A 45,317-nucleotide genomic window follows, 5' to 3' on the forward strand; every position below is an offset into this window, starting at 1 on the left:
GGATCCCAACGCCCGAGCAGGAGGATGAGCGGCGCGTGCATCGGGAACTCGGGCGTCTGCGGCAGGAGCGCACCGCGCACAGCAACCGGATCCGCTCGCTACTGGTGCTGCACAACCTGCGGGTCGAGCACATCGGCGCGCGCGCGTGGGCGCACTGGTGGGCCCAGCAGGCAGGGCAACTGCTGCCGGGCTTGCGGGCCGAGATTGAGCGCGAGTTCGAGCGGCTGTCGCTTGTCGCCGGGCAGATCAGGACGCTTGAGGCGCTGCAGGCCCGTCAGGTCCGCAGCGGCGCACAACCCGCGATCGCGGTGCTGGCGCGGCTCACGGGTATCGGCACCGGCAGCGCATGGACCCTGGTCAAGGAACTGTTCGGCTGGCGGCAGTTTCACAACCGCCGTGAAGTCGCCGGCTGCCTGGGCCTGGCACCGACGCCTTACGCGAGCGGCACCAGTGAGGTCGAGCAGGGCATCAGCAAGGCCGGCAACAAACGAGCGCGCTGGCTGATGGTCGAACTCGCGTGGAGCTGGCTGCGCTTCCAGCCGGCCAGCCAACTGAGCCAGTGGTTCAAAGTGCGCTTCGCGGGAGGCGGCAAGCGCGTGCGACGCATCGGCATAGTGGCGCTTGCACGCCGTCTGTCGATCGCCTTGTGGCGTTATCTAGAACAGGGTGAGATTCCGCTCGGGGCAACACTCAAGCCACCCAGCAGCAACACGGTTGCAACCTGAGCGGCGAATGACGATCGATGACACGGCCTGAGGGTCGACGCGCCCGGACAGTAAGAGGCTTGCCCGACGGGCAAGCGTAGTTTTAGATAGGGCGCGTCGGTAACGGAGTGGTTCCAGCGCTCTGCGCATGTGGTATGAGGTGACCGGCCTGGCGCCGGCACGGATAGAAGTTAGTCCGGGGGCGGTTGCCCGGACATCAAACACTCCGACCTAACTCGTTTTGAAGTTTGGCTTAGAAGGACTCCGAATACGAATCAGGCACCCTAGCCTGTGCAAGTTGTCCACCGCCGGCCAGCGTCGTGGTCGTGACAGGCGACCCGCTGGTCGACCGTGGACAACTTGCAGCACCCTCAAAGGAGGTAACTGATCCACGGGAAACAGATCCCCAAGGGCTTGACTTTCAATGCCCCATAGAAGTCTTACTGTGTCATAAATTAAGAAATTGCGATATTGCTGCGTTTGCCTGACAATAATAAGGATACCTAAGCATAAGGCGATAAGCAATGAGCACACAAACGCGGTTTGAGCAGTACATTGAGCATCTGGCTGTCGGCCTGGGTCATGCGGATCGCCACTCTGGACTGAAGGCCTACTGCACAGGCCTGATGCTGCCGTTGACCCGCAAGAGCGTCGAGCCGATGGCCGCCAGTGTGGATCCGCTTCACGCCAGCGCGCGGCATCAGGCACTGCACCACTTTGTTGCCAAGGCCGACTGGTCGGACGACGAGTTACTTAGCCGGGTGAGCCAGTGGGTCGTGCCCCGGATGGATTTTTCCGGCGGCGGCTTCTGGATCGTGGACGACACGGGATTTCCAAAGAAGGGCCGCCATTCGGTAGGCGTTGCGCGTCAGTACTGCGGGGTGCTGGGCAAACAGGATAATTGCCAAATTGCGGTCAGTGTGTCACTGGCTTGTGAGCAGGCCAGCATTCCGGTTGCGTGGCAGCTCTACGTGCCGCGTGAATGGGCAGAGGACAATGAGCGGCGCGAGAAAGCCGGCATTCCCGCACAGATCGGGTTTGAGACGAAGGTGCAGATTGCATTGCGACAAATTGAGGCTCTGCTGGCTGCCGGTGCGCCCCGGCATTGCGTACTGGCCGATGCAGGCTATGGCATAGATAACGCCTTCCGGCAACATCTGGACGATCTGGGATTGTCTTATGTGGTCGGCATCACATCGGCTCTCGTGGTCTGGCCACCGGGCGTCAAACCATTGCCGCCCAAACCGTATGGCGGCATGGGCCGCCCGCCTGTGGTACCGCGCCGTACACGCGCCCGACAGCCGGTGAACGTGAAGGACCTGGCGCATTCACTGCCTGCTACTGCCTTCACCACGCTCAGCTGGCGGGAGGGTTCGAACGAAACACTCAGCGGGCGTTTCGCTGCGGTGCGTGTGCGTCACGCGGGCGGCAATACCGGCAAGGCGCGGCTGCGCCCCGAGCAGTGGCTGCTCATTGAGTGGCCCGCCAGCGATGCTGACCCACTGAAATACTATCTCTCCAACCTGCCAGCCGATACTGCGCTCGAGCAGCTCGTGGCGCACGCGCACATGCGCTGGCGCATCGAGCGGGACTACCAGGATCTGAAGCAGGAATTGGGGCTTGGACACTACGAAGGTCGAGGATGGCGTGGGTTTCATCACCACGCAGCGCTGGCCATCGCGGCCTACGGGTTTCTGTTCTCAGAGCGCCTCGCTACCGGAACCCCGGTCAGCGCCAAAAAAAACTTCGCAGCACGCCACACACCTGCAGTTCCCGACGATTACATTGCGCGGGGAAGTCCGGCGCGCACAGCGCCACACGGCTGACTCGATTGCTACCATTCGCTACGAACTTACGGTCCGGCTTGTCGCCGGACTCGATGTGTGTCCATGCTGTCGGAACCTGGGAAGACGCTTTGATTTAATGACACAGTAAGATTAGCTGATCTCTTTGTCACTATTAGCCACTGTGCGTGGCGGCACGTCATTTCCAAAGCGACAAAGAAACGAAGCAAAGAAAGCGCTTTCAAACCATCGGCTGGTTAGTGTCCCTAGCGTGCAGGCCTCAGCTTTTGGCACCTGATAGCACGGTGCTTGCCAGACTGACGGATGTTTGAACCCCTCCTTCTCGCGAATCCTGACACGAACACGCTTCGCCCCCAACGCTCTCGGGCAAGCACCATGATCCCCGGACCAGCACGGCCTCACGTGTGCTGATTGCCTCATTGCGTGGTGGGTTGGCTGCGTGGACTGCGTGCTTCTTTTTTGAGGTGGTTGTACGCGGATAGCGCGGGATGTCCCTGTGGCAGGTTCAGTCACTGGTGGCGAAGCGTGTGGGTATCGGTGTTCGGAGAGGTCGGGCTTCAAACATCCGTGATGTCTGGCGAGCACCGTGCTATCAGGTGCCAAAAACTGAGGCCTGCACGCTAGGGACACTAACTAGCCGATGGTTGGAAAGCGCTTTCTTTGCTTCTGTTTCTTTTGCGCCGTCGGAAAAAGAAATGAAGTGCCGCCACGCGCAGTGGCTAATAGTGATAAATAGAATAACTAACTTAAACCGACCGCCAACCTGAGCAGCAGCAACCCGGCACCACCCCCGACCGCCACGCCCCAAAACCCCACCAAACAGAACCCCGAGTGCGAACGAAAGCTAATCCTTCGCTAAACGAACCAATTTAGCCAGACGCTGAACCAAAGGCTCGAACAACTCAGCCGATGTATTCCCATACCCCAACACCAGCCCGTTGTCCTCGGGCGTGGGCTGCAGCGCGAAACTCGATAGCGGGGCGGGCGCTATGCCGTGCCCCCGGGCTGCATCGGCGATTTCACGGTCCGGGTAACACGCCGGCAGCCGTATGGTTAAGTGCAATCCGCAATAACCCCCTTCAATGATATGCATCGCCGGCATATGCCGCATCAGCGCTTCTCTCAACGCGTGTTGCCGGTCGCGATACAAACGCCGCATGCGGCCCAAGTGCCGGCTGAACTGGCCGCTTTCAATAAATTCGGCCAGTGCAAGTTGTTCATAGCGGTGACCACCTCGCAGCATATCGTCCAGAGGCGCCTTCATCTGCGCCACCAAGGTCGCCGGGAGCACTAGAAAGCCAATCCGCAACGACGGAAACATCGTCTTGCTGAACGTGCCCACGTAGAGCACCGGCGCCTGCGCCACCAGACCCTGCATCGCGCCGATAGGCTCCCCCGCGTGGCGGAATTCGCTGTCGTAGTCGTCTTCGATGATCCACGCGCCGTGGCGCTGCGCCATCGCGATCAGCGCCAGGCGGCGCGCAACGGTCAGCACGGCGCCCGCTGGATATTGATGCGACGGCGTGGTGTAGATCAAGCGGGGCGGCTGCGTCTGCCAGTCGCTGGCGGCAGCGATCAGACCATCGGCGTCAACGCGCATTGGCATCATTCGCAGGTCGCCTGCTCGCATCGCCGCCTTCGCGCCGCGATAACCCGGGTCCTCGATCCACGCCGTATCGCCGGCGTTGGTCAGCAAACGCACGCACAACGAAAGCGCTTCTTGCGCACCCTCGGTGATGACCACCTGAGCGGGCTCGCACCGCACGCCTCGAGCTATGCCGAGATGCCGGGCAATGGACGCACGCAGCGCCGGCTCGCCCGGAGGATCGCCATAACCGAGCGCCTGCGGCCCTGCATGGCGAATAGCACGGTCGATCGCACGGCGCCACGCAGCCAGGGGGAAATGGGACAAGGCCGGCACGCCGGGCCGCAACGCGGCACCCGAGTCGGCAGGTGGGGTAGTCGCTTGAATGGGCGTCAGCCGGCGCGCAGTGGCTGGCGCAGGTGACGTGTCGCGCTTGCCGTGCGGTGCCGCCGGACTCGATAACGCCGCCACCCGGGTGCCCTGCCGGTCGGGTTGCACATAACCCTCGGCAGCCAGCAGGTCGTACGCGGCAGTCACCGTGTTGCGCGAGATCGACAGTGCTTCGGCCAGCGCGCGCGATCCCGGCAGGCGGCTTCCCGGCGCCAGATGGCCACCGAGGATGGCTTCCTTGAAGCGATGGTGCAACTGGCGCTGCATGGGCATCGCGCTGGGACCTTTGGCGAGCGGAGCCTCAAGCAGCGTTAGCGGCGCAAGGGATGGAGTGGCGGTCATGAGAAGGATGGGAAGTGCCCGGGATCCAGTGGTTCCATGAGGTTCCACGAAACGTGGATCCATGAAATACATGGGAATGTGGCACTTTTTAAGGTTCCATGATGCGCGTACGTTAGCACATGCTTCGCCTACGTCCCGCTTCAACACTCGCCTCATGCCGCAAGGAACCGCTATGCCCAGCACTTTGAACCAGTACCAGCAACCCGTCGGCGAGCCCATGCCCCACTGGACCGCGCGTGTGCACCCGCCGCGCAGCCCGATCGAAGGACAGTACTGCCGGCTGGAGCCGCTCGAGCTGCGCCACGCCGCTGACCTCTTCAAGGCCTACAGCCAGGCGCCGGATGGCCGCGACTGGACCTACATGCCGGTTGGCCCCTTCGACAACGCCGCGAGCTACCGCGACTACGTCGAACGTGCCGCGGTCAGTCCCGATCCCCAGCACTACGCGGTCATCGACCTGAAGACGGGAACGGCGATCGGCACCCTGGCGCTGATGCGGATCGACCGGGCCAATGGGGTTATCGAAGTGGGGAGCGTGGCGTTCTCGCCGCTGCTCAAACGCACGCCAATATCCACCGAGGCCCAGTACCTGTTGATGAAACATGCCTTCGACGAACTCGGCTACCGGCGCTACGAATGGAAGTGCGACGCCTTGAACGCACCTTCGCGGCAAGCGGCCGCGCGGCTCGGTTTCCAGTTCGAAGGCATCTTCCGGCAGGCCGTGCTCTACAAGGGACGGACACGCGACACCGCGTGGTTTTCCATCATTGACAAGGAATGGCCCGCGGTGTGCGCTGCGTTCGAACAATGGCTTGCGCCAGAGAACTTCGATGGGCAAGGGCAGCAGCGCAAGTCGTTAACCGAAATACGCGGTCCGAACCCCACAGCAGGCTAGCCGCAGTTTTTCAACTGCGGCTTTTGCGGGTTCCCGCCATTAATCATTGTTGGTATCGTGCGCGTTGCTGGCGGCCCGGTTGTCCGGGTTGCCAGGTCACCGCTGCCACAAGCGCCTCTCTTTCCCTCCGCAACGGACATTCAAACAATGAAATTCGATCGTCTCGCCCAGTCGCTTCTTGCGGCGGCGCTCGCCCTTTGCTACGCGGGCGCGCAAGCCGCATCGCAAGCCCCGGTCGCCGCCGAGAACGGCATGGTCGTCACCGCCCAGCATCTCGCGACCCGCGTGGGTGTCGACGTGCTCAAGGACGGCGGCAACGCAGTCGACGCGGCCGTCGCTGTCGGCTATGCACTCGCCGTGGTCTATCCTGCGGCCGGCAACATTGGCGGGGGCGGATTCATGACGATCCAGCTCGCCGACGGCCGCAAGACCTTCCTCGATTTCCGCGAGAAGGCACCGCTTGCCGCGACCGCGAACATGTACCTCGACAAGAACGGCAACGTGATCCCGAACCTCAGCACCAAGGGTTATCTGGCCGTCGGCGTGCCGGGCACGGTATCCGGCATGGAAATGGCGCTGACGAAATACGGCACGATGAAACGTGCCCACCTCATCGAACCGGCGATCCGGTACGCTCAGGAAGGCTTCGTCCTCGATCAGGGCGACGTTGATATCCTCGGGACCGCAACGGACGACTTCAAGAAAGATCCGGCGGGCTCGGGTTCGATCTTCCTGAATCACGGCGAGCCGTACCAGGTTGGCCAGCGGCTCGTGCAGAGGGACCTCGCCAAGACCCTGCGCGAAATCAGCACCAAGGGCCCCGATGGCTTCTACAAGGGCTGGGTCGGTCACGCCCTCGTCTCATCGACGCAAGCCGGCAAGGGCATCATCACGCAAGCCGATCTCGACCAGTACCAGACGCGCGAACTCGCGCCGATCGAGTGTGATTATCGCGGCTATCACGTGGTCTCGGCGCCGCCGCCGAGCTCGGGCGGGGTCGCTATCTGCGAGATCATGAACATTCTCGAAGGGTATCCGATGCAAAGTCTCGGCTTCCGTTCAGCCCAGGCCATGCAGTATCAGATCGAGGCGATGCGCCATGCTTATGTCGACCGCAACAGCTATCTGGGCGACCCGGATTTCGTGAAAAACCCGCTGGACCGGCTGCTCGACAAGAACTACGCGGCCAAGATCCGCGCAGCGATCGATCCGCAGAAGGCGGGGGTGTCGCAGGAGATCAAGCCTGGTGTTGCACCGCATGAAGGCACCAACACGACTCATTATTCAATCGTCGATAAATGGGGCAACGCGGTCTCGGTGACCTACACGCTGAACGACTGGTTCGGCTCGGGCGTGATGGCGAACAAGACCGGCGTGATGCTCAACGACGAGATGGACGACTTCACGTCGAAGATCGGTGTCCCCAATATGTATGGCTTGGTGCAGGGCGAGGCTAACGCTATTGGTCCGGGACGGCGTCCGCTGTCTTCCATGAGCCCGACGATTGTCACGAAGGACGGCAAGACCGTGATGGTGGTCGGCACGCCGGGAGGCAGCCGCATCATTACGCCACGCTGCTGACCATGCTCAACGTGATCGACTACGGCATGAACATCCAGGAGGCCGTCGATGCGCCGCGATTCCATCAGCAATGGCTGCCGGAAACGACGAATATCGAACGCTTCGCGTTGAGCCCCGACACGCAGAAGATCCTGGAAGGGTGGGGCCAGAAGTTCTCCGGACCGCAGCCGGCCAATCACGTTGCAGCGATCCTGGTCGGAGCGCCGTCATTGGGTGGCAAGCCGGTCGGCAAGAATCGTTTCTATGGTGCGAACGATCCGCGCCGGAACTCGGGTCTTGCGCTTGGCTATTGATGGTTGTTGACGGCTATTGATTGATGCATCGCAGCCGTGCTGGCGGATGGTTTTGTTTATCGCCAGCACGGCTGGGACATAGGCGGCTTTTGCATAGCAGCATAAGCCGCTGACGTCATTCGCTGCTGGTCCACTCCACGTCCGCGCCAACAGAGCGCAGGTTTTCGACGAAACGCGGGTGTGCGCGGCGGATCGGCAGCGCATTGATAATCTCCGAACGCCCCTCGATACTTGCCGCGACCATCAACAGCGCGATCGCCACGCGAATAATGTACGGGCTCTCGACCTTGGCGGGACTCAACGGCAAACCGCCGAACGTGATCAGCCGATGCGGGTCGGACAAAAACACGTGCGCACCGAACTTCGACAGTTCCACGGACCATCCCATGGCGCCGTCATAGACCTTGTTCCAGAACATCGCGCTGCCTTCGGCCTTCACGCCGAGTGCGATGAAGATGGGCAGCAGATCGACCGGCAGATAAGGCCAGGGCGCCGCTTCCACCTTGGTGAGGATGTTCTGCGTAAATGGCCTGCGCACGCGCAGCGGACCGTCCTGGAATGCGCGCGACCAGCCGTCTTTATGTACCACGTTCACGCCGAACTTCGCGAAGGTCCGGTCGATCAGCGGGAACTGTTCGGGTGCGGTATTTTTGACCGCGATGTTGCCGCCGGTGATTGCGCCGAGCGCGAGGAAGGTCGCGATCTCGTGGAAGTCCTCGCTGAACCGAAACTCGCCGCCACCCAGCTTGCGGCCGCCCGCGACGCTCAGACGCGAGGTGCCGATCCCATCGATTGCGACACCCAGCATGGCGAGGAAACGGCAAAACTCCTGCACATGCGGTTCCGATGCCGCATTGACCAGCGTCGACGTACCGCCGGCCGCGACCGCGCACAGCACGAAGTTCTCGGTGGTGGTGACCGATGCATAGTCCAGCCAGTGATGATTCGCGGTCATCTGCGTATCAGCTCGCACGATGAGCGAGTCGGCCGTGCGCTCGACCTGCGCGCCGAAACGCTCGAACACCTCCACGTGCGGATCGATCTCGCGAACCCCCAGCGTGCAGCCCTTTACGTCGTTTTCTAGCCGTGCCACGCCGAAACGCGCTAACAGGGGAGGTACCAGCATGATGGAAGAACGCATCTCCTCGGGCAGCCGGTGCGCCACGGGATCGAAGGTGGTTGCGTGATGATGCAGGTTGAGAATGCCGGTGGAAAAGTCCATCGACACGTTGCTGCCGAGCGTGCGGAAAATCTCGAGGATCTTTTTGACGTCGGTGATTTCAGGTACGCCGATGAGGCGCAAGGGTTGGTCGGTCAGCAGCGTGGCGCAAAGGATGGGCAGGACGGCGTTTTTGTTGGCGGACGGCGTGATCTCCCCGCGTAACGGGACGCCGCCATGTACGATCAGATTCGACATGTTCGGAAGAGGCTCGTGGAAGAAGCGAGGGGATAATCATGCCACCGCGCGACGCGCACAGGTCGTAGGTGTGGCTAATTTTTCACGGCGCTAAGTGGCTCTTTCGGTTGGGCTTAGCCGTTGTCCGCTGGCACTATCCTCGACCTGCCAGCCTTCTGCTTTCAAAACTTCGCGCAGATGATCGGCTTGTGCCCAGTTCCTGTCGGCGCGAGCTTTTTCACGTTGCTCCGCGAGCGCTGCGATGTCTGCCGGAATATCGACCTTGTCCGTCTGCCATTCGCCTAGCCGGAGTCCAAGCACTGTGTCGAAGTGATCGACGGTGGCGCGTCGGGTAGCGGCCGGCAGATCGCTTTTGACCAGTTCCCACAACACGGCCAATGCTCGCGGCAGATTCAGGTCCTGATTGACCTCGGCGTTGAAGCGGGCCACGAAGGGGGCATCTGCATGTCCGCCCGCCGGCCAGCTCGAATAGGTTTTGCGCAACCGGTCCAGCGCGGACTGCGCGGCGTCGAGCGCTTCATGATTGAACCGCAAGCTGCTCCGATAATGCGCCGTCAGGCATAGATAGCGGTAAGCCAGCGGATCGCTCCCGCGGTCGATCAACGTCTGCAGGCGCACGAAGTCCCCAGCCGATTTCGACATTTTGGCCAGGTCCAGCGTCAGGAAATGGCCGTGCATCCAGAAATTGGCGAGCCGGGTGCCGTGGCAGGCCTGCGTCTGCGCAATCTCGTTGCTGTGATGCACGGAGATGTGATCTTCGCCGCCGCAGTGAATATCGAACCAGGGGCTCAGGTATTTCGCCGACATGGCCGAGCACTCGATATGCCAGCCCGGAAAACCGCGGCCCCAGGGGCTATCCCACTCCATCTGCCGGGTGGAATCCGATGGGCTGAACTTCCAGAGCGCGAAGTCGGTGGCGTGCCGTTTCTCACCGACCGCAACCCGCTTTCCGGCCTGCAGTCCCGCATGATCGAGTCGCGTCAGATAACCGTAGTCGTCCTGCTTGCTGGTGTCGAAGTACAGGCCGTCGGCGGTCAGGTAGACGTAGCCCTTGCGTTGCAGCGTGTCGATAAAGGCAATCTGCTCCGCGATATGGCCGGTCGCGCGGCACCAGACCGAAGGCTCCAGCAGGTTGAGCGCGTGCCAGTCTGCCATGAAGGCCGCGGTATACCGTTCGGCGATAGCCCATGCCGAATCTCCCGTTCGCCGGCTGCCTTTTTCCATCTTGTCTTCGCCTTCATCGGCATCGGAGACCAGATGGCCGACGTCGGTGATATTGACCACATGCCGCACGGTGTAGCCGTTAAGCGTGAGAGCGCGTCGAAGCACGTCCTCGAACACGTAAGTACGCAGATTGCCGATATGCGCATGGTCGTACACCGTGGGGCCGCAGCAGTACATGCCCACGTGTCCGGGCTGTATCGGAGCGAACGGGCGTACTGCGCGCGACCAGGTGTCGTACAAGGCGAGAGACATCGGATTTCCGTATTGTCGAGGTGACCGTGAAAACAAAAAGGCCACCGGTCTTGCAACGGGTGGCCATGGAGGACTTGGACGTGATGGTGTCGACGCGCTAGACGCAAGCTCCCCTCGGCAGGCTGTGACAGCATGCGCGCATGAAGCGGGAGGGGGATGCGGTGTAGGCGATCATGAAAAAGATGCTAACGCGTGTTTTTCTATTGGTCAATATGATTGCCTCGTTGTTATGACTGCAAGAGTCCCTTCGCCTGTCTCAGGTTGCTGCCCACGACATTCAAGACGTTGGCGCAAGGGACCGGTAGCCTAGAATTTATAATCAAGACCGACGGAAAACCCCATGATTCTTCCGCCCGCGTAGCAGAAGGGTGCGCCCTGCGAGATCGAGCTGCCGTCGTGGCAGTCTGCGGTGACTGATCGTCCCCCCGCGCCGAGATCGTAGTGGGCCAGGGCCTGGTTGATCGTGATGGCGTAATCGGCATAAACGGTGGTGTGTTTGTCCACTGCGTGCCGGTACATGGCCGTGAACATGTTGGCACCGTTCGAGGGGTTGGCGATACCCAAGGCACTGGGATCCGCAGGCGCCGTATTGTGTTGACCGGGATCGCCGGGCGTCGAGTTCGCATGAGCCCACCCGATGCTGGCACTGTCCTTCGGTGTGAACTCCTGCGTCAGCGCGAGCCAGAAACCATTGCGGCTACGCTCGTTCTGAATCTGCAGATAGGCGGGGACATTCCTGCGCATGACTTCGTAGATTGCGCTCAAAGTCGTTTTAGTGGGCAGCTTATATTGCGCGCCGACTTTGAACGCCCATTCGTTACCGATATCGTTCGGGTCGGTACCATCGGGGGATGCCAATGCTGCAGGGCTCGCGGTGACATCGCTGGAACGGTTGACACCTTGGTGTAGTTCGTAGGCGGTGGTGAAGTAAAGGGGCCCATTGGTATAAGCGAGGTTCGCGCTGTAAGCCGAGCCGTAACTGCCGTCATTACATGCGATCGGGTTACCGCCGCTTCCGGGGACGTTGCCTCCCGTACAACTCGATTCCCCCGAAGCTTGAACCGAATTTTCATAACCGCGGTTCTGGCCGGGCGACACCAATGCGTTAAAACTCCAGCCGTGGAACGTCGGCGATTCATACCAGATTGCATGGTCAAGCCGCGTGCCGAATTCGACGCGATTGTCGCCGCCCGTGTTGCCCATGATCGCCGAGTAGTCTCCGATCGTGCCGGAGAAAGGGTTCATGCGTGCCGTGGAGGTCTTGTATGGTGCATCGGTCTTGCCGATCTTTAACGCGCCCCACGACGTAGACGCGACACCAATGAAGCTGTTGCGTGACGTGAGCGCGCCCTTGACGCCTGAATCTTGCGCGGAATTCGAGTTTGAAGTGCCCGCCGTCGCCGAGATATCCAGTTGCGTCTCCAACTGATAGACAAACGCGAGACTCTTATCCGATCCAAACGGCTGTTTGCCGCGTACGCCGACGTAAGAAAGGTTTGAGGAGACGTCGGGTTGCCAGCTCATGTTACCTGCGGGGAAAACTCGTTGGCCGCCTGGCGTCGTGTATTCGCTTTTGAGTCCCTTCGTGAGGTAGTCCACGGAGAGGTCCAGGTTTCCATAGAACTCCATGTTGCCGAGCGCTGCCAGCAATGACCGCAGGCGCGGCGGCATGCTGGCGCCCCACGAGTTGGATCCGTCATCTGCCGATGCTGTCTGAGTGCTCGTTGGTGTGGTCGTCGCGCCAGCCGTTACAGAAGCCGTGTTTGGAATAGTTGAAACGGTCGCCGGGCGAGGTACCTCGGCACTCGATCGCGCCTGTCTGGCGGAAAGCTCGTCCAGTTTTTTTGTCAGCGCATCCATTTGTTGCCGCAACAATTGGATTTGTTTTGCCTGATCATCTGCGGGAAGTGCCTGCGCCAGCGCCTTTTCCGATAAACCTCCACTGCCGGCGGCAAGGAAAATGATCGGCGCGGCCGCCATGAGTGAATTGCGTCTCTTTTTCATCGTCGTCTCCACTTGATAGTTATGCTTATTAAAATATTTGCTTAACTTTTTAACGCTACGCCCTCCTCAAAGGAGCAGGTATCAGATTGGTTCCACGGGACGTGTCTCGGCCGGATACATCGATCGGGTCACGCAAAGGACGCGTGATCCAGGTAGTGAGTGGTTGTTCCAATTTCTCTCGATGGGAATGGCATCGATGTAATTGAAATCAATTTGTAAATATTACGCGTCCCGAAGTAAATGTGAGGGCATCGTAATTTTTAGGATAGTTAAATGAACTTATGGTAACCATACCCAATGGTGAATCTGTATTGCGTGGGCGAGGTCAAGTGTGTAGTCGGAATTAACCTGGGCTACTTTATTAAAATATCTGAAATACTATTGAAATATATATGAAAGTACAACCTAAGTATAAGCTAAGTATTGATAGGTTATTTTAAGCTCACGCAAGCTGTGTGCGGGTTGGTTAGCGGCTTTGGGGAAAACGATTTGGCGCCACGTCGTTTCTTTCCGTGCCCTCTGGAAACAGGCGCTAAAAGGGGATTGTGCGAAACCTGGCGCGGGCGAGACGAGAATCTCTTTGGTGAGTATCGCCATTTTCGGGGTCGTTCGCGAACTGCGCTTAGTCTTTGAAACTCAATTCCATGAATAATACTTAAGATAGCTAATCATCAAGATTGCACCTGTGTTTGACTCGCGACCGGGAGCTGCGGTGGATCGGCTGCGTCGGGCTAACACGACAAGCTTGCAAAAACGGGTGCCGGCTCGGCGTGCATTTCCAACTGCTAACAACCAGTCCCGAATTAAACATGACGGGTAACCGTAAAGTTCAACGACTATAAATTGCAGTGACTGGGAGCAGGTGTGTCAGAGGTCCGAAGAATACCAATCTGGCGAGGAAATACGCGATGAATAATCTAATGATTGTGATCGGAGTTGTATTTTCCTTTGCATCCCAGGCGTACGCCGGAACTGTCGACGATTACGACGAAGGGATAGCGGGAGCAAAATTAGGAACAACGCTGTATAACGCGGCGATTCCGGATAAGCCGCTACCCATGCCTCAGAGTGACAGTGACGACGCGACGGAGTCCATTCCTCTTGCAAACCCGGTGGCCGGAAACAACGTAAAGGAGCCGGTGACTAGCGTGAAGGACGTCAGCGTGACCAACAAGTAGATTCCCGAGGTGTTTTATCTGATGGCGGTACTCACATTCCATTAACACAGCCACATGCAAACACCGTGACGCGGCGGACCCCGTTCGCGGCGTTGCGCATGAGGGGATGCGCCTGCATGGGCTGTGTCAGGTATCGAGCGATGCCTTATGGAGACTTCGACGCTCGACTCGATTGCGCAACTGGCCCGCGACCAGGGCGCCAATGACCAGGGACAGATAGATCGTCAGGAGATCGCGACGCCATGTATCCAGCGCGACCCGATGTGCGAGCAGCTTCGGATCGGGTGCAGGGAGGACGGCACTGGCCGTCTCGACGGCCCGGGTCATGTGAAGAAAGCCGGCCGCCGACAGCAGCGGCAAGCCAATGAGCACCGCGATCAGTGCGGGTTTTGCGCGGCGCACGGGATCATAGTGGCGAAAACGTATCCAGAGCCCGAGGCAACCGTGCACCCAGCCCGGCGCGAGCAGCGCAAGTTGCAAGCCTTGAGTGCCGCTTGAGATCAGCGAGATCACGATCTTTTCATAGTTCGGTTCGAAGCCGTAGAGCGAGGCAGCGAGACGGGTTGCAACCGCATGGCGGATGAGCAGGAGAGGCAGGCTGAGTCCGGCCCAGATACGGATCCATTCTGTAGCGGGCAACACCCAGCGGCGACGCCCGTAGATCGTGCGCAGCGCCAGCGAAAAATGAAGCGCAGCCGAACCATAGAGCAAGATCGTGCCGGGCGTGCTGTGCCATAGCTTTATGGCAAGCGTGAGACCGTGTCCCGCGAGATCCAGAGACCAGAGCCCGAGCGCGTGATTGACCAGATGGAGGAAAAGATACGTCAGCAGCACCACGCCTGATCCAATCTGCAAATGACGCAAAATCGATTGCATCTCCATTCCTCTTGATATCGAACGTGGACGGGTTTCATTAAACAACGACTCCAGCCAAACGTGCACGGATCGGGAAAAATATTCACGCGCGCCGGTGCTCAACCTGACAGTAAGACTTGCGACCGTGCGGTTTTATTCCCGCTCTCCGGGTATTCATGAAAAAGAAAGCCGCGTTCGGATCAACGCGACGATCGGGAATAAAACGCACTTGGCCGTAGTTATATGAGTGCACGTCTGACTGATTTATCCAGGACCTTGAGATCCTTGCACTATCTCCGACGCGGCAATCCGATGCATCTCATTCAATGAATGTGATCGGTATTCCTAAACGAGTTAATTGGAGGTTTTCATGAAATACCTCACGTTAGTTGTCACTGGCGCGCTGATGACCGTCGCAGCGCAGGCATATGCCGGGGAGTACGACGCGGCCAAGGGGACGCCGGGCGATAACAGCGCCGTAGTGTCGCAAGCGAATTCGGCGCCCGCGCAGCCGGCGGCACCCATGAAGAGCAACGCTGCGCCCGTCGGCAAGACCCGTGCAGAGGTTTACGAGGAACTGATACGCGCCCAGCAGGATGGCACGCTGGAACGCCTGAACGAGCTTTACGGCGGCGGGTGAGCCGATGCTCCCGGCAGGTCGGACACGGGCTTGCACCCGGCTCTTTCCCCGGGTACATGGCCCGCGGAATATTCCGTTCTGTGGCTGAGCGCTGTCGTGTTGCACGGTCGCCGGCTAGCAGTATCGGTATGAAGGAGACGGAGATGAACATCGCTGAGAAGTCCTTGCATTACCTCGTCGAAAAATGGCTGGCACCCACCCCGGCGATGCGGATCCATGTGGTTCAATTCGGCCGCATGTGTCTGGACAACAGACGCTACGTGCGCGTCGAGGCCTCGGCACCCACCGGCTCACGCGCAATCTTTTTCTTTCGGCACGATGACGGTAGCTGGTGTGTGTTTCCGCCTGCTATCTCAGGGCCTGCAATGATGAGCTATCGGATTGCGGCGTAAGACCGCTCGCTACTCGCTTAAGACAGCCGCGCCGGTTAGCGAAACGCCGGCAAAAGCATGAGCATTGCGCTGCTTCAATCCCGAGGGGATCTAGCCAAACGAACCATGACTGCGTGATTTTCCCGGTGCTTACCGTGTCCCGTCCAGCAGCATCGTCACGCGCGTGCGGGCGAACGCGGGGTCTATCGGGGCATCGTCGAAAAGCAGGCGATAGATGAGCGGCGCGACCACGTGATCCAAGATCGTATTTGCATCGGGCGGCGTTTCGCCTTGCTCGATGGCCCGGTCCAGGATCATCTGGATCTGTGAGCGTGTGATGGCCGCGCACTGACAGGCCGGGCTGCGGGAATCGTTGCTTGCCAGCACGTCGCGTGTCATGGCCCGGCCGGGCGCGGACGACATCTCTTCCTGATACCCCTGCGCCCAAGTTTCGAGATCGCTTCTTAAAGCGCCGGTGGCGGCCGGTCCGTTGTCCGGATGAAAGCGCTGCAGGGCGACATCGGCGAGAAGGGTCGGCAGGTCGCCCCAACGCCGGTAGATTGTCGAGGGTGTCACCCCTGCACGCGCCGCGACTTGCGGCACGGTGAGTTCCTCGCGCGGTATTTCCGCCAGCAACGTACTGACTGCATGATGCACCGACTCCTGCACCCGCGCGCTACGTCCGCCGGGTCGCAACCCTTCTCGTGCTGCCATTTCCTGTCTCTCTCCGACCCTGTTCGCGCATCGATAAAACGCATTAAAGCTAAAAAGTTGCGTTAACGCAAGACAACGTGCACAATCCGTTAAAGCAATTATTTTGCGTTTATTCCCCGGAGTGTGCAATGGCCTTCGATGCCGATCCCGGTTTTCCCCCTCATCGCACCCGCTACGCGTTGCCGCTCTATGCGGCCATAGCGGCGATGTTCTTTGGGGCATCGAGTGCGCCGACACCGCTTTACCGGCTGTACCAAGAGGTGTGGGGGTTCTCGTCCGGGATGCTGACGGTGGTCTTTGGCGTCTATGCGTTCAGCTTGTTGCTCGCGTTGCTGACAACGGGGTCGCTCTCCGACCACATTGGCCGGTGTCCGGTGATTGTTGGCGGATTGGCGCTCGAGATCGTGGCAATGCTGATATTCGCCGATGCCGATAGTGTCCGGATGCTGATCCTGGCGCGTGTCCTCCAGGGTTTCGCGACCGGCGCGGCGACGAGTGCGCTGGGCGCCGCGATTCTCGATGCCAGCCGCACGCGCGGGCCGCTGGTCAATACGTTGTCGCCGCTGCTTGGCATGGGGGTGGGAGCGCTTGGCACGAGCTTGCTGGTTCAATATGCGCCTGCGCCCATGCGGCTCGTCTACTTTCTGATGCTCGCGGTGTTCCTGCTTCAGGCCGTGGGTGTGTCGCTGCTGCCGGAGACGGTGAGCCGCCGCCCGGGTGCGCTGGCTTCACTGGTGCCGCGCGTACGGGTTCCCCGGGCGGCGCGTGCGGCGATGCTGCGCATTGCACCGGTCAACGTCGCGGTATGGGCATTGGGCGGGTTCTATCTGTCATTGGGACCGACGCTTGCGCGCGCGGTGACCGGCACCGATGCCGTCACGACGGGCGGCTGGGTCGTGTTTGCTTTGACGTGCGGCGGCTTTGTTGCCGTGCTGCTGTTGCGCGCCTTGAGCACACCCCGGTTGCTCGTGACGGGCGCGCTGGTGCTCGCCGCCGGATTGCTGGTCACGCTGACGGGTGCTCACGCGGGTAACGCCGGACTCTTTTTCGTCGGAACGATATTGGCAGGCATGGGCTTCGGCTCTGCGTTTCAAGGGGCATTGCGCTCGGTCTTGCCGCTGGCTGAAGCGCACGAACGCGCGGGCCTGATGGCGGCGTTTTATGTGTTGAGTTATCTGGCGTTCAGCGTGCCGGCGATTATCGCGGGGACGATGGCCCATGTTGTTGGCTTGCGGCTTACTACAGATGTGTATGGCATTACGCTGGTGGTGCTGGCTGGGTTGACTGTTGTTGCCAGCGGATTGGAGAGAGGGCGGGGGATGGTCGGAGGGTAAGCGGGGTTTGCAGGTAGACCGGCGGCCGGTATGCCTGCATCATCTGCGCGCACTCTCCGGGCTAAACCAATAAGCGAGCGCACCGGCCGCAAGCGGTACCGCCGTCACAACAAACAGCCTTGAGTAAAGATCGGCGTTCGACACACCCGCATAGCGGGCTCCCTCGGCTATCCAGCCGAAAATGCTGCTAGCCAGCGCCACGCCCAAAAACACAAGGCTGTTAAGCAATCCCAATCCAAGCCCCAGCTTGGCCGGCGCAATAATCGCCCGCGCTTGCGACATGACCAGCGGATGAATACAGCCCACCGACAGCAGCAAGCAAATCGCTGCAATACTTATTGCCGGGCTTCGTTGCGGCATCATCGCCAGCAAGAGCGCCGCAAAAACGCCCAGGGCTTGCCAGCACAACGATAACGTCTTGGGCGCCCATCGCCGAACAAGAAACGGGATGCAAAAAGACGCGCCTATCCCGGCGATACTGGTGACGGTCATCGCGTTGCCACGCGCTATTACGTCGAAACCAAACACGTCCGCCAGATATGGTCCACCCCAGGAAGTGCGAAACGTTCCACCCACCGACATAGCCAGGCAAACCGGCATCAACGTCCATAATCCGTTCGCGCGGTTCGACACTACCGCCGTCCTGAGCGATGGCTGCGAATGCGGTGCCTCAAGCGAAGGTTTTTCGTCCCGGCGGCGCACGGAGCAAACAATGCCGATCGTCGCGAGCAGCATAAAAACTGCGGACAACGCCATGACCGGCCGCCAGCCGAAGCGAGCTGTCGCCCAGCTTAGCGGGAACGCTGCGAGCAGCCCGCCGGACATACCAATAGCGCTGGCGGTCGTGATAGCCCGCACATGGCGTGGACCTGCGCCGTGGCGCAGAACGTGGTTGAGCAGTCCCATGAAAACCGGTGCGCAGCCCAGTCCGATTCCGGCCTGGGCAATGATGGCGAGATGCGGATCGGTAGTGACCGACACAAGCCCGACGCTCAACGTGCCCACGCTCATCAGCACCGCCGTGGGATAACGCACACCATACCGGTCGAACATGAATCCGACCGGGATTTGCGCCGCGGCAAAGACGAGAAAAAACGCGCCGGAGAACCAGCCGAACATCTGCGGAGTGAAATGGAAGTCGCCGATAAGCTGCGTGGAAATTACCGCTACGTAGCTACGGAAAAACTGGCTTAGAACGTAGCTGAAGGTAAGCGCCCACAAACCATAATCGGTCGATCGTACGGACGCAGAGGCATGCGGAGTTCCTGAAATATCTGTCATCGACTCAACGTGAAAGCAGCTTCTTGTGGGTTGTTGTATTAGCTATATTCGCCGTATCCGCTGTATTGGCGAGTTGAATCGCGTGGCCGCTGGCCCTCACAATTTCGCGCGGCGTGACGCCGAGCAGCCGGTTCATCCAGTGCGCCATGTGGCTTTGATGCGCAAAGCCCGTTTCCAGCGCCACCTGGCTGGTACTCAACTTACCCTGCAACAACAGCGCCTTCGCGCGCTCGACACGTCGCTGTACGACGTATCGATGCACCGGCATGCCAAGCGTCTCGCGAAACAGCACCTTGAAATGCGGCACGCTAAGGTGGGCCAGTGCTGCTAGTTCGTCAAGCGTCAGGCGCTGTTCCAGATTGCTTTCAATGAAGTCGATTACGTTCGCCGCCGTTCGCGGCGCCAGCTTGCGCCGATGGCCTTCGAGCGCGTCGACGCGTTGGGCGCCGTCGATCAGCCGCACCACCATCGCGGTGCAAAGGCTTTCTGCGTAGAGCGGATCGGACGTGTCGCCAGCTTCGAGTTCTGCTTGCAGCGCCCACGCCAGATGCTGGAAACGCGGATCTCGCATCTGGAGTTGCGGACGGATCTGCGCGTCCCCGGCCCTCAGATCGAGTTGCTCCAGGGTCTTGCGCGTGAATGGCTCGCTGATCCAGACGCTCAGGACTGTGCAGTCCGAATCGTCGACCCATTGGCCTTCAAGTCCCGCGGGTATCACGTCGGCATCGCCGTGCGCCTGGATGCGTGTGTCGCGACGCTGGTCGCAGACGCAGCGCGCTTTCACCGGTGGCCCGACATGCACGCCGACGACATGATGCGACGAGGGTGTAAGCCGATGCGCGCCAGCCGAAATGCCGAGCAGCGCCGCGCCGAAACCGTTCCAGCCGCGGCCCTTGCTGGAGCGCAAGTTAACGCGGGAGCCGGCGGGCGACATGGGCAATGGGGTCACGGCGTTCATGGCAGTTCCTCATGGAGGTCGGCAACAGCGTGCATTGTGCTGTGTTTAGCGCCAATTTGCTTGACGCCGTGAGCGAGTGACGTCCTTGCACCGTCAGTCTCGCCGCAGTGCCACAAAACAATCATCCGTATCTGCGCATGATGATCCGTGTCTGCGCGCCCGGAACGGCACACATCCCTACGATGACGATATCCAGGCCAATAAGGAGTCGAATGTGTTCGTAATATTCGGAGCATCAGGCAAAGTAGGGCGCGTTACTGCTGCAACAGTGCGCAACGCGGGTCACGCGGTAAGAGCCGTGGTACGGAACGACGCTCAGGGCGAACGCCTTGCAAGGATCGGTTGCGAAGTCGTGCTTGCCGATCTGACGAATCCCGCGTCGGTGGCGAAGGTTATCGATGGCGCGCAGGCGGTGCAGATCCTGTGTCCAGTGCCAAATGGCGACGCACAACCCGAGAGCACGATGCGCCACATGATCGACGTTGCGGCCATCGCGCTGCGTGCCAATCCGCCGCCTCGTGTGCTCGCGTTGTCCGATTATGGCGCGGAACTGGACCGCGGCACGGGCATCACATTGCTCTTTCACGCCCTTGAATCACAGTTGCAGCCGGTAGTGCAAAACCTGACGTTGTTGCGCGCAGCGGAACATATGCAGAACTGGGCACGTGTGATCCCGGTCGCGTTCGCAACGGGTGTGTTGCCAAGCCTGCATCATCCGCTGAACAAGCGCTTTCCTACGGTAGCCGCGCAGGACGTGGGCCAACTTGCGGCCGAGCTGCTGCTGGACGACTCGCACGGCAGTGTGCCGCGTGTGGTGAGCATTGAAGGCCCGCGACGGGTTAGTGCGCTCGAAGTCGCGCGTGCGCTAAGCGATGCCAGCAGGCGCGAAATAAGCGCACGCGAAGTGCCGCGTAGCGAATGGACATCCACGCTGCTGCGCGCCGGCCTGAGCGCGAACCATGCCGATCTCATTACCGAACTCTGCGATGCGCATAACGCGGGCCGCATCGACGTGGAAGAGGGAATAGGCGAGCGGCGTTTCGGTACGACGGAACTCCCTGAGGTCCTGGCTTCGATGCTGCCGGACGGCGCAGCGGTGGCTGGCTAAATGCGCCGCTCGACACGGAAGCAAGCGATGCATTCTCGACCTTCGCTCGATGCGCCGAAGGTGTCGGTTGCGCGTGCACGCGGCCCTAAGCATGCATGGTTTGCGGTCATTATCGGCGTTGCGGGACTCGTTGGTGGTTATCAGCTCCAGCGCATATTGAGCTCACTACCCGACAGCAACGACGACTTCATCTTCTTCTGACGATCCGCTGAAGAGAGATGGCGCATCCGTTCGCGTTGTTCCTGTAGCCCGGAGCGCGGGCGAAACTCAAACGTCCAGTACAACGGCCGACTCTTCACCCAGTCCAAGCTTCGCCGGGATCGCGCTGCAAATCAACGCATGTCCCGGCGGGACCTCGGCCTCACACGGCACTGGATACGTCACCTCTCCAGAAAGGACACGCGTCGCGCACGTGCCGCACACCCCTGACCGGCAATTCGACGCAACCACCACGCCGTTTGCTTCGGCAAAATCCAGCAAGCTTCCATCTTCCGGAGACCACTGTGCGTCGCGATGCGTACGCATGAAGACTACCTTTGATGATCGCTCAGGGTCACGGGGAGATACAGGCGTCGCTACCGTATTTGAAGCGCTTTCTGTGCGCTTGACACTGGCCGGCCCGAACGCCTCAAAACGAATCCGGTCGTCGGCAATGTTGAGCGAACGCAAGCCGCTGTACATATCCTGCATGAACGAGCCTGGACCGCACAGATAAAAATCGTAGTCGCCAAATGGCAGCACGCTCTTGAGATACGCAATATCAACACGCCCGACGGACGAACGCGGATGAGTGTCGTGACCTGGATCGGCTTGGCTGTCTCGCAGATGTACCGAGAGACGAGAGTGGGTTTGCTCAGCATTCCTGAGTGGATCGACGAACGGATGGTCGTTGGACCGGCGCGCGCCGTGGATAAAATGAATGCGCTCGGGCTGCGTGAGTTCGCTCTTGTCGGCGAGCAAGCTGTTCAGCATCGCGACCATTGGCGTAATGCCTATGCCCGCAGACACCAAGACAATCGCACGGCCGCTCGTGCGGTCGAGCACGAACGCCCCGCCCGGCAGCTTGGCCTCGATCTCCGTTCCCGCCTCGACGTTCTCATGCAGCCACGTCGACGCCGCACCCTCACGTTTTACCGTGATCCGATAATGTCGACCATTGGGGGCATCGGAGAGGGTATAGGTTCTGATCAATGGTGCTGCGAGCCCTGGAACGTGCAGCCGGACTGGGAGAAACTGGCCGGGTTCGAATGCCGGAAGTGTCGAACCATCAGCGGCTTGCAGATAGAACGATCGCACGCCAGGAGCCTCGTCGCGAACGTCGGAGACCTTTAGCGTGCGCCACGTGTTCGCCGCTAAAGGTGTTGCCTCCGCCGTTTTCCAGCTACCGGTCTTCACTAATTGCGGGGCGTATTGAACGCCGGACCAACGCAAGGGCAACGCGCGCCGGGTGCGTCGAACCTCGCGCACGTGCCAGCGGATCAGCCGCTCGGCGCCATCGAACGATTCGAGCTCCTGGCCTTCCCAGATGATCTCGGCATCGACAGCGAGATACAGCAGGTCGCCGCTGTCGAAGTCGATGACCAACAAACCCGCACGCGGATCGTGCATCAGGTTGCCGATGGTATTGAAAAACAAATTGCCGCTGAAATCCGGCGTGGTCAGCGTGCGGTCATCGTCGATACGAATAAACCCCGGCTTGCCGCCGCGGTGCGATACGTCAGCGCCACGCCCCATGCCCGCATCGCTCGATGTGTTCGCGCTCGCGACGAAGAAGGTATCGGCCCGTGCAAGCAGCGCGTGGTCATCGTCATTCAGGCGGCTTGAAACGACCGGCGACTCCTGACTTTCTTCAACATTAAATTCGATAGGCGTACGGCTCTGGATGTACTTGGCGCAGTTGCCAAAACTCTGGCTCACGGCAACGGTAATCGCTTGATCGTCGATAGCCGTGATGATTCCGTTGACGCGGTTGCGCCGACGGGTAGCGGGCTGAATACCGAGCCCACCCGAGATCGATCCGACTTGCCACGTACTAGCAAGCGGATCGCCTGCCAGGCTCCGGCCGCCGATACGCAGCGTGCGTTCATCGGGCGTCGAGATAAAACCCGGCGCACCAACGCGCAGCGTCGCCCACGGTTGCCCCTTTTCATCCACTCCACCGAGCACCATGAACGGCTGTTCCGCAAAGAACAGGCGGTGCTGTTCAGGCATGTAGTCGCGAATCCCGCGGCGCGCGTCAACGTTCATCCGCTCGCGCACCCCAGCACGTTCCTGCGCGGCCAGTTCACTGGCATGAAATGGCGATTCCACAGCACGCCAGCCCGAAGGAGGCGCGGCAACGGCAGCGGACATGATGTTCTCGATCTCGAATATGAACGTGTGCTGTCTGTTTGACGCGCTACTTTGCGTCGGCGAGCAGACCCGCCTTGGTCACGGGCATCGGCAGGAAACGCGGCAGTGCCTCGACGCGTTTCAGCCACGCGCGCAAATGCGGGTACGGTTCGAGCGAGATGCCGCCTTCGGGCGCATGAGCAATGTACGTATACGCGGCGATGTCGGCGATGGTCGGTGCCTGCCCAACCGTGAACGGCTTGTCGCGAAACTCGGGATCGATAATCGGAAAGAGATCTTCCGCGATCCGCTTTGCAGTTGCGTAGTCCCGCGGTGCGCCGAACACCGTGACCAGACGCGCGGCGCAAGGACCATACGCAATCTTGCCAGCCGCCAGCGACAGCCAGCGTTGCACCGCTGCCGCGCCGAAGGGATCCTCGGGAAGCCACGAGGCATCGCCGTATTTGCGGGCGAGGTAGACCAGGATAGCGTTTGAATCGGTCACGACAATATCGCCGTCTTCGATGACCGGTACCTCGCCAAACGGATTGAGCGCTAAGTGCGCCGGCTTGCGGTTACCGCCGGTTTTCATGTCGAGTTCGATCGTCGTAAAAGGCAGGTCGAGCAGCGTCAAGAAAAGTTTCACACGATGCCCGTGTCCGGACAGCAGCGTGGTATGCAGCCGGATCGGCTGGAGGGGCTTGGTGGGCGTGGGAGCAGGCATGACGACTCTGGTAAGGATATGAACCGGTGGATCGATAGAGTGAGCATAGAACGTCTCACTTGCCCCGGGAAGACGGATAATGATGGTTAGACAATCCTCTTAAAGTGGACAATCCAATGACTAGCCTGAGCGCTGTCAATCTTAACCGGCTGGTGGTTTTCGCGGCCGTGGTCGAGGCCGGTTCGCTGACGGCCGCTGCCGATCGTCTCGGAATTGCGAAGACAATGGTCAGTACGCACATGCAGCGTCTCGAAGCCGAGGTCGGCGCGAGCCTGCTCGTACGCACCACGCGCCGGGTCAGCGTGACCGAGGCCGGCAGGGCGTTTTACGAATCAAGCCGGCAGATCCTGAACGCGACTGAAGAAGCGATCTCGGCGTTGACGCAGGAGTCGGGCGCGTTGCGGGGAACGCTGCGTGTTGCCACGCCGATCGACTATGGGGCAAGCGTGGTGGTGCCCATGCTGGTCGCGGTGCAGCAACGGCATCCGGAGCTCAAGATTGAACTCGTGTCAGCTGACCGTCAGGTGGATCTGGTCGCAGAAGCGGTCGATGTAGCGATCCGGCTTGGGCGGCTGGCAGATTCGAGTCATCGCGCGGTCAAGATTGGCGGTTTCGTCAAATGGCTCGTTGCGAGTCCCGGGTTTGTCGCCCAGTGGGGTAAGCCGACTACGCTCGATGCGGTTGTCAAGCTGCCGTTCGTCGGCATGTCTGCGTTGCAAAAGCCGCTGGTGGCGCCGCTCGAAAGCACGCGCGGCGGGAAGCGGACTGTCCGGTTCAGTTCGGGATTTCTCGCAGACACCGCGCCTACGTGTCGCGCTGCAACATTGGCAGGCGCCGGCGTGGCCTATCTGACTGATTTTTCGATCGGAGAGGATGTCGCGGCGGGACGGCTGGTGCGGTTGCTGCCGGCGTGGTCATCGCCGCCCGCGGGCATTCACGCAATCTTTCCATCGGCACGTTATCCGGTGCCGAAGGTGCGGGTGTTCATCGATGCGCTCAAGGCCCATCTTGAGACGAAAGGCGGCTAAGCCGATGTTTCGTTCGCCGCGGTGCTGTCCACCGATGAATGGCTCGATGTGCTTGCAACCGGCGTAGCGCCCGGGCGTCTGTGCGTTTATCGACTGTCAGCGGGTCCGGCGCCTATCTGCCAGACGTAGACGGGTTCCTTCTGGTTGATCGACCAGTCGCCAACGAGTTTGGCCTTGTACACAATCGGATTATGCGAGGAGACCGCGCGCGCATTGCGCCAATGGCGATCCAGCGCTTTTCCTCCTCCAACAGCCGATGCACCGAGCGCATCGAACAGATGGGTCGAGGCGCGCAAGGCAAGTTCTGTTGCAACGATCTGTCCTTTGGCGGATTCAATTTCAGCCTCGATATTGAAGCGGTTTTCAGCGTCGACGTCATCGGCAAAACGCGCTTCATACGCCCGCTGTGCCGGTTCCGTTGCGCGTAAGGCGACGGCTTCTGCGGCATAGGCCCAAGCCGCGATCTCACCTACCACTTGTTGAATCTGAACGTCCTGGCTGACGTGCGGCGCATTGCCGTGGCTATAGATCCGTTTGCGCGCTCGCACCTCGGCCGCAGCATCAAGCTCAGCCGCCCGGGCGATACCGGCTAGCGTCGCGAGATGGAACAGTTGATAGAACGCGGTCTGATATTTAAAGCGCCGGGAGAAATCCACGATATGACCCGGCTCGACCACTGCGTCTTTGAACACCGTCGTGCCGCTTCCCGTGGTGCGTTGACCAAAACCGTCCCAATCGTCGCTTAACGTCACGCCCGGTTGCTGCGTGGCGACCGCGACAATCACATCGCTGCCGTCTTCAGCGCGTTGCGCATAGACGTCGATCCAGTCCGCGAAAATGCTACCCGTGCTGTAGTACTTTTCGCCGTTCAAGACCCACCGGTCGCCTTGCTTAGCCACCTTGGTGATCACGCTGCCCAGCGCAACGTTGCCGACTTCTGTCCACGCATTGCCGAACAGATCGCCGCGCACAAAGCGTGCAAACCACTGGTCCCGCTCGGGGCTCGCGGGCGCATTGACCACGTCCTCGACGAACGCAAAGTGGCCGCGCAACGCCTGGGGAAGGTTGGAATCCGCGGCGCCGAGTTCAATCAGCAAGCGGAATAACTGCTTGATGGAAACGCCCGCGCCGCCATGCGATACCGGCACGCGCAGTGCGCCAAAACCAGCTTGCTTTAGTTCCGTGATCTGATCGTAGGGAAGGGTCCGTAGCTGGTCACGCTCGACGGCGCCGGTGGCGATGCGCTCGAAGATCGGCCTGAAGCGGCTGGCGACACTCTCGTAATCCGCTCCAACCGATAACGCGACAGGCGGTAGTTGTGTCATGTCGAAATCCTTGGGTGTTGTTTGTTGAAGTTTGTTGAAGGCGACGGTGGCGCGACGTTGGTCACCGCTGGCGCGAGTGCGCAGGCTCACAAATCTAGTTCATCGACTGTGTTTCCGTTAGATCGTTTTGCGGTTTGTTTATCGGGCTATGGCAGATGAAGGCCGCGACTGAACAGTATTGCGTCGAACCCACCGTTTCAGCGTCAGGTTCCGTCGCTGCTGCTTATCTATGCCGGTTGCCGGACATATCGATAGCTGAATTAATTGATTGGTGGATGCCGCTGACTGAAATAGATTCAGAAGCTGTGAGTCGACCTCGCAGCGACGACGTAGGTCGCCAGTGAATCGGCATACTAATTAATCAGGAGATTGTCATGAGCGAGAAGCAGGAAGCGCTTAAGTTTGCCTATTGGGTTCCGAACGTCAGCGGTGGCCTAGTGGTCAGCACTATCGAACAGCGCACTGACTGGAGCGTTGAATATAACCAGAAGCTTGCACAGACCGCAGAGAAAGCGGGCTTCGAATACGCGCTTAGTCAGATCCGCTTTACGGCGGGCTATGGCGCGGATAATCAACACGAGTCGGTGTCGTTCAGTCAGGCTTTGCTGCACGCGACCACCAAGCTGAAAGTACTCGCCGCCATCTTGCCCGGACCGTGGAGTCCGGCGGTTGTCGCCAAGCAGATTGCGACGATCGATCATATCTCCAAGGGGCGGATTGGCATCAACGTGGTAAGCGGATGGTTCAAAGGCGAATTCACGGCGATCGGCGAGCCGTGGCTTGAACACGACGAACGTTATCGCCGGTCGCACGAATTTATCGAAGCGCTCAAGGGCATCTGGACTCAGGATAACTTTACGTTCCGGGGCGATTTTTATCGATTCAACAACTACACGCTGAGTCCGAAGCCGGTGCAAAAACCGCACCCTGAAATCTTTCAGGGCGGCAGTTCGCGTGCAGCCCGCGACAATGCCGCGAGCGTCTCCGACTGGTACTTCACCAACGGCAATACCCCTGAGAACCTGAGGCTGCAGATCGACGATATCCAGGCCAAGGCGGCTGTCAACAACCACAAGGTGCGCATTGGCGTGAATGCGTTCGTGATTGCCCGCGACACCGAAGAAGAAGCCAAGGCGGTACTCGCCGACATCATCAAGCATGCGCATGTGGAAGCGGTCCATGCATTCGGCGACGCCGCCAAGCAGGCGGGCAGCGCGTCGCCTGAAGGCGAGGGCAACTGGGCCAAATCCACGTTCGAAGACCTGGTGCAATACAACGACGGTTTCCGCACCAACCTGATCGGGACACCACAGCAGATCGCAGAGCGGATCGTGGAATTGAAAGCGGTAGGCGTGGATCTTGTGCTCGCCGGTTTCCTGCACTTTATCGAAGAGGTCGAGTATTTTGGGCAACGCGTCTTGCCGCTCGTGCGTGAACTCGAAGAGGCTGCGCAACTTGAAGCCAAGGCTGCTTGAGATGGTGGCGCCGACGCGGGGCAAAGAGACCGTGCTCGCTGACACTCTGCCCGGGTGGCTTGCCGGGCAAGCGCAGTCCCGTCCTCAGGCGCCCGCGTTGCGGCATAAGCGGCTGGGGCGTTGGGAGCAGTTGAGCTGGCAAGTGCTCGCCGCGAAAGTCGAGGCACTAGCCGCTGGTTTGGCGGCGCATGATTTCGGTCCCGGCGACGCGCTGCTGCTCGTCAGCCAGCCCCGCGAGGAGGCGCTGTCATTGTCTCTGGCTGCCCAATGGCGCGGCGGGATTGCGGTGCCGGTCGAACCTTCGGTATCGGATCGAACGCTTGCCGAAATCGTGCGGCGTCTTGCGCCGCTTTTCACCTTCGCCGACGACGATCGGCAGGTCGATCGCCTGCTCGCGTTGTCGCAATGGGTCATCGATGCGAACCCGCGCGGACTATGGCCGCATCCGCATGCGGACGTGCTTGAATACAGGACGTTTCTGTTGTCGGATAAACGTGTTCAAGCCTTCGCACGACCCGATCATGACGCGTATATCTTCTACCGCGGCGACGCTGAACGCGGCCTCGAGGAGCAGCGCGTCACCCATGCAACGCTGATTCGCGAGGCACAGCAAGTCGCTGCAAAGGAGCATCTTCACCCCGGCGATGATGCGTTCGCCGCCCGCGCATTCGCGACAGCGGCGCAGGCGCGCTATCTGGTTGCGCCGTGGATACTGACCGGCTTTCGTTTGAATTTTCCCGAATCGCTGGATACACGCGACAACGACCGGCGTGAACTCGCGCCCACGCTCGTCGCGGGAACACGCGAGACCTATGGACGGGTCGCACGGCTGGTCGATGCAAGATTGCCCGGCGAGGGTTCCATCCGGCGGCGCCTGCTGGATAGCCTGAGCGATGAGCGTTCTTCCAGGCTGTTGCGCTTCGTCGCGTGGTGGGGCGTCGCGCGGCCGTTGCGCGAGGTGATTGGCTTCAGGCGGACTCATGCTGCCCTGGTAGTCGGCGCGGCTCTGGATGACAACGCGGCGCGTCTCTTCAACGCACTACGAATCGATGTCCACGCGTGGCCGGATGACGGTCAGTGGCACCGCTTGCCGGAGCGCGGTCTGGCTCCGCAAGACACCGCCGATGTACAAGGACAACCCGCGTGACGTCACTAGAACGGCCCTTACCATTACCCACTGAACCGCTGCTTTCGCTGGACGGGATTTCATTGTCGTTCGGCGGTGTCAAGGCCATCGCCGACATCAGCTTCGATGTCCGTCAAGGCGAGATCTGCGCATTGATCGGCCCGAACGGCGCCGGCAAGAGTTCGCTTCTCAACGTCATCAATGGTGTCTACCGGCCGCAGCAGGGCACGGTGACCTTCGACGGCACCGGGAGCCGCCGCATGAGTTCGCACGACGCGGCGCGTCGCGGTATTGCGCGCACGTTTCAAAACATCGCGCTGTTCCGGCGCATGAGCGTGCTCGACAATGTTTTGACGGGACGCAACCTGCATCGCGGCAGCACATGGCTCGAACAGACCTTTCGAGTCGGCCGGGCCCGACGCGACGAAGCAACACAACGCCGTTACGCCGAAGTCGTGATCGAAGCACTCGATTTGCAGCGTGTGCGTGACAGCGTCGTGGGCACGCTGTCGTATGGCGTTCAGAAGCGCGTGGAACTGGCTCGCGCGTTGGCGGCCGAGCCGCGGTTGCTGTTGCTCGATGAGCCGATGGCCGGCATGAATGCCGACGAGAAACGCGCGATGGCGGGTTTCATCGTCGACGCCAATGAACAATTCGGCGTGACCGTCGTGCTGATCGAGCACGACATCGGCGTGGTGATGGATCTCTCCGATCATATCGTCGTGCTCGATTACGGCAAGAAGATTGCGGACGGTAGTCCCGCTGAGGTGCGTGTTGATCCCGGCGTGCTGGCGGCTTATCTCGGCACGCGTCACTGACCTCGGCGCGCTTGTCGATCTCGTCGATCTTATCGATTTCATTGATTCACCCAAAGGCTGCATCCATGAGTTTCTTTCTCGAAGTGCTGGTCGGCGGTTTGTTGGCCGGCGTGATGTATTCGCTCGTCGCGATCGGCTTCGTGTTGATCTACAAGGCATCGGGCGTGTTCAATTTTGCGCAGGGTTCACTGGTGTTGTTCGGCGCGCTCACCTTCGTGAGCCTGGTCGAACGCCATGTTGCGCCCTGGCTTGCATTCGCGGCAACGCTTGCAGTATTGGTGCTGATCGCCATGGCAATAGAACGCGTCGTGCTGCGGCCGCTCGTGAACCGGACGCCTATCGTGCTGTTCATGGCGACGCTCGGGTTGAGCTTCATTCTAGAAGGCGCTGCGCAGTTGTTCTGGGGCGCGCAAGTGCATGGCCTGGATCTGGGTATCGACGACAAGCCGCTTCAGCTGGGTGGCGTGATGATCAGCCAGTTCGATCTGTTCGCGGCAGCCACTGCGGGTGTGCTGGTCATTGCGCTGTCGTTGATGACCAGCCGGACACGGCTCGGGTTGTCGTTGCGCGCGGTCGCGGACGATCCGCTTGCAGCGCTCGCGGTCGGCATCCGGCTGCCGCGAATCTGGGCCGTCGTCTGGTCGCTGGCGGGTTTCGTCAGTCTCGTCGCCGGCCTGCTATGGGGCGCACGGCTCGGTGTGCAGTTCTCGCTGTCGCTGGTGGTGCTGAAGGCGCTCCCGGTGCTGATCATCGGTGGCTTCTCGTCGATCGGCGGGGCGATAGCCGGCGGCCTGCTGGTCGGGGCGTCGGAAAAGCTGGCCGAGGTGTACGTCGGCTCGGTAATAGGCGGAGGGATCGAGAACTGGTTTCCGTATGTTCTAGCGCTCCTGTTCCTGCTCGCGCGTCCTGCGGGCTTGTTCGGCGAACCTGCCGTCGAACGGGTATGAGGCTGTTTATGTCGAACCTTGTCATGCGCCGCCCAGGGCTGAACATTTCAACGCCGAGCGCATCAGGACTCGTTTTGATCGCGAGCCTGGCGGTCCTCGCGGCCATGCCGGGCGTAGCCAGCGAATACTGGCTGAGCGCAGTGCTGACGCCATTTCTGATCTTGTCGCTGGCCGGGTTGGGCTTGAATTTGTTGACGGGTTATGCCGGTCAACTGTCACTGGGCTCCGCGGCTTTCATGGCGATCGGCGCGTACGCCACCTATAACTTCGCCGTCCGCTTGCCGGGTTTGTCGCTGCTGGTGGATCTTGCGTTGGGAGGCTTGTCGACTGCGGCAATTGCCACGTTATTCGGTTTGCCAAGCCTTCGCATCAAGGGTTTTTACCTGATTGCTTCGACGCTGGTCGCGCAATTTTTCGTCGAATGGCTTCTCACGAAAGTGAGCTGGTTCTCCAATGACGATACGTCCGGCGTCCTGAGTGCGCCGCGGCTGTCGATCTTTGGCTGGTCCATCGCCACGCCGGTTTCGCGCTATCAGTTCGTTCTCGGCGTTGTCGCGGTGTTGTTCGCCGTGGCTGCCAGCCTCGTGCGCAGCGAACTCGGCCGGCGCTGGATGGCGGTACGCGACATGGACACGGCGGCTGCGGTCATCGGCATTCCTATCGGCCGCACCAAACTGCTGGCGTTCGCTGTCAGTTCGTTCGTCATCGGGATCGCAGGCGCGCTCTGGGCATTCGCTTATCTCGGCACGGTCGAGCCGCACGGCTTCGACCTCAACCTGTCGTTCCAGGTGCTGTTCATCATCATCATCGGCGGGATGGGCAGTATCTCGGGCAACTTCTACGGTGCGGCTTTCATTGTGTTGCTGCCCATCGCGCTGTCCCACGCGGCCGGTGCGCTCGCCGCCATCGGCGTGGACGTCGGGCAACTCCAGAATCTTCAGAAGATCCTCTTTGGCGTATTGATCATCGTATTCCTCATCAAAGAGCCGGACGGGCTTGCGCGACTTGTTCAGATCGCGCGGCAGCGCCTCAGGAACTGGCCGCTGCGGGCCTGAACGTTTCAGCAGAAACACTCGTAGACCTCTCACCTCAATCCAAACAGACACGGACGCGTTCAGCATGAATCATTCACTATCACGTTATTTCCGCGCGACCTGGTCGCGTGTGACGGCCATTGCCGGCGTATCGCTATTGCTCGCGGCCGGCGTTGTTGCGACTGCTTCGGCCGCCTACGCGGGAGGCGAAGAGTACTTCCCTTTGCAGAGTTATAGGGTGGGGCCGTACGCGGCCGGCGGCACGGGTTTCTTCGGCGGGTTCATCGACTACATGCAGCTCATCAATACCCGTGATGGCGGTGTGAACGGCGTCAAGCTGACCTGGAGCGAATGCGAAACCGAGTACGTGGTGGAGAAGGGCGTGGAGTGCTACGAGCGCCTCAAGGCTGGCCTCAACGGCGCGCCGGCGGCGGCCACCAATCCGCTTTCGGTCGGCATAGCGTATGCGACCCTTGATCGGTCGACGGCGGACAAGCTACCGCTCGTCACGATCAATCATGGCCGCACGGACTCGACCGATGGCGCCGTTTTCCCCTACGTGTTTCCGCTGCAACTGAACCCGTACAGCGAGGTTTCCGCGATCATCAACTACATCGGGACGCAGTCGGGCGGGTTGCAGGGTTTGAAGGGCAAGAAGATCGTGGTGCTTTATCACGGCTCACCCTATGGCCGCGAGACGATTCCCGTACTCGATACTCTCGCGAAGAAGTATGGCTTCGAACTGACGCAGACCGAAGTGCCGCATCCGGGTAACGAACAGGGTTCGCAGTGGCTGAATATTCATCGCATCAATCCTGACTGGGTCATCCTGCGCGGCTGGGGCGTGATGAATCCGGTGGCGCTCAAGTCCGCGCAGAAGGTGGGTTTTCCAGCGAATCATATCATCGGCAACATCTGGAGTAATTCGGAGGAAGACGTGCGTCCTGCCGGCGATGCTGCGAAGGGCTTCATTTCCATCACCACGCATCCGTCGGGCACGAACTATCCCGTGCTCCAGGCTATCGATCAATACGTCGTCAAGCCCGGCAAGGGCAACCTCAATGACCCGGCGCGCTTCGGGACGGTGTACTACAACCTTGGTGTCGTGAACGGCATTCTCAACGTCGAAGCATTGCGAGTCGCACAGGCGAAATACGGCAATAAGCCGCTGACGGGCGAACAGGTGCGCTGGGGTTTCGAACACCTGGACCTCGATAACGCCCGCTTGAAACAGTTGGGCGCATTCGGGCTGGTACAGCCGCTCAAGCTGTCGTGCGCGGACCACGAGGGCGGCGGTGCCGTACGCTTCCAGCAATGGGACGGCCAGCACTGGAAGGTGATCAGCGACTGGGTGCAGGCGGATCGCGCGCTGCTGCGTCCGATCATCGAAAAATCGGCGAATGCGTACGCGAAAGAGAGGGGCATCACGCCGCGCGACTGCAGCAAGGATCTGTAGCAATGGCGGCCGGCACGGTTCTCGATGTGGATGGCATCGCCGTCACCTATGGCGGACTTTTTCCGGCATTGCGTGGGGTGTCGCTGAGCGTTCCGGATGGAGCCGTCGTCGCGTTGCTGGGCGGCAACGGCGCGGGCAAGACGACTACGCTGAAGGCGATTTCGGCCCTGGTCGGCGCCGAGCGGGGTGAGTTGACTGCCGGGCGGATCGTGTATCGCGGCAAGGACGTGACGCATGCCCACCCCTGGACGCTCGCGGAGGCCGGCCTCGTCCAGGTTCTGGAGGGGCGGCGTTGCTTCGCGCATTTATCGGTGGAAGAGAACCTGCGGATCGGCACGTACGTTCGTCATCCGTCAGGCCGCGAAGTCGAGGCAGGCCTTGACCGCATCTATGATATTTTTCCGCGCTTGAAGGAGCGCCGCAAGTTGCCCGCGGGGTTGACGTCGGGCGGCGAGCAGCAGATGGTCGCGATTGGCCGTGCATTGATGGCGCGGCCATCGGTGATCCTGTTGGACGAACCTTCGATGGGCCTCGCACCGCAGATTGTCGAAGAAATCTTCGAGATCGTCGCGGGGCTTAATCGTGAGGAGGGGGTGAGCTTTCTGCTGGCTGAACAGAATGCGGCTACCGCGCTGCGATACGCAACGTACGGTTATGTGCTCGAAGGTGGGCGTGTCGTGGCGCAGGGAACATCGGCTGAGCTTGAACAACTCGACGTGCTGACGGAGGCGTATCTAGGTGCGGCGAATGCGGCCGGTGGCGGCCGTGCAATCCGTCGCTCGTCACGCTTCGCACTGGCGTGACGGCATAGATGTATTTCGACGCGTCGTGGACGGTGTCACGACCCTCGAGCACGGCCTCGAACTCGCTGCACGAATCGCCCGGTGATGTCAACTGATCGTGGCGTCGGCAAAGCCGTTTCTCTTCCACACTCGCTCCGAATCCCGAGCTGAACGAAATCGGCCCGGGAATCGTCGCTTCTAGTTCAACGCAGCGATCAAATCGCGATCTTTGCTGTCGATGCGGCCAGTGGCAAGCTCCGATTTACCGGAACCTACGTTGCAGTTGGCAGCCCATCGGATATCGCTTTCGCGTCTCCGGCCGTCACGGGAAAGTAGCACGCAACGCGCCGTCCAGATGCGAGCTCGTCGAGCTTGGGCACCTCCGTCATACACGCCTCGACGGCACGCGGGCAACGCGGGTGGAAGGCACAACCGGACGGCAAGCGCGTGGGCGAGGGTATTTCTCCCTCGATCTTCGACAGCCTGATGCGAGCACCTGGATCCGGTACGGGGGAGGAGTCCCTGAGGACCCGGCTGTACGGATGCGCTGGCGCGTCCAATAACGGGCGCGTCGGCCCGCTCTCGACGATACGTCCCAGATACATGACGCTGACCGTGTCGCAGAATTGGCGTACCACGCCCAGGTCGTGCGATACGAAGACGAACGACAGTCCGCGTTCCTTGCGCAATCTCGCGAGCAGATGAAGGATCTGCGCTTGCACCGATACGTCGAGCGCCGACACGGGCTCGTCGGCAATAATCAACTCCGGGTCGAGCACCAGCGCGCGGGCAATGCCGACGCGCTGGCGTTGACCGCCCGAGAATTCGTGCGGGTAACGGTCGAGCACATCGACTGGCAGGCCGACGTCGAGCAAAGTGTCGGCAACCTTCTTGGCGATCGCGCGGGCGTTGCCCTGGCCGTGCACACGCAACGGTTCCTCGAGGGTCTGACGAACCGTGCGGCGTGGATTGAGCGACGCGTAGGGATCCTGAAAGACGATCTGGATGCGTTGGCGCAGTGTGCGCATTTGCGCTGCGCTGGCGCGCCGCAGATCGATGCCATCGAACACAATGGAACCGGAATCGGGTTCGATCAGGCGCAACAAGGTGCGCGCAACCGTCGATTTGCCACAACCGGATTCCCCGACCAGGCCCATCGAGCAGCCCCGCTCCACGGTGAACGACACCTCATTCACGGCTCGTACCACTTGATGCGGCGCGCCGAACCGCTCGCCGCCGCTGGCGAAATGCTTGACCAGATTGTCTACGCGCAGGAGTTCACTCATAGCGAGGTTTCCAGGTTCATTCGCAACTGTTCCAGCCGCACCGGACAACGCACCATGTGGCCGGTGGCGCCGTCCACCACCTGCTGCAAGACAGGGTGTTCGCGTTCGCATTGCGCCTGGCGAGACGGACAGCGCGGCCCGAATGCGCACCCGGGCGGCATCGCCGCGAGCGTGGGCGCCTGGCCCGGGATAGCCAGGAACTCGTCGGTGTCGAGATCCACCCGCGGCATCGCGCGCAGCAGCGCTTGCGTGTAGGGATGCGTGGGCTGCGCGAACAGCGCATCGACGTCGGCCAGTTCGACCACTTCGCCGGCGTACATGACTGCCACACGGTCCGCGATTTGTGCGACGACGCCCAGGTTATGCGTGATGAACAGGATCGACATGCCATGCGCCGCCTGCAACTGAGCGAGCAGCGCCAGTATCTGCGCTTGTATGGTGACGTCCAGGGCGGTGGTCGGTTCGTCGGCCACGAGCAGCTTAGGCTTGCACGCGAGTGCCATGGCGATCATGACACGCTGGCGCATGCCACCCGAGAACTGGTGCGGATAATCGTCGAGACGATTGTCCGCGCCTGGAATACCGACTTCCCGCAATGCCTCCAGTGCCTGCAGGCGTGCTTCTGAATAAGGGGTGGCATGGTGCTGGCGGATGGCTTCGACAATCTGGTCGCCGACGGTCATCGTCGGGTTCAACGAGGTCATCGGTTCCTGGAAAATCATGGCGATGTCGTTGCCGCGCACGTGCGACATCTGCACTTCCGGCAACGTCGACAGGTCGCGGCCCGCAAGCAGTATGTGACCGCCGGCGTGGCGCGCGCCGGCACCCGGCAGCAACTTCAGGATGGATAGCGCGGTAACGCTTTTGCCGCTGCCCGACTCCCCGACGAGCGCCACTGTCTCGTTGCGAGCCACGGATAACGACACCCCGCGCACAGCTGCGTGCCATTGTTTGCGGATGCGGAATTCAGTGCGCAGGTCGCGAATCTCCAGAACGGCTGGATCCTGTGTCATCCCCTGTGTCATGGCTTCTCTCCGCGCAGTTTGGGATCGAGCGCGTCGCGCAAGGCATCGCCCAACAGGTTTAGGGCCAGTACCGTGAGCAGGATGGCCATGCAGGGAAAAACGATCAACCACCAGGCGTCGAGAATATTGTTGAAGCCTTCCCGGATCATGCTGCCCCAGGTCGCGATCGGCGGCGGCACGCCGAGGCCGATGAAGCTGAGCGAGGCTTCGGTGCGGATCGCCGCGGCCATCCACAGCGAGGCCAGCACGATCACGTCCGAGGCCATGTTGGGCAGGATGTGCAGCCCCATCAGGCGCATCGGTCCGAAGCCTAAGGCACGGCCTGCCTCGATAAAATCGCGCTGCTTGAGCGCGATTGTCGGTGCGCGCGCAATCCGCACGAACGGCGCGATTTCGGTGATCGCGATCGCCACGATCAGATTCTCGAGACTGGCGCCGAGCATGGCCGCCACCATCAGTCCGAGCAACAGCGTGGGAAACGACAGGAGTACATCGACCAGCCCCATCACCAACTGATCGAACCAGCCGCCCAGGTAGCCGGCCAGTATGCCGAGCGCGGAACCAATCAGCATGGCGATCAAGACCGCGAGAAAGCCTACCAGCAGCGAAATGCGGGCGCCATAGATCAGGCGCGAGAGCACATCGCGGCCATAGCTGTCGGTGCCCAGCCAGAAATCAGCAGATGGCGGATCCAGCCGATAAGCAATGTTCTGCTGAAGCGGATCGTGGGGCGCGAGCCAGGGGGCGAATACCGCCGCCAGGACGATTATCAGCAACAGGGCTACGCCGATCCAGGCGACACGATTGTTGAGGAGTGCACGCCATAGACTGTTGGGCGGGATGGCGGGCGCTGTGGGCGGGGCCGGAGGCGAGAGCGTGCTCATTTGTATTTCACTCGAGGGTCGACCCACCCGTAGGCGAGGTCGGTCAACAGGTTCACGATGATCACGCAGGCGGCGAACACGATCATCAGGCCTTGCAGCAGGGTATAGTCGCGCGCGTTCAAGGCGCCCAGAATCAACTTGCCCAGGCCGGGCCGGTTGAAGACGATTTCGGTGAGAACCGAGTTGCCGATCAGCGTGCCGAAATACAGGCCAACCACCGTGAGAATGGGAATCAGCGCGTTGCGCAAGCCGTGGCGCAAGATCAGTTGGCTCGGGCGCAGTCCTTTGGCGCGTGCCGTGCGGATGTAGTCTTCGCTGAGCACGCTCAACATCGACGAGCGGGCGACCCGGGTGACGTAGGCTGTCATGATCAAACCCAGGTTGAAGGCCGGCAGCACCAGGCCACGCCATTGGCTCCACGGGTTACCTGAAGTCGTGCTGCCGATGACCGGGAACCAGTTCAGCTCGATGGCGAACACCAGCAGCATCAGAATCCCGGACACGAACGCGGGAAACGACAGACCCGCCAGCGACAGGAAGCGACTCACGTAGTCGGGCCAGGCATCGCGCCGCAGCGCGGCCCAGATCCCCAGCGGCAGACCGAGGCCGATGCCGATGACAATGGCGGCGAAGCTCAACTGCAGGGTCCATGGCAGCACCTCGGCGACCTCTCGCAGAACACTCTGGCCGTTCGACAGGGAGTAACCGAAATTGCCCGTTAGCGCGTCACCCAGAAAATTCAGGTACTGCGTATGAAGTGGGAGGTTCAAGCCTAACTGGGTGCGCAGCGCCGACAGAGCCGCGGCACTGGCCTGGTCGCCGAGCATGGCGGCGGCGGGGTCACCCGGTACCAGCCGCACCAGCACGAATACCGCGGTCAGCATTGCCAGCAGCGTGGGAATGGCGAGCAGGAGGCGTTTAACGGTGTAGCGCATCATGCTGCGACCTCCGCTGGCGGTGTGGCCATCAAGCGTCGCGCGTTCAGGGCGCCGATGGCGCGCCGCGTCGAACCGCTGACGATCAGATCCGTCAGCGCAGCGCCCACGACGGGCACCAACTGGAATCCATGGCCTGAATAACCGAAAGCATGGAAGACCCCCGGCGCGTTCACCGCGGCCCCGACGACGGGCAGCAGGTCCTCTGTTTTTGCCTCCAGGCCCGACCAGACACGCACAATGCGAATGTCGCGTACGCAGGGGAATAGATCGGTCGCCGCCCGGGCGCCTTTAGACAGGACACCCATTCGTACGACCGAGGTTTCGGCGTCCAAATCGGGGATTCCCTGCAAGCCGCCGCCGATAACCAGCGTGCCCTGATCCGACTGCTTGAAAGACAGGGAGCGCCCCATGATCGATACCACTGGTTCAATCATGGGGGCCAGCCGTTCTGAGACGATCATCATGGAAGCCTTTGTATCAAGCGGAATGTCATCGCCCACCATCGCCGCGATGCGTCCGGACCAGGCGCCTGCCGCGTTGACCACGAACGGCACGACGAGGGTGCTGGTTTGCCCGTGGCCATGATCGCGGCTCTGATCACGACCAAGCGCTTGGCCGCCGCCCCGTTCGCCGTCAGTGACTGCCGCGCCATCCATCTCGATGGACCAATCCTGGCCACGCCGCTCGATGTTCCGCACGCCGCATCCTTCGCGGATCACGACGCCGGTTGCCTGCGCGCTGCGCCGGAAGGCTGCGAGGGTGCGGTGCGGATCCGCCGCGCCATTGTCAGGTGCAATCGATGCGCCGATGCAATGCGGGCTGATCGCCGGGACCCGCCTGCGCAGCTCTCGGGCATCGATGATTGCTTCGTGCGTATAGCCCAAGCCGTTCAGCCTGGAAACGCGCTCCTTGAGTTTGGACAAGCTGCCGGGCTGTTCCGCCACGCAGATCTGGCCATGTGCGTGGAAGCCGCAGTCATCGCCGACCAGTGAACCGATGTTGTGCCACATCTCCATCGATTCGAGCGCCAGATCCAGTTCGCCCAGATCGCGGTTGAGCGTGCGCACGCCCGCGGCGGACGCCCCGGACGCGTGCCTCCCGACCCACGCCCGTTCGAGCACGACGACGCGTTGTCCCGCTCGGCCGAGGTGCAGGGCCGCCGACAGGCCGTGCAGGCCACCACCGATCACGGCGACATCGAAGACGGCGCTGGTCATGCTGCGTGGCTCCCTGTATCGCTCCCACTATCCAGGGACGCCAACTCGCCCAGGGTCAATGGCTTGAGAGGGGGCCGGATGCGGTAAAACCCGATTTCCTCGACCGGCTTCCCGTACGCCGCAGCGAGAATGTGCGCGACCGTGTAGCCGCACTGCCGGCCCTGGCACGGTCCCATTCCCGCACGCGTAAATGCCTTGATCTGGTTCGGGCCCGGCTGGCCGATTTTGGCGGCCGCGCGGATCTGGCCAGCGGTCAATTCCTCGCAACGGCACACCATCGTGTCGTCCGTCGGTGCGAACAGTTCCGCGCGAGGCGGGTACAAGGCGTCGAGCACCGGGCGAATTGACAGTTCCGTTGCCAGTCGCCGGCGCATGGGCTCGGCGAGGCGTCGCGCCGCATCGTCCTGCAACTTGCCGGCGCGCATCGCGATACCGAGTGCTGCCAGGTCGCCGCGTGTGCGGGCGGCATGCGCGCCACCGATGCCTGCGCCATCGCCAGCCAAAAAAATCCCGGGCTTGCTCGTCTGGCCCCACTCGTCGAGCGTCGGCGCGAGACAGAATTGAGCGGCGCTCCAGACGTGCTCGCAACCGAGTGCCTGCGTCATATGGATCGACGGAACCACGCCCTCGTGTATCAGCAAGAGCTCGGCCCCGACGCGTTGCGACTGTCCGTCGGCGGTTTGATAAACGAGATGCTCCAGGCGCTGGTCGCCTTGTGCACGCAGTTGCGTGACGTCGCGGATGATGGGAAAGCCCGCGCGTCGCAACTCGCGTGTCCAGCCCAGACCTTTGAGTATGTCTTTCCAGGCGTGGCGTGCGCTCGCCACATGCGGCAGGGCACGCCGCCAACCATCAGCGGGCGCGGTGTCCAGCCAACCGGCGATGCTGCCGCCGGCGCGCAGCAACTGCACCATGTAAAGCAGGGCGAGGGGCCCGCTGCCCGCGATCCATGGCGGGTTTTGTGGAATCTCGCGCGCGGTCTTCAGGAGGATCTGGGCCGCGCCCACCGTCAGCACGCCGGGCAAGGTCCAGCCCGGAAAAGGAGCGGGCCGTTCCTGCGCGCCGGTGGCTAGCAGCACATTGGCGGCTTGCACGCATTCCGCCTGTTGCGCGCGGCTCATGTAGACCTGCCAGCCAGGCTCGATTTGCCACACCTGGGTGCCGGGTTCGTAGACGGCGCCGCTCGCCCGGAATGCTTGCGCGAGCGGCAGGCCGGCCGCATACTCGTCGCCCAGTAATTTGCCAGTACTGGTGTGGGCCCGGGTTTCGATCGCGCGCCAGATCTGGCCGCCCGGCGCGTGTTGATCATCCACCACCAACACGCTCAAGCCCAGGCAGCGGGCCCGCAGCGCCGCGCTCATACCCGCTGGGCCAGCGCCGATGATCAGTAAGTCGACGGCGCGGTTCATGGTGAAACTCCGCTTGGCATGCCGTCGCGAGGGTCGGCAGTGCCAACATCGCTGACATCGTCAACGGCAGCGTTTTCCGACATCGCCATCGTGAGCGCGCGCCGGCCGTGCTGGCGTTCCACGCGCATGCCCTCGCGCACTTGCACGAGGCAGGTCTGCGTGGATGCCACGCCATCGACGCTGGCAAGGCATTCGAAGCACACACCCATCATGCAATACGGCGTGCGCGGGCTGCCGCTCACCGGGGTGGTGCGCGAGAACGGCGGATCCAGCCGCAGCAGGACCGCAGCAATGCTGTCGCCCGGTTCGGCGCTCACCGTTTGTCCGTCGATCGTCAAGGTCAAAGCGGGGACTGTCGCCCCGGGGTCATGCAGTTTGCGGAACATCGAAGCGTCCATGGTGAAAAACCTGCAGTTCGGCCGGAATAAGCGCTTGCGCGAATGCGGCCGCAAGCGGACCCGCATGAAACGCGGCTAGCGTAATGCCGGAGTGACAAAGGGCGATCCATGCGCCGGGCTGGTCGACGGAACCCGCATAGACCGGGCAGCCGTCCGGCGTCATGACGCGCAGGCACGACCAGTGCCGCACCAGCAGCGCTTGCCCCAACGCGGGCAACACACGGCCAGCCTGACGACTCATGCGGGCCGCGGCGGCGGTCGTCGTGCTCAGATCGAAGCCGACTTCTTCCTGGGTGACCCCAACCATTACCGTGCCTTCGGCGGTCTGCCGAAGGCCGCTGGCCGGTAAGGGGAGTATTGGCGCCAGGCGCTCGGTGACCAGGAGCTGCCCGCGCTGCGCTCGCAGCGGTACGTCCAGTCCGACCATACGACCGAGCGCCGGCGAGCCCAGTCCGGCGGCAACGATCACCTGAGCCGCCTCGTAGCGCTGGGCACCGACCTGTACCTCGAAGCCGCCGCCGGTGCGCGACGCAATGCGCGACACTGCGCTGTTGGCGCGCAGGTGCCCGCCGCGCAATTGAAGGCCGCGCTGCAGCGCGGCCAGCAGGCGGAGCGGGTTGACGTGACCATCGATGTGCCCGTAACTCGCTCCGCTGATCTCGGGCCCGAACTGGACCTTGGGCAGCAGACGCTGCAGGGCGGCGCGATCCAGCATTTCCGCGCAGCGTTCTTGCCCGGGCAACTCCTCGGCCCAGCGCGCCAGCTTCTCGGCACGTTGATTCCATTGCGCCTGGCCGAGACAGAAATGCAGGCCGCCGTCGGCCCGGTAGTCCAACTCGATGTCGGTTTCGGCGGTCAACTCACGAGCAAAGGCGGGCCACAATGCCACGCTCTGGCGCGACAGCTGTTGGTAGGCCGGAACGCCGAAGCCCTTGCCTTGTACCCACACCAGTCCGAAGTTCGCCTTCGCCGCACGCAAGTCGCCGTCCGCGCCGTCGAGCGCCAGCACGCGCAGGCCTCGGCCGGCCAGACCGTAGGCAATCGCGGTACCGACCATGCCGGCGCCCGCGACGATCACGTCGTAGGTTTGCTTCGCCAATTGCTGTTCCGTACTCCTATCGACTGTCATTTCAGTGCCGTAAAATAAGCGGGTGCGCATCAATTTTTGTTATGCTCGAACGCGCATCAGTATCGGTTGGTCGGCCTATTTCCAAGGGGTGTGGCATGAAGCGGCAACTCAATTTGCGCCAGATCGAAGCGTTCAAGGCCGTCATAGAACAAGGCACTGTCAGCCGCGCCGCCGAAATCCTGTTTGTCTCACAGCCGGCGGTGAGCAAACTGCTGGCCCACCTCGAAGACGAGACGGGGCTGGCTCTCTTCGAGCGCATCCGCGGCAAGCTGGCGCCGACGCGCCACGGCATGCGCCTGTACGCGGAAATCGATCGCATCTTCGCCGGCGTGCGACAGGTCGAGCAGGCCGTCGACTCGCTGCGCCGCGACGAACAGCGGCATCTCACGGTGGGTGTATTGCCCGCACTGTCGGGTTCGTTCATCCGGCGCGTCGTCATGAATTTCCTGAAGGTCCATCCCGACGTACGCGTGTCCATCGAGACGCGCAGCTCACAGTTCGTGGCCGACTGGCTGATCACGCGGCAGATCGACGTCGGCCTGGTTAGCGGCCTGGTGGACAATCCGTATATCGATAGCGAGTCGCTCATGGAACATCCCCTGATTTGCGCCTTGCCACCGACGCATCCGTTGTGCAAGAAAAAAATCATCCGTCCGCAGGACCTCGATGATGTTCCGTTCGTGACCTTCTCGGCCAAGAGCCAGACCCGCCAGTTGGTCGAAGCGGCGTTTCAGCGCCATGCGGTGCGACTGAACGTGGTGCTCGAAACCGGCACTGCGCCGACCGTTTGCGAATTCATTGCCGCGGGCCTCGGTGTGTCGTTGATTCATCCGCTGTTCGCCGACGGTTCACAGGATCGGCTGGTGCTGCGCCGCTTCAAGCCGGACATGGCTTTCGATTTCCGGCTCTGCCGGATGCCTGCATCGCGCAATGCCGGTCTCGTCGACACGTTTATTGAAGGCGCGCGCCTCGTGGCGGCACAGGTTTCGGCCGAATTGCTCAGTGACCAGTAAGCGATGTCTTCTCGGTGATGGGTGGCGCGAGGTTCAATGAACCCAACAAGCTGTACCCGTACACGACCTTGTTGCTATGAACCCAGACTTGCAACAAGCCGAACAGCGGCACCGAGCAGACGTCATCGTGAATTTTCTGCTGCGCGCTTTTCCACAAAACCAGTTGCTTGTTCGGGTCTGGTTCCACGCGTGCCGCACGGATGTCGGCGTCCGCCATCGAGCAGTGGGAGAAGTTCGACATCGCTGTTGGAGAATTCACCGCCGCGGCGGAATCGTAGAACTCGCTTAGCCAGGCATCGGCGTTGGGAAAGCGTGCCGCGCCATAGAACACCAACGCGCTCAAGTCTTTCCGGCTTTGTGCCTGATAGGTCGAGTGATCGACCACCTCCATGGTCAGCTTGATCCCGGCCTTCGCCAACTGCGACTGCACGATTTCCATGATCGGTTCCTGCTCCGAGATATTCGACACGATCGACTTGATGGTGATGCCGTTCGGAAAACCGGCCTCGGTCAGCAGCTTGCGAGCATCCGCGACGTTGTATGGATAGCCGCCGCTCGAACAGTCCTCTCCCAAGTAGCCTGGAGGGACCGCCGAGCAGCCCTTGGTGGCCACATCCGTGCCGACGTAATGCATGATCTCGTCGACGTTGATCGACTCGGCCAGCGCTTGCCGGACCTTGACGTTATCCAGCGGCTTGATCGTGCGATTGATGTACAAGGTGCGGAATTCGCCCGGTCTGAAGATATCGACATTCGTCCCGCTGCGTTTGCGGGCGCGTTCCACCCAGCGTTGTTCGCGCTTGCCCGCAATGATGTCGAGCTCGCCCGAATCGAACGCCAGTTCGCGATCGCTGTCCGACGGGATCATCCGGTAGGTAATGCCCGCGAGCTTCGGCTTGCCGCGGAAATACTGATCGTTCGCAACCAGTTGCACGTATTGCTGCGTGACATGCTGGCTGAAGGCGAAGGGCCCGGTACCGACTGGATGATTACCGAACTGGTTGCCGTATTTCTCGGCCGCTTTCATGCTGAGGATATTGCCGCCGTGATAGTTCGATACGCGCCCAAGGAAGGTGGCATTGGGGTACTTCAACGTGACGCGCACGGTGTATGGGTCCGTGGCTTCGACCTTGTCGATCACGGCGAAGTTTGCCGCGAAGCTCGACCTCTTGGAGTCCGCGGCGCGCTGCAGCGAGTAGACGACATCCGCCGCGGTCAACTCACCCCAGTCCCCTTGAAACTTGACGCCGTGGCGCAGATGAAACGTCCACACCTTGTTGTCCTTCGAGGTCTCCCAGCTTTCGGCCAGGTCGGCCTCGAGTGACTTGGGATCCGCGCTGCCGGGTGCGAAGCGGACGAGACCATTGAAGATCTCGGCGACCACCCCGACGTCGTTGGTCGACGTGGCACGATCCGGATCCAGCGTCACGTTGTCTTCGGCGCCCGAACTGACGCGGATAACCGGACGTGGATCGCTCTGCGCCTGCGTGGCAACCGGGAAGCTCAAGCCCGCAGTTGCCAGCGCCACGATCAGCGTGAATAAGATTCGGTAGCTCAAGTGTTGACCCTCGATCGAGATGCGTCGTTTCAGGAGTGACGCTAAGGTGAAGCCTTCAAATTAGGCTGTCAAAGTCCGGTATCGGTGTGGAGTATTCGAAAGAGTTATAGGTCGGGTAATCCCTTGTCGCGGGGCAATGGGGGTCACTCGGTGCCCACCGCATGACCCGATATAGAGCGTCTGGGTGGCATAAACATGCAGCGCGGCAAAGCCCCAAGCGGAATGGATAAGGCGAGCGGTTTCAGATTCGCGACAAATCCCCATGACTTTTTTGCTTGATCTCAGTACGTACTGTTATGACGAAATTTTTCGTCAAATATCAGTACATGTCGGCTGTGAAATCAGAATATGGCGCAAAAAAGAAACTGGATAATCGTTTTTTTTGGGTTGATGATAGTGTTTTGTTATGAACTAATTTCGAATGAAATTACGACAACTTGAGGCATTCCGCGCCGTGATGCTTTGTGCGACCGTCACGCGGGC

The 45,317-nt window shown here is 61.1% G+C and carries 37 protein-coding genes and 2 pseudogenes (1 of these 39 cut by a window edge); 19 read left to right on the forward strand and 20 right to left on the reverse strand.

Annotation, left to right across the window (positions count from 1 at the left end):
- Positions 1 to 725, forward strand: partial view of an IS110 family RNA-guided transposase gene (locus EOS_RS24360; RefSeq protein WP_047849260.1) — the 3' portion only. The gene continues 427 nt to the left of window position 1, outside the view; the window shows 725 of its 1,152 coding nt (coding positions 428-1,152); its start codon lies beyond the left edge, outside the window; the stop codon is at positions 723 to 725.
- A 503-nt stretch (positions 726 to 1,228) separates the two neighbouring features.
- Positions 1,229 to 2,530, forward strand: a complete 1,302-nt coding sequence (locus EOS_RS24365; protein ID WP_047849261.1) for an IS701 family transposase — start codon at positions 1,229 to 1,231, stop codon at positions 2,528 to 2,530.
- 823 nt (positions 2,531 to 3,353) lie between these two features.
- Here the strand turns inward: EOS_RS24365 and pdxR are convergent.
- Positions 3,354 to 4,826: a MocR-like pyridoxine biosynthesis transcription factor PdxR gene (pdxR, locus tag EOS_RS24370; RefSeq protein ID WP_047849262.1), complete on the reverse strand. Its 1,473-nt coding sequence runs from the start codon at positions 4,824 to 4,826 to the stop codon at positions 3,354 to 3,356.
- A gap of 172 nt (positions 4,827 to 4,998) precedes the next feature.
- On the opposite strand from pdxR, the pseudogene EOS_RS24375 reads away from it, so the two are divergent.
- Positions 4,999 to 5,715: pseudogene (locus EOS_RS24375) on the forward strand (GNAT family N-acetyltransferase); the annotation flags it as partial.
- Positions 5,716 to 5,973: 258 nt separating this feature from the next.
- Positions 5,974 to 7,595: pseudogene (gene ggt, locus EOS_RS24380) on the forward strand (gamma-glutamyltransferase).
- 115 nt (positions 7,596 to 7,710) lie between these two features.
- On the opposite strand, the gene EOS_RS24385 reads toward ggt, so the two are convergent.
- From EOS_RS24385 to EOS_RS24395, 3 genes are all read right to left on the reverse strand, one after another.
- The gene (locus EOS_RS24385) at positions 7,711 to 9,012 is read right to left on the reverse strand and encodes a UDP-N-acetylglucosamine 1-carboxyvinyltransferase (RefSeq protein ID WP_047849264.1); all 1,302 of its coding nucleotides are present in this window, start codon (positions 9,010 to 9,012) and stop codon (positions 7,711 to 7,713) included.
- 90 nt (positions 9,013 to 9,102) lie between these two features.
- Positions 9,103 to 10,488: a cysteine--tRNA ligase gene (cysS, locus tag EOS_RS24390; RefSeq protein WP_047849265.1), complete on the reverse strand. Its 1,386-nt coding sequence runs from the start codon at positions 10,486 to 10,488 to the stop codon at positions 9,103 to 9,105.
- A 306-nt stretch (positions 10,489 to 10,794) separates the two neighbouring features.
- Positions 10,795 to 12,492, reverse strand: a complete 1,698-nt coding sequence (locus tag EOS_RS24395) for a porin (RefSeq protein ID WP_235442945.1) — start codon at positions 12,490 to 12,492, stop codon at positions 10,795 to 10,797.
- A 908-nt stretch (positions 12,493 to 13,400) separates the two neighbouring features.
- Between EOS_RS24395 and EOS_RS24400 the strand changes: the two genes are divergently transcribed.
- Entirely contained in the window at positions 13,401 to 13,670 is a 270-nt protein-coding gene (locus tag EOS_RS24400) for a hypothetical protein (protein ID WP_047849266.1), read from the forward strand.
- Between the two features lie 126 nt (positions 13,671 to 13,796).
- Here EOS_RS24400 and EOS_RS24405 read toward each other — a convergent pair whose 3' ends face one another.
- On the reverse strand, positions 13,797 to 14,546 hold the full coding sequence (locus EOS_RS24405; RefSeq protein ID WP_183146120.1) for a hypothetical protein: 750 nt from the start codon (positions 14,544 to 14,546) through the stop codon (positions 13,797 to 13,799).
- A 349-nt stretch (positions 14,547 to 14,895) separates the two neighbouring features.
- On the opposite strand from EOS_RS24405, the gene EOS_RS24410 reads away from it, so the two are divergent.
- Entirely contained in the window at positions 14,896 to 15,165 is a 270-nt protein-coding gene (locus tag EOS_RS24410; protein WP_047849268.1) for a DUF4148 domain-containing protein, read from the forward strand.
- A 143-nt stretch (positions 15,166 to 15,308) separates the two neighbouring features.
- Positions 15,309 to 15,557, forward strand: coding sequence for a hypothetical protein (locus tag EOS_RS24415; protein ID WP_047849269.1), 249 nt, complete (start codon positions 15,309 to 15,311; stop codon positions 15,555 to 15,557).
- Between the two features lie 129 nt (positions 15,558 to 15,686).
- Here EOS_RS24415 and EOS_RS24420 read toward each other — a convergent pair whose 3' ends face one another.
- Positions 15,687 to 16,250 carry a TetR/AcrR family transcriptional regulator gene (locus tag EOS_RS24420; protein ID WP_047849270.1) on the reverse strand — a complete coding sequence of 188 codons (564 nt, stop codon included), beginning with the start codon at positions 16,248 to 16,250 and terminating at the stop codon, positions 15,687 to 15,689.
- A 128-nt stretch (positions 16,251 to 16,378) separates the two neighbouring features.
- Between EOS_RS24420 and EOS_RS24425 the strand changes: the two genes are divergently transcribed.
- On the forward strand, positions 16,379 to 17,584 hold the full coding sequence (locus tag EOS_RS24425; RefSeq protein ID WP_053064028.1) for an MFS transporter: 1,206 nt from the start codon (positions 16,379 to 16,381) through the stop codon (positions 17,582 to 17,584).
- Positions 17,585 to 17,623: 39 nt separating this feature from the next.
- On the opposite strand, the gene EOS_RS24430 is transcribed toward EOS_RS24425, so the two are convergent.
- Both EOS_RS24430 and EOS_RS24435 read right to left on the reverse strand, forming a co-directional pair.
- Positions 17,624 to 18,805 (reverse strand): MFS transporter, encoded by a 1,182-nt coding sequence (locus EOS_RS24430; RefSeq protein ID WP_160312524.1) that lies wholly within the window; start codon positions 18,803 to 18,805, stop codon positions 17,624 to 17,626.
- A 64-nt stretch (positions 18,806 to 18,869) separates the two neighbouring features.
- A complete protein-coding gene (locus EOS_RS24435) occupies positions 18,870 to 19,823 on the reverse strand; it encodes a helix-turn-helix domain-containing protein (RefSeq protein WP_047849272.1) in 954 nt (317 codons plus the stop codon).
- Positions 19,824 to 20,037: 214 nt separating this feature from the next.
- Between EOS_RS24435 and EOS_RS24440 the strand changes: the two genes are divergently transcribed.
- Together EOS_RS24440 and EOS_RS47145 are read left to right on the forward strand one after the other, a co-directional pair.
- Positions 20,038 to 20,931, forward strand: coding sequence for an NmrA family NAD(P)-binding protein (locus tag EOS_RS24440; RefSeq protein ID WP_047849273.1), 894 nt, complete (start codon positions 20,038 to 20,040; stop codon positions 20,929 to 20,931).
- Positions 20,932 to 20,958: 27 nt separating this feature from the next.
- Positions 20,959 to 21,132: a hypothetical protein gene (locus tag EOS_RS47145; RefSeq protein WP_160312525.1), complete on the forward strand. Its 174-nt coding sequence runs from the start codon at positions 20,959 to 20,961 to the stop codon at positions 21,130 to 21,132.
- Positions 21,133 to 21,198: 66 nt separating this feature from the next.
- On the opposite strand, the gene EOS_RS24450 is transcribed toward EOS_RS47145, so the two are convergent.
- Positions 21,199 to 23,283 carry a 2Fe-2S iron-sulfur cluster-binding protein gene (locus EOS_RS24450; RefSeq protein ID WP_047849275.1) on the reverse strand — a complete coding sequence of 695 codons (2,085 nt, stop codon included), beginning with the start codon at positions 23,281 to 23,283 and terminating at the stop codon, positions 21,199 to 21,201.
- Between the two features lie 46 nt (positions 23,284 to 23,329).
- Positions 23,330 to 23,986 (reverse strand): glutathione S-transferase family protein, encoded by a 657-nt coding sequence (locus EOS_RS24455; protein WP_047849276.1) that lies wholly within the window; start codon positions 23,984 to 23,986, stop codon positions 23,330 to 23,332.
- A gap of 116 nt (positions 23,987 to 24,102) precedes the next feature.
- On the opposite strand from EOS_RS24455, the gene EOS_RS24460 reads away from it, so the two are divergent.
- Complete coding sequence (locus EOS_RS24460) at positions 24,103 to 25,014, forward strand: LysR family transcriptional regulator (RefSeq protein ID WP_047849277.1); 912 nt, start codon at positions 24,103 to 24,105, stop codon at positions 25,012 to 25,014.
- A gap of 86 nt (positions 25,015 to 25,100) precedes the next feature.
- Here EOS_RS24460 and EOS_RS24465 read toward each other — a convergent pair whose 3' ends face one another.
- The gene (locus EOS_RS24465; protein ID WP_047849323.1) at positions 25,101 to 26,339 is read right to left on the reverse strand and encodes an acyl-CoA dehydrogenase family protein; all 1,239 of its coding nucleotides are present in this window, start codon (positions 26,337 to 26,339) and stop codon (positions 25,101 to 25,103) included.
- Between the two features lie 374 nt (positions 26,340 to 26,713).
- On the opposite strand from EOS_RS24465, the gene sfnG reads away from it, so the two are divergent.
- From sfnG to EOS_RS24500, 7 genes are all read left to right on the forward strand, one after another.
- The gene (gene sfnG / locus EOS_RS24470; protein ID WP_047849278.1) at positions 26,714 to 27,814 is read left to right on the forward strand and encodes a dimethylsulfone monooxygenase SfnG; all 1,101 of its coding nucleotides are present in this window, start codon (positions 26,714 to 26,716) and stop codon (positions 27,812 to 27,814) included.
- A 31-nt stretch (positions 27,815 to 27,845) separates the two neighbouring features.
- Positions 27,846 to 28,961 (forward strand): AMP-binding protein, encoded by a 1,116-nt coding sequence (locus EOS_RS24475; RefSeq protein ID WP_160312526.1) that lies wholly within the window; start codon positions 27,846 to 27,848, stop codon positions 28,959 to 28,961.
- Positions 28,958 to 29,758 (forward strand): ABC transporter ATP-binding protein, encoded by an 801-nt coding sequence (locus EOS_RS24480; protein WP_047849280.1) that lies wholly within the window; start codon positions 28,958 to 28,960, stop codon positions 29,756 to 29,758. The genes EOS_RS24475 and EOS_RS24480 overlap by 4 nt, the downstream gene beginning before the upstream one ends.
- Before the next feature lie 65 nt (positions 29,759 to 29,823).
- Positions 29,824 to 30,705: a branched-chain amino acid ABC transporter permease gene (locus EOS_RS24485; RefSeq protein ID WP_047849281.1), complete on the forward strand. Its 882-nt coding sequence runs from the start codon at positions 29,824 to 29,826 to the stop codon at positions 30,703 to 30,705.
- An 8-nt stretch (positions 30,706 to 30,713) separates the two neighbouring features.
- Positions 30,714 to 31,760: a branched-chain amino acid ABC transporter permease gene (locus tag EOS_RS24490; protein WP_407639179.1), complete on the forward strand. Its 1,047-nt coding sequence runs from the start codon at positions 30,714 to 30,716 to the stop codon at positions 31,758 to 31,760.
- 64 nt (positions 31,761 to 31,824) lie between these two features.
- Positions 31,825 to 33,195 carry an ABC transporter substrate-binding protein gene (locus EOS_RS24495; RefSeq protein WP_047849282.1) on the forward strand — a complete coding sequence of 457 codons (1,371 nt, stop codon included), beginning with the start codon at positions 31,825 to 31,827 and terminating at the stop codon, positions 33,193 to 33,195.
- Positions 33,196 to 33,197: 2 nt separating this feature from the next.
- On the forward strand, positions 33,198 to 33,998 hold the full coding sequence (locus EOS_RS24500) for an ABC transporter ATP-binding protein (RefSeq protein ID WP_047849283.1): 801 nt from the start codon (positions 33,198 to 33,200) through the stop codon (positions 33,996 to 33,998).
- 251 nt (positions 33,999 to 34,249) lie between these two features.
- On the opposite strand, the gene EOS_RS24505 is transcribed toward EOS_RS24500, so the two are convergent.
- The 8 genes from EOS_RS24505 to EOS_RS24540 are packed head-to-tail and all read right to left on the reverse strand — an operon-like array spanning position 34,250 to position 42,263.
- Positions 34,250 to 35,263: an ABC transporter ATP-binding protein gene (locus tag EOS_RS24505; protein ID WP_047849284.1), complete on the reverse strand. Its 1,014-nt coding sequence runs from the start codon at positions 35,261 to 35,263 to the stop codon at positions 34,250 to 34,252.
- The gene (locus EOS_RS24510) at positions 35,260 to 36,288 is read right to left on the reverse strand and encodes an ABC transporter ATP-binding protein (protein WP_200908697.1); all 1,029 of its coding nucleotides are present in this window, start codon (positions 36,286 to 36,288) and stop codon (positions 35,260 to 35,262) included. The genes EOS_RS24505 and EOS_RS24510 overlap by 4 nt, the downstream gene beginning before the upstream one ends.
- On the reverse strand, positions 36,285 to 37,172 hold the full coding sequence (locus EOS_RS24515; protein WP_047849285.1) for an ABC transporter permease: 888 nt from the start codon (positions 37,170 to 37,172) through the stop codon (positions 36,285 to 36,287). Before EOS_RS24515 ends, EOS_RS24510 begins: the two co-directional genes overlap by 4 nt.
- Positions 37,169 to 38,110: an ABC transporter permease gene (locus tag EOS_RS24520; RefSeq protein ID WP_047849286.1), complete on the reverse strand. Its 942-nt coding sequence runs from the start codon at positions 38,108 to 38,110 to the stop codon at positions 37,169 to 37,171. Before EOS_RS24520 ends, EOS_RS24515 begins: the two co-directional genes overlap by 4 nt.
- Positions 38,107 to 39,327 carry an NAD(P)/FAD-dependent oxidoreductase gene (locus EOS_RS24525; protein ID WP_047849287.1) on the reverse strand — a complete coding sequence of 407 codons (1,221 nt, stop codon included), beginning with the start codon at positions 39,325 to 39,327 and terminating at the stop codon, positions 38,107 to 38,109. Before EOS_RS24525 ends, EOS_RS24520 begins: the two co-directional genes overlap by 4 nt.
- A complete protein-coding gene (locus tag EOS_RS24530) occupies positions 39,324 to 40,736 on the reverse strand; it encodes an FAD/NAD(P)-dependent oxidoreductase (protein WP_047849288.1) in 1,413 nt (470 codons plus the stop codon). The genes EOS_RS24525 and EOS_RS24530 overlap by 4 nt, the downstream gene beginning before the upstream one ends.
- Positions 40,733 to 41,122 carry a (2Fe-2S)-binding protein gene (locus tag EOS_RS24535; RefSeq protein ID WP_082163501.1) on the reverse strand — a complete coding sequence of 130 codons (390 nt, stop codon included), beginning with the start codon at positions 41,120 to 41,122 and terminating at the stop codon, positions 40,733 to 40,735. The genes EOS_RS24530 and EOS_RS24535 overlap by 4 nt, the downstream gene beginning before the upstream one ends.
- Positions 41,103 to 42,263, reverse strand: coding sequence for an NAD(P)/FAD-dependent oxidoreductase (locus EOS_RS24540; protein ID WP_047849327.1), 1,161 nt, complete (start codon positions 42,261 to 42,263; stop codon positions 41,103 to 41,105). The genes EOS_RS24535 and EOS_RS24540 overlap by 20 nt, the downstream gene beginning before the upstream one ends.
- A gap of 95 nt (positions 42,264 to 42,358) precedes the next feature.
- Here EOS_RS24540 and EOS_RS24545 point away from each other — a divergent pair, with 95 nt between their 5' ends.
- Positions 42,359 to 43,276, forward strand: a complete 918-nt coding sequence (locus tag EOS_RS24545) for a LysR substrate-binding domain-containing protein (RefSeq protein ID WP_047849289.1) — start codon at positions 42,359 to 42,361, stop codon at positions 43,274 to 43,276.
- On the opposite strand, the gene EOS_RS24550 is transcribed toward EOS_RS24545, so the two are convergent.
- Complete coding sequence (locus EOS_RS24550) at positions 43,263 to 44,834, reverse strand: ABC transporter substrate-binding protein (RefSeq protein ID WP_235442946.1); 1,572 nt, start codon at positions 44,832 to 44,834, stop codon at positions 43,263 to 43,265. The genes EOS_RS24545 and EOS_RS24550 overlap by 14 nt on opposite strands.
- Positions 44,835 to 45,317 lie beyond the last annotated feature (483 nt).

It is taken from the genome of Caballeronia mineralivorans PML1(12) (assembly GCF_001028175.1).
Classification (GTDB): domain Bacteria; phylum Pseudomonadota; class Gammaproteobacteria; order Burkholderiales; family Burkholderiaceae; genus Caballeronia; species Caballeronia mineralivorans.

What these genes read in the sequence shown, in the direction of transcription:
- pdxR (WP_047849262.1), bottom strand. Translation starts at nt 4,826, where the DNA reads ATGACCGCCACTCCATCCCTTGCGCCGCTAACGCTGCTTGAGGCTCCG.
- EOS_RS24385 (WP_047849264.1), bottom strand. Translation starts at nt 9,012, where the DNA reads ATGTCGAATCTGATCGTACATGGCGGCGTCCCGTTACGCGGGGAGATC.
- EOS_RS24530 (WP_047849288.1), bottom strand. Translation starts at nt 40,736, where the DNA reads ATGAACCGCGCCGTCGACTTACTGATCATCGGCGCTGGCCCAGCGGGT.
- EOS_RS24450 (WP_047849275.1), bottom strand. Translation starts at nt 23,283, where the DNA reads ATGTCCGCTGCCGTTGCCGCGCCTCCTTCGGGCTGGCGTGCTGTGGAA.
- EOS_RS24525 (WP_047849287.1), bottom strand. Translation starts at nt 39,327, where the DNA reads ATGACCAGCGCCGTCTTCGATGTCGCCGTGATCGGTGGTGGCCTGCAC.
- EOS_RS24495 (WP_047849282.1), top strand. Translation starts at nt 31,825, where the DNA reads ATGAATCATTCACTATCACGTTATTTCCGCGCGACCTGGTCGCGTGTG.
- EOS_RS47145 (WP_160312525.1), top strand. Translation starts at nt 20,959, where the DNA reads ATGCATTCTCGACCTTCGCTCGATGCGCCGAAGGTGTCGGTTGCGCGT.
- EOS_RS24415 (WP_047849269.1), top strand. Translation starts at nt 15,309, where the DNA reads ATGAACATCGCTGAGAAGTCCTTGCATTACCTCGTCGAAAAATGGCTG.
- EOS_RS24485 (WP_047849281.1), top strand. Translation starts at nt 29,824, where the DNA reads ATGAGTTTCTTTCTCGAAGTGCTGGTCGGCGGTTTGTTGGCCGGCGTG.
- EOS_RS24395 (WP_235442945.1), bottom strand. Translation starts at nt 12,492, where the DNA reads ATGAAAAAGAGACGCAATTCACTCATGGCGGCCGCGCCGATCATTTTC.
- EOS_RS24505 (WP_047849284.1), bottom strand. Translation starts at nt 35,263, where the DNA reads ATGAGTGAACTCCTGCGCGTAGACAATCTGGTCAAGCATTTCGCCAGC.
- EOS_RS24400 (WP_047849266.1), top strand. Translation starts at nt 13,401, where the DNA reads ATGAATAATCTAATGATTGTGATCGGAGTTGTATTTTCCTTTGCATCC.
- EOS_RS24410 (WP_047849268.1), top strand. Translation starts at nt 14,896, where the DNA reads ATGAAATACCTCACGTTAGTTGTCACTGGCGCGCTGATGACCGTCGCA.
- EOS_RS24405 (WP_183146120.1), bottom strand. Translation starts at nt 14,546, where the DNA reads ATGCAATCGATTTTGCGTCATTTGCAGATTGGATCAGGCGTGGTGCTG.
- cysS (WP_047849265.1), bottom strand. Translation starts at nt 10,488, where the DNA reads ATGTCTCTCGCCTTGTACGACACCTGGTCGCGCGCAGTACGCCCGTTC.
- EOS_RS24510 (WP_200908697.1), bottom strand. Translation starts at nt 36,288, where the DNA reads ATGACACAGGGGATGACACAGGATCCAGCCGTTCTGGAGATTCGCGAC.
- EOS_RS24515 (WP_047849285.1), bottom strand. Translation starts at nt 37,172, where the DNA reads ATGAGCACGCTCTCGCCTCCGGCCCCGCCCACAGCGCCCGCCATCCCG.
- EOS_RS24500 (WP_047849283.1), top strand. Translation starts at nt 33,198, where the DNA reads ATGGCGGCCGGCACGGTTCTCGATGTGGATGGCATCGCCGTCACCTAT.
- EOS_RS24545 (WP_047849289.1), top strand. Translation starts at nt 42,359, where the DNA reads ATGAAGCGGCAACTCAATTTGCGCCAGATCGAAGCGTTCAAGGCCGTC.
- EOS_RS24455 (WP_047849276.1), bottom strand. Translation starts at nt 23,986, where the DNA reads ATGCCTGCTCCCACGCCCACCAAGCCCCTCCAGCCGATCCGGCTGCAT.
- EOS_RS24465 (WP_047849323.1), bottom strand. Translation starts at nt 26,339, where the DNA reads ATGACACAACTACCGCCTGTCGCGTTATCGGTTGGAGCGGATTACGAG.
- EOS_RS24435 (WP_047849272.1), bottom strand. Translation starts at nt 19,823, where the DNA reads ATGAACGCCGTGACCCCATTGCCCATGTCGCCCGCCGGCTCCCGCGTT.
- EOS_RS24520 (WP_047849286.1), bottom strand. Translation starts at nt 38,110, where the DNA reads ATGATGCGCTACACCGTTAAACGCCTCCTGCTCGCCATTCCCACGCTG.
- EOS_RS24365 (WP_047849261.1), top strand. Translation starts at nt 1,229, where the DNA reads ATGAGCACACAAACGCGGTTTGAGCAGTACATTGAGCATCTGGCTGTC.
- EOS_RS24540 (WP_047849327.1), bottom strand. Translation starts at nt 42,263, where the DNA reads ATGACAGTCGATAGGAGTACGGAACAGCAATTGGCGAAGCAAACCTAC.
- EOS_RS24535 (WP_082163501.1), bottom strand. Translation starts at nt 41,122, where the DNA reads ATGTTCCGCAAACTGCATGACCCCGGGGCGACAGTCCCCGCTTTGACC.
- EOS_RS24490 (WP_407639179.1), top strand. Translation starts at nt 30,714, where the DNA reads ATGTCGAACCTTGTCATGCGCCGCCCAGGGCTGAACATTTCAACGCCG.
- sfnG (WP_047849278.1), top strand. Translation starts at nt 26,714, where the DNA reads ATGAGCGAGAAGCAGGAAGCGCTTAAGTTTGCCTATTGGGTTCCGAAC.
- EOS_RS24425 (WP_053064028.1), top strand. Translation starts at nt 16,379, where the DNA reads ATGGCCTTCGATGCCGATCCCGGTTTTCCCCCTCATCGCACCCGCTAC.
- EOS_RS24460 (WP_047849277.1), top strand. Translation starts at nt 24,103, where the DNA reads ATGACTAGCCTGAGCGCTGTCAATCTTAACCGGCTGGTGGTTTTCGCG.
- EOS_RS24420 (WP_047849270.1), bottom strand. Translation starts at nt 16,250, where the DNA reads ATGGCAGCACGAGAAGGGTTGCGACCCGGCGGACGTAGCGCGCGGGTG.